Annotated in this window: 47 protein-coding genes; 18 read left to right on the top strand and 29 right to left on the bottom strand. The window is 75.2% G+C overall.

The window, feature by feature from the left end; genetic code table 11:
• The first annotated feature begins 607 nt into the window (after positions 1-607).
• The gene (locus ACF053_RS15320; protein WP_391954324.1) at positions 608-3,397 is read left to right on the top strand and encodes an ATP-binding protein; all 2,790 of its coding nucleotides are present in this window, start codon (positions 608-610) and stop codon (positions 3,395-3,397) included.
• Between the two features lie 295 nt (positions 3,398-3,692).
• Here the strand turns inward: ACF053_RS15320 and ACF053_RS15315 are convergent, their stop codons facing one another.
• The 10 genes from ACF053_RS15315 to ACF053_RS15270 all read right to left on the bottom strand — a co-directional run bounded on the left by ACF053_RS15315 (position 3,693) and on the right by ACF053_RS15270 (position 12,742).
• A complete protein-coding gene (locus ACF053_RS15315; RefSeq protein ID WP_391954323.1) occupies positions 3,693-3,983 on the bottom strand; it encodes a ferredoxin in 291 nt (96 codons plus the stop codon).
• A gap of 19 nt (positions 3,984-4,002) precedes the next feature.
• Entirely contained in the window at positions 4,003-4,656 is a 654-nt protein-coding gene (locus tag ACF053_RS15310) for a dTDP-4-dehydrorhamnose 3,5-epimerase family protein (RefSeq protein ID WP_391954322.1), read from the bottom strand.
• A 50-nt stretch (positions 4,657-4,706) separates the two neighbouring features.
• A complete protein-coding gene (locus ACF053_RS15305; protein WP_391954321.1) occupies positions 4,707-5,858 on the bottom strand; it encodes a nucleotide disphospho-sugar-binding domain-containing protein in 1,152 nt (383 codons plus the stop codon).
• An 80-nt stretch (positions 5,859-5,938) separates the two neighbouring features.
• Positions 5,939-7,156 (bottom strand): FAD-dependent oxidoreductase, encoded by a 1,218-nt coding sequence (locus ACF053_RS15300; protein WP_391954320.1) that lies wholly within the window; start codon positions 7,154-7,156, stop codon positions 5,939-5,941.
• A gap of 51 nt (positions 7,157-7,207) precedes the next feature.
• Positions 7,208-8,410: a cytochrome P450 gene (locus ACF053_RS15295; protein WP_391954319.1), complete on the bottom strand. Its 1,203-nt coding sequence runs from the start codon at positions 8,408-8,410 to the stop codon at positions 7,208-7,210.
• 444 nt (positions 8,411-8,854) lie between these two features.
• Positions 8,855-9,838 (bottom strand): streptomycin biosynthesis protein, encoded by a 984-nt coding sequence (locus ACF053_RS15290; RefSeq protein ID WP_391954318.1) that lies wholly within the window; start codon positions 9,836-9,838, stop codon positions 8,855-8,857.
• A 238-nt stretch (positions 9,839-10,076) separates the two neighbouring features.
• Positions 10,077-10,937 carry an ABC transporter permease gene (locus tag ACF053_RS15285; RefSeq protein WP_391954317.1) on the bottom strand — a complete coding sequence of 287 codons (861 nt, stop codon included), beginning with the start codon at positions 10,935-10,937 and terminating at the stop codon, positions 10,077-10,079.
• A complete protein-coding gene (locus tag ACF053_RS15280) occupies positions 10,934-11,950 on the bottom strand; it encodes an ATP-binding cassette domain-containing protein (protein ID WP_391954316.1) in 1,017 nt (338 codons plus the stop codon). The genes ACF053_RS15285 and ACF053_RS15280 overlap by 4 nt, the downstream gene beginning before the upstream one ends.
• 7 nt (positions 11,951-11,957) lie before the next feature.
• On the bottom strand, positions 11,958-12,254 hold the full coding sequence (locus ACF053_RS15275; RefSeq protein ID WP_228974070.1) for a hypothetical protein: 297 nt from the start codon (positions 12,252-12,254) through the stop codon (positions 11,958-11,960).
• A gap of 5 nt (positions 12,255-12,259) precedes the next feature.
• Positions 12,260-12,742 (bottom strand): hypothetical protein, encoded by a 483-nt coding sequence (locus tag ACF053_RS15270; protein ID WP_391954315.1) that lies wholly within the window; start codon positions 12,740-12,742, stop codon positions 12,260-12,262.
• A gap of 93 nt (positions 12,743-12,835) precedes the next feature.
• Between ACF053_RS15270 and ACF053_RS15265 the strand changes: the two genes are divergently transcribed.
• From ACF053_RS15265 to ACF053_RS15250, 4 genes are all read left to right on the top strand, one after another.
• Entirely contained in the window at positions 12,836-13,189 is a 354-nt protein-coding gene (locus tag ACF053_RS15265) for a PadR family transcriptional regulator (RefSeq protein WP_391954314.1), read from the top strand.
• Positions 13,186-13,908: a permease prefix domain 1-containing protein gene (locus ACF053_RS15260; RefSeq protein ID WP_391954313.1), complete on the top strand. Its 723-nt coding sequence runs from the start codon at positions 13,186-13,188 to the stop codon at positions 13,906-13,908. The genes ACF053_RS15265 and ACF053_RS15260 overlap by 4 nt, the downstream gene beginning before the upstream one ends.
• A gap of 203 nt (positions 13,909-14,111) precedes the next feature.
• Positions 14,112-14,834: a hypothetical protein gene (locus ACF053_RS15255; protein ID WP_391954312.1), complete on the top strand. Its 723-nt coding sequence runs from the start codon at positions 14,112-14,114 to the stop codon at positions 14,832-14,834.
• Positions 14,835-14,995: 161 nt separating this feature from the next.
• Complete coding sequence (locus ACF053_RS15250; protein WP_058943352.1) at positions 14,996-15,592, top strand: sigma-70 family RNA polymerase sigma factor; 597 nt, start codon at positions 14,996-14,998, stop codon at positions 15,590-15,592.
• A 259-nt stretch (positions 15,593-15,851) separates the two neighbouring features.
• Here the strand turns inward: ACF053_RS15250 and ACF053_RS15245 are convergent, their stop codons facing one another.
• Together ACF053_RS15245 and ACF053_RS15240 are read right to left on the bottom strand one after the other, a co-directional pair.
• On the bottom strand, positions 15,852-18,437 hold the full coding sequence (locus tag ACF053_RS15245; protein ID WP_391954311.1) for a bifunctional FO biosynthesis protein CofGH: 2,586 nt from the start codon (positions 18,435-18,437) through the stop codon (positions 15,852-15,854).
• A gap of 21 nt (positions 18,438-18,458) precedes the next feature.
• Positions 18,459-19,289 carry an LLM class F420-dependent oxidoreductase gene (locus tag ACF053_RS15240; RefSeq protein ID WP_391954310.1) on the bottom strand — a complete coding sequence of 277 codons (831 nt, stop codon included), beginning with the start codon at positions 19,287-19,289 and terminating at the stop codon, positions 18,459-18,461.
• Positions 19,290-19,788: 499 nt separating this feature from the next.
• Between ACF053_RS15240 and ACF053_RS15235 the strand changes: the two genes are divergently transcribed.
• Complete coding sequence (locus ACF053_RS15235; protein ID WP_391954309.1) at positions 19,789-21,558, top strand: NAD(P)/FAD-dependent oxidoreductase; 1,770 nt, start codon at positions 19,789-19,791, stop codon at positions 21,556-21,558.
• Between the two features lie 344 nt (positions 21,559-21,902).
• Here ACF053_RS15235 and ACF053_RS15230 read toward each other — a convergent pair whose 3' ends face one another.
• From ACF053_RS15230 to ACF053_RS15210, 5 genes are all read right to left on the bottom strand, one after another.
• Positions 21,903-22,406 carry a DinB family protein gene (locus ACF053_RS15230; protein WP_391954308.1) on the bottom strand — a complete coding sequence of 168 codons (504 nt, stop codon included), beginning with the start codon at positions 22,404-22,406 and terminating at the stop codon, positions 21,903-21,905.
• A 248-nt stretch (positions 22,407-22,654) separates the two neighbouring features.
• On the bottom strand, positions 22,655-22,978 hold the full coding sequence (locus tag ACF053_RS15225; protein ID WP_391954307.1) for a cupin: 324 nt from the start codon (positions 22,976-22,978) through the stop codon (positions 22,655-22,657).
• A 187-nt stretch (positions 22,979-23,165) separates the two neighbouring features.
• Positions 23,166-24,731 (bottom strand): APC family permease, encoded by a 1,566-nt coding sequence (locus tag ACF053_RS15220; protein WP_391954306.1) that lies wholly within the window; start codon positions 24,729-24,731, stop codon positions 23,166-23,168.
• Between the two features lie 298 nt (positions 24,732-25,029).
• Positions 25,030-25,962: a serine/threonine dehydratase gene (locus tag ACF053_RS15215; protein ID WP_391954305.1), complete on the bottom strand. Its 933-nt coding sequence runs from the start codon at positions 25,960-25,962 to the stop codon at positions 25,030-25,032.
• A gap of 1 nt (position 25,963) precedes the next feature.
• Positions 25,964-26,791, bottom strand: a complete 828-nt coding sequence (locus tag ACF053_RS15210) for a proline hydroxylase (RefSeq protein ID WP_391954304.1) — start codon at positions 26,789-26,791, stop codon at positions 25,964-25,966.
• A gap of 284 nt (positions 26,792-27,075) precedes the next feature.
• Between ACF053_RS15210 and ACF053_RS15205 the strand changes: the two genes are divergently transcribed.
• Positions 27,076-27,825, top strand: coding sequence for an SDR family NAD(P)-dependent oxidoreductase (locus ACF053_RS15205; protein WP_391954303.1), 750 nt, complete (start codon positions 27,076-27,078; stop codon positions 27,823-27,825).
• 153 nt (positions 27,826-27,978) lie between these two features.
• Here the strand turns inward: ACF053_RS15205 and ACF053_RS15200 are convergent, their stop codons facing one another.
• A complete protein-coding gene (locus ACF053_RS15200) occupies positions 27,979-28,572 on the bottom strand; it encodes a pentapeptide repeat-containing protein (protein WP_391954302.1) in 594 nt (197 codons plus the stop codon).
• A gap of 237 nt (positions 28,573-28,809) precedes the next feature.
• Between ACF053_RS15200 and ACF053_RS15195 the strand changes: the two genes are divergently transcribed.
• Together ACF053_RS15195 and ACF053_RS15190 are read left to right on the top strand one after the other, a co-directional pair.
• Complete coding sequence (locus ACF053_RS15195; protein ID WP_391954301.1) at positions 28,810-31,845, top strand: AfsR/SARP family transcriptional regulator; 3,036 nt, start codon at positions 28,810-28,812, stop codon at positions 31,843-31,845.
• A gap of 227 nt (positions 31,846-32,072) precedes the next feature.
• Entirely contained in the window at positions 32,073-32,297 is a 225-nt protein-coding gene (locus tag ACF053_RS15190) for a hypothetical protein (protein ID WP_391954300.1), read from the top strand.
• Positions 32,298-32,438: 141 nt separating this feature from the next.
• On the opposite strand, the gene ACF053_RS15185 is transcribed toward ACF053_RS15190, so the two are convergent.
• Positions 32,439-32,957, bottom strand: coding sequence for a hypothetical protein (locus ACF053_RS15185; protein WP_391954299.1), 519 nt, complete (start codon positions 32,955-32,957; stop codon positions 32,439-32,441).
• Between the two features lie 172 nt (positions 32,958-33,129).
• Between ACF053_RS15185 and ACF053_RS15180 the strand changes: the two genes are divergently transcribed.
• Positions 33,130-33,837, top strand: a complete 708-nt coding sequence (locus tag ACF053_RS15180) for a hypothetical protein (RefSeq protein WP_391954298.1) — start codon at positions 33,130-33,132, stop codon at positions 33,835-33,837.
• A 143-nt stretch (positions 33,838-33,980) separates the two neighbouring features.
• On the opposite strand, the gene ACF053_RS15175 is transcribed toward ACF053_RS15180, so the two are convergent.
• Positions 33,981-36,452 carry an outer membrane protein assembly factor BamB family protein gene (locus ACF053_RS15175; protein WP_391954297.1) on the bottom strand — a complete coding sequence of 824 codons (2,472 nt, stop codon included), beginning with the start codon at positions 36,450-36,452 and terminating at the stop codon, positions 33,981-33,983.
• Between the two features lie 210 nt (positions 36,453-36,662).
• The gene (locus ACF053_RS15170; protein ID WP_391954296.1) at positions 36,663-37,478 is read right to left on the bottom strand and encodes a VOC family protein; all 816 of its coding nucleotides are present in this window, start codon (positions 37,476-37,478) and stop codon (positions 36,663-36,665) included.
• Between the two features lie 496 nt (positions 37,479-37,974).
• On the opposite strand from ACF053_RS15170, the gene ACF053_RS15165 reads away from it, so the two are divergent.
• The 4 genes from ACF053_RS15165 to ACF053_RS15150 all read left to right on the top strand — a co-directional run bounded on the left by ACF053_RS15165 (position 37,975) and on the right by ACF053_RS15150 (position 42,324).
• Positions 37,975-38,622: a TetR family transcriptional regulator gene (locus tag ACF053_RS15165; RefSeq protein WP_391954295.1), complete on the top strand. Its 648-nt coding sequence runs from the start codon at positions 37,975-37,977 to the stop codon at positions 38,620-38,622.
• Between the two features lie 199 nt (positions 38,623-38,821).
• On the top strand, positions 38,822-39,484 hold the full coding sequence (locus ACF053_RS15160) for a pyridoxine/pyridoxamine 5'-phosphate oxidase (RefSeq protein WP_391954294.1): 663 nt from the start codon (positions 38,822-38,824) through the stop codon (positions 39,482-39,484).
• Between the two features lie 199 nt (positions 39,485-39,683).
• Entirely contained in the window at positions 39,684-40,355 is a 672-nt protein-coding gene (locus ACF053_RS15155; protein ID WP_391954293.1) for a DUF4142 domain-containing protein, read from the top strand.
• A 472-nt stretch (positions 40,356-40,827) separates the two neighbouring features.
• Positions 40,828-42,324 carry a flavin-containing monooxygenase gene (locus ACF053_RS15150; RefSeq protein WP_391954292.1) on the top strand — a complete coding sequence of 499 codons (1,497 nt, stop codon included), beginning with the start codon at positions 40,828-40,830 and terminating at the stop codon, positions 42,322-42,324.
• Here the strand turns inward: ACF053_RS15150 and ACF053_RS15145 are convergent.
• Positions 42,308-43,660, bottom strand: a complete 1,353-nt coding sequence (locus ACF053_RS15145; protein WP_391954291.1) for a hypothetical protein — start codon at positions 43,658-43,660, stop codon at positions 42,308-42,310. The two genes, ACF053_RS15150 and ACF053_RS15145, sit on opposite strands and share 17 nt — an antisense overlap.
• A gap of 219 nt (positions 43,661-43,879) precedes the next feature.
• On the opposite strand from ACF053_RS15145, the gene ACF053_RS15140 reads away from it, so the two are divergent.
• A complete protein-coding gene (locus tag ACF053_RS15140; RefSeq protein ID WP_391954290.1) occupies positions 43,880-46,306 on the top strand; it encodes an acetate--CoA ligase family protein in 2,427 nt (808 codons plus the stop codon).
• Positions 46,307-46,583: 277 nt separating this feature from the next.
• On the opposite strand, the gene ACF053_RS15135 is transcribed toward ACF053_RS15140, so the two are convergent.
• From ACF053_RS15135 to ACF053_RS15125, 3 genes are all read right to left on the bottom strand, one after another.
• A complete protein-coding gene (locus ACF053_RS15135) occupies positions 46,584-47,081 on the bottom strand; it encodes an ATP-binding protein (RefSeq protein ID WP_391954289.1) in 498 nt (165 codons plus the stop codon).
• Positions 47,082-47,441: 360 nt separating this feature from the next.
• Complete coding sequence (locus tag ACF053_RS15130) at positions 47,442-47,954, bottom strand: EF-hand domain-containing protein (protein WP_391954288.1); 513 nt, start codon at positions 47,952-47,954, stop codon at positions 47,442-47,444.
• A gap of 354 nt (positions 47,955-48,308) precedes the next feature.
• On the bottom strand, positions 48,309-48,671 hold the full coding sequence (locus tag ACF053_RS15125) for an STAS domain-containing protein (protein WP_391954514.1): 363 nt from the start codon (positions 48,669-48,671) through the stop codon (positions 48,309-48,311).
• Positions 48,672-48,864: 193 nt separating this feature from the next.
• On the opposite strand from ACF053_RS15125, the gene ACF053_RS15120 reads away from it, so the two are divergent.
• Positions 48,865-49,458 carry an RNA polymerase sigma factor gene (locus ACF053_RS15120; protein WP_391954287.1) on the top strand — a complete coding sequence of 198 codons (594 nt, stop codon included), beginning with the start codon at positions 48,865-48,867 and terminating at the stop codon, positions 49,456-49,458.
• The gene (locus tag ACF053_RS15115) at positions 49,455-50,837 is read left to right on the top strand and encodes a zf-HC2 domain-containing protein (protein WP_391954286.1); all 1,383 of its coding nucleotides are present in this window, start codon (positions 49,455-49,457) and stop codon (positions 50,835-50,837) included. The genes ACF053_RS15120 and ACF053_RS15115 overlap by 4 nt, the downstream gene beginning before the upstream one ends.
• Positions 50,838-50,949: 112 nt before the next feature.
• On the opposite strand, the gene purU is transcribed toward ACF053_RS15115, so the two are convergent.
• A complete protein-coding gene (gene purU, locus ACF053_RS15110) occupies positions 50,950-51,801 on the bottom strand; it encodes a formyltetrahydrofolate deformylase (protein WP_058943682.1) in 852 nt (283 codons plus the stop codon).
• A 212-nt stretch (positions 51,802-52,013) separates the two neighbouring features.
• A complete protein-coding gene (locus ACF053_RS15105) occupies positions 52,014-52,496 on the bottom strand; it encodes an SCO4402 family protein (protein ID WP_391954285.1) in 483 nt (160 codons plus the stop codon).
• Positions 52,497-52,696: 200 nt separating this feature from the next.
• Between ACF053_RS15105 and ACF053_RS15100 the strand changes: the two genes are divergently transcribed.
• On the top strand, positions 52,697-53,965 hold the full coding sequence (locus tag ACF053_RS15100) for an ABC transporter substrate-binding protein (RefSeq protein ID WP_391954513.1): 1,269 nt from the start codon (positions 52,697-52,699) through the stop codon (positions 53,963-53,965).
• A gap of 248 nt (positions 53,966-54,213) precedes the next feature.
• Here ACF053_RS15100 and ACF053_RS15095 read toward each other — a convergent pair whose 3' ends face one another.
• Together ACF053_RS15095 and ACF053_RS15090 are read right to left on the bottom strand one after the other, a co-directional pair.
• Entirely contained in the window at positions 54,214-55,635 is a 1,422-nt protein-coding gene (locus tag ACF053_RS15095) for a hypothetical protein (RefSeq protein ID WP_391954284.1), read from the bottom strand.
• A gap of 81 nt (positions 55,636-55,716) precedes the next feature.
• Positions 55,717-57,099 carry a transcriptional regulator gene (locus tag ACF053_RS15090; RefSeq protein WP_391954283.1) on the bottom strand — a complete coding sequence of 461 codons (1,383 nt, stop codon included), beginning with the start codon at positions 57,097-57,099 and terminating at the stop codon, positions 55,717-55,719.
• Positions 57,100-57,277 lie beyond the last annotated feature (178 nt).

The following is a 57,277-nucleotide window of genomic DNA, read 5'->3' as shown; positions in this document are numbered from 1 at the left end:
CCTGGTGGCGCGTGGTGCGACGCGGAGGGACGCCGTGACGCGGGGGCGGCACGGTGGGGCGCGGAACGCGGCGGGGGGTCGTATCGGTACTGCGAGAGGGGGACGGAACCGTTCCGACGGTCCGTCAGTGGTGTTCCCGGTGTTTCACCACCGGCTTGTGCGCGGCGTCACATGTGAACCGTCTACGCGTACAAGTCACCAACAGTGAGCGAGTATTCTTGGCCACAGGTCGGCATGTCAAGTTGGATCTGTTCATCAGTCACCTCGTTCAGGCTTGACCGGAATTGATCAAACAACTGGCTTAAATGACTGCCTCATGCGCCTGGTTCATCCCATAGAGTGAGTTTCCATGATGGCCTCACGGGGGAGCGCTGTCCGGTTTGGCATTCTGGGCACGTTGGTGGTTTCGGTCGGAGAACAAGATCTCCACCTGGGCGGTCCGCGCGCCCGCGCGGTTCTCGCCGCACTGCTGCTGGAGGCGAATCGGCTCGTTCCGATTTCCCATCTCGTGGAAGCGGTGTGGGAACGCGTTCCGCCGGCGACGGCGGAACACCAGATTCGTAAGATCGTCGCCGATCTCCGTTCACGCATTCCCGACGCGCCGGAAATGCTCGTCACCGACGGACCGGGATACCGGATCATCGTCGGCGAGGACCAACTCGACCTCCTCCGCTTCGACCGGGCCCTCGACGAGGCCCGGCGGTGCGCCACCGTCGACGGTGAGGTCGCCGCCCTGGAGACCGCCCTCGGCCTGTACCGCGGACGGGTCCTGCCCGACAGCCGCAGCCCCGTCCTCACCTCCGCGGCGGCCGCCCTGGAGGACCGCTACCTGGGCGCCCGCGAGCGCCTCCTCGAACTCCGCCTGGAGCAGGGCCGCGCCCACGACGCCGTGACCGAACTGCTGCCGCTGGTCGCCGAGCACCCGCTGCGCGAGTCCCTCAGCGCGCTGCTGATGGTCGCCCTGTACCGGGTGGGCCGGCAGGCCGACGCGCTGCGCGTCTACCACGACCTGCGCAACCTCCTCGCCGAGCAGCTCGGCATCGACCCGAGCAGCGCCGTCAACTACCGCTACCAGCAGATCCTGCGCAACGAGCCCGGCCTCGACCGCTCCCCCGCCGCCGCCCACGGCCCGGCGGCAGCGCAGCCCCCGACGCCGCCGCCCCGCTCGCTCCCGCACGACCTGCCCGACTTCACCGGCCGGGAGGCGGAGCTCACGCGGCTCCTCGCCCAGGCGTCCGACGCCCCGGACGGCGGCGCCGCCCACCCGGCCGTGCGGATCGTCACCGTCGACGGGATGGCCGGCAGCGGCAAGACCACCCTCGCCGTCCACGCGGCGCACCGGCTCGCCGACCGCTACCCCGACGGCCAGGTCTTCCTCGACCTGCGCGGCTTCAGTCCGCACGGCCCGCCGCTCGCCCCGCACGAGGCGCTCGGCACGCTGCTGCGGGCCCTCGGCGTCCCCGGCGACCGCCTCCCCGACGACCCGTCGGACCGCGTGGGCCTGTGGCGCGGCATGACCGCGGACCGCCGCATGCTGCTCCTCTTCGACAACGCCGCCGCCTCCGACCAGGTGCGCCCGCTGATCCCCGCGGGACCGGACTGCCTGGTCCTCGTCACCAGCCGGCCGAGCCTCGCCCAGCTGGACGGCGCCACCGCCCTGCCGCTCGCGCCGCCCCCGGCGGCCGACGGGCTGGCGCTCCTCGGCCGCGTCCTCGGCCACCGCCGCGTCGCCGCCGAGCAGGAGGCCGCCGCCGAACTCGTCGCCCTGTGCGGCCGGCTGCCGCTGGCCCTGCGCGTCGTCGCCTCCCGGCTGACCAACCGCCCGCAGTGGAGCCTCGCCTACCTGGCCGGACGGCTGCGCGACGAGGCCACCCGCCTGGACGAGCTGACCGTCGAGCACCGCAGCGTCCGCACCGCACTCGAACTGTCGTACGCGGCCATGCCCGCCGGCCACCAGGAGCTGTTCCGCCTCCTGGGGGCCCACCCCGGCACGGACGTCGACGGGCCCGCCGCCGCCGCGCTCGCCGGGCTCGCCCCGCAGACGGCCGAAGCCCGGCTGGAGGACCTGCTCGACGCGCGGCTCCTCGACCAGCGCACCCCCGGCCGCTACACCTTCCACCCCCTGGTCCGCGCCCTCGCCCGGGACGCCGCCGCGCACCGGCCCCAGGCCGCCGACGAGGCGCGGCGCCGGCTGCTCGACCACTACCTGACGGCGGCCGAGGACGCCGCCGCGCTGGTCGAACCGGGCCGCGGGCCCTCGCGCCCGGCGGCGGAGCACCGGCCCCCGTCGGCCGTACCGCCGCCCCCGCACGACGCGGCCGCCGCGCTGGCCTGGTTCGACGCGGAACGGGCCAACCTCCTGGCGGTGCTCGGCCACGCCGAGGAGTCCGGGGCCGACCGCCACGTCGCCCGCCTGTCCCTCACGCTCGCGCCCTGCCTGCACGCCGGCGGCCACGTCGAGGACGAACTGGCGGTGCTCCGCAAGGCCGCCACCGCCGCCCGGCGCCTGGGCGACCCGGCCCTGGAACGCGCCGCCCTCACCGGCCTGGCCGCGCCCTACGGACGGCTCGGGCGGGTCGCGGAGGGGCTGGAGTGCGCCCGCGAGGCGCTGTCCCTGTCCGAGCGCACCGGCGACCGGGCCGGCGCCGCTCACTGCCTCAGCCGGATCGGCGCCTTCCACAACGCCCTCGGCCAGTACGAGAGCGCCATCTCCGCCCTGCACCGCGCGCTGGTGCTGCTGAGCCGCACCGACGCGCGCACCGCCGACGAGAACGCCGTCCTCGTCTCCCTCGCCGAGGCGCAGGCCGCCCTCGGGCGGCACGCCGAGGCGCTCCAGACCAGCCGCCTGGTCATCCTGCACAGCCGGGAGGCCGGCGACCCGCACGGCGAGGTCACCGGCCTGACCGGCGAGGCGACCGCGTACGCCGCGGCCGGCCAGCTCGACATGGCCCTGGACCGGCTCGCCGAGGCGGCGGCCCTGGCCCGGCGCACCGCCGCGCCCGACGGGCTGGCGCCGGTCCTCGCCCGGTACGCCGACGTCTACCGCCGCCAGGGCCGCCACCGCGAGGCGCTGCACGCCGGGCACGCCGCCCTGCACCTGCTGCGCCGGGTCCGCCGCCCCGCCCTGACCGCCGCCGTGCACAACGTCATCGGCGCCGTCCACCGCGACCGCGGCGAGTACCAGCGCGGTGAGGGCCACCACCAGACGGCCCGCCGGCTCGCCCTGCGGGCGGGGCTGCGCCGCGAACTGGCCCTGGCGCTCGACGGCATCGCCCACGCCCGGGCGCACGGCGAGGGCCCGCACGAGGCGAAGGAGCACGAGCCCCGCTCCGCGCCCGCCGCGCCCGCCGCCCGCCCCCGGGCCCACGCGGGCGCCACCCAGCACCCGCCCCACTGACCCCGCGCAGCACACGGCCCACTGACCCGTACCCCACCCGGCCCGGCCGCGCGGCCCCGGCGCACGGACGACCGGACGGAGGGACGGACCGGACGGAAGGACGGACCGGACCCACCGACGGACCGGACCCGGCTCCCCCGGCCTCTGTCCCGCGCCGCCCGCCGCCCGCGTCCGCCGCACGCGCCTCACCGGCAACCCCCGCGCCACCCCGCGGGGCGCACACGACACACGGACGCCCCGCCCGGCGCTGGGGCCGGACGGGGCGTCCGCACGCGTCACGCGTGCCGTGCGGCCGTCACCGCAGCGGGGCGAGCACCTCCCCCGTGGCGGCGTCCCGCACGGTGATCGCCTCCATGGGGCAGGTCTCCGCCGCGTCCAGCACCGCGTCGTCCGGGCCGATGACCTCGTCCACCGGCCGGGCCCGGCCGCCGTCCAGCCGCATCCGGCCGTGCGCGGTGCCGAGGCACAGCCCGGTGCCGGCGCACACGAGCCGGTCGACCTCGATCCGCCACTTCCCCTGCTCCTGCGCCTGCTCCCCCGCCCCTTCCGGGCCCTGGGGCTGGTGCTGGTCCTGGTCCTGGGACATCTCCTGCTTTCCTTTCACGTCACGGGACGGCAGGGGGCCGTACCCGGGTGGAGCGGGACGCGGCGCCGCGGGCGGCCGCGCGCAGCGACCGCTCCACGGCCGTCGCGGCGTCGTAGCCGGGCAGGATCCCCCTCCGCTCCGCCTCGGCCATCGTCACCGCCCTCCGGTCGCGCTCCGAAATGATCAGATCCGTACCGCCGGGGACGGGCAGCCCCAGGTCCGGATCGAGTACGGAGACCGTCTCCTCGTCCTCCGCCGCGTACCGCGCGGACCGCAGGTCGGTGATGACGGTCTCCTCCAGGGCCACGACGGCGTGCGCCACACCGGCCGGCAGGTACACGCCGCTCGGGTGGTCGGCGTCGAGCACGAGGGACTCCCACGCGCCGTACGTCGGGGAGCCCACCCGCACGTCCACGGCGATGTAGAGCGCGCGCCCCCGGGAGCAGTGCGCGTACACGGCCGTACCCGGCGGCGTGCGGGTGTAGTGCAGACCCCGCACCGCCCCCCGGCGCGACCGGCTGTGGGTGGCCTGCCGCACCGGGAACAGCGGACTGCCGGTGGCCGCCTCGAAGGCCGCCTCGTCGTACGGGGCGGCCACCTGCCCCCGCGCGTCGGACGAGGGCCGCGGGACGAACAGGTACGCCCCGGCGGTCCTCAGCTCGCGCACGTCCACGACGTCCGTCCCTCCCGGTCGCCAGGCGGTCCGCCGTGCGGGCGCCGGCGTCAGGCGCCCGCCAGCTCCTCCAGGCGGGTGACGATGTCGAGCGGGGTCGGCATGGCCTTGATCTCCGCGCGGACCTCCGCGGAGGCCTCGCGGATCGACGCGTCCGCGATGACCGACTCCAGCAGCTCCGGGCCGATGTCGTCGGGCTGGGCGATCCGGCCGAGGCCGCGGTCGGCGATGGCCTGCGCGACGACCGGCCGGCCCAGGCCCTTGAAGGCGGGCATGACCTGCGGCAGCCCGTGCACCATCGCGCCCAGCGCCGTACCCGGCCCGGCGTGGTGGATGACCGCCGAGCAGCCCGCCAGCAGGGCGCTGTAGGGCACCCAGTCGAAGGCGTGGACGTTCTCCGGCAGCGGGCCGAAGGGCTCCAGGTCGACCCGCGGCAGGACGACGACGAACTCCGCGTCCGTCTTGGGCGCCGACGCGAGGATCCGCTCCAGGATGACGGCCGCCTCGCCCGGCACCGGGCCGCTGCCGAGGGTGACGGCGATGCGGGGGCTCTCCGGGCGGCGGTTGAGCAGGTCGTACAGCGGCTTGGGCAGCGGGCCGCTGCCGTTGTACGGCACGAAGCCCATGGACCACATGCCGGGCTCGGTCGGGACGACGCTCGGCGGGGTGATGTCGATGGTCGCCCGCGCCTCGGGCAGGGAGACGCCGTGCTCCTCGAAGAGGTCGGCGTGCAGCTGGCTCATCATCTCGGCCGAGGGGTTGACGAACCCGAAGCCGTGCTGGACTGCGGGCACGCCGAGCTTGGCCGCGGCGACGATGCCGGGCGTGAGCAGCGGCGAGTGCACGACGATGTCGGGCCGCCACTCCTCGGCCGTGCGGATCACCGCGTCGACCATCTCCGGCTGGAGGCGCAGCGCGGCCGCGACGGCCCCGCCGACGACCTCCAGGTACGGCACGCCGGACGCCTCCTGGAGGAGCTTGGCGGCGACCTCGGGATGGTTCTGGGCCAGCTTGCCCACCATCTGGTCCAGGGACAGGCCGGGCGCCACGTCCACCGTGCGCGCGCCCGCCTCGCCGAGGGCGAGGCCGGGGCCGCAGGAGGCGACCATGACCTCGTGGCCCGCCAGCTGCAGGGCCCAGGCGAGCGGGACCATGGGGTAGGTGTGTCCCGTGCCCGGGGTGATGGTCATCAGTACACGCATGTGTGGGAGTTCTCCGTTCGGAAGGCGGGCGGCGTCGGTGCTCGGCGGCACGGGCGGCGGGCGGCTCGGCGCCGCCGCCGTCAGCGCAGCAGGTCGATGGGGTGCTCCGGGCGCAGGCCGATGGCCATCGCCCGGGCGGGGCCGGCCTGGAGCGGCGGCAGCCGCTTCATCAGGCGCAGCACGACGGGGGTGGTGGACTTCCCCTCGCCGCGGATCCACGGTTCGAGGAAGCGGGACTGCAGGAAGCGCTGGATCCGCTGCGTGATGGCGGTGGCCGTCTCGCGGCGCTTCTGCACCTGCGCCAGGTGCTCGTCGTTCAGCGCGCCGTCGCGCAGCGGTTCGGCGAGGACGTTGGCGGCGGCGACGGCGTCCTGGAGCGCGAGGTTGATGCCGACGCCCATGATCGGCGACATGGTGTGCGCGGCGTCGCCGAGGCAGAGCATGCCGGGCCGCCACCAGCGGCGCAGCCGGTCGATCTGCACGTCGAGCGTCTTGACGTCGTCCCAGCTGCGCAGGTCGTCCTCCAGCCGACCGGCGAGGAACGGGGTGAGTTCGGCGAGCGTCGCGCGGAACGCCTCCAGTCCCTTGGCGCGCAGCTCCTCGTACCCGCCCTTGCGGATGGCGATGGCGGCCTGCCAGTGGCCGAGCCGCTCGATGCGGACGAAGAGCTGGCCGTCGGAGAGCCGGCCGACCATGCCGCCCGGGTCGCTGTCCTCCTTGGTCAGCTTGAACCACAGGATGTCCATGCCGGAGCCGAAGACCTGCGGTCGCATGCCGGCGCTCTGCCGGAGGGCCGAGCGCCGGCCGTCGGCGGCGACGGTGAGCTCGGCGCGCAGCTCGTGCTCGCCGTCGGCGTCCGTGTAGCGCAGGCCGTTGACCCGGCCGCCGGCCGTGGTCACCCCGGTGACCTCGGCGTTCTGCACGAGCCGGAAGTTCGGGAAGCGGTTGGCCTCCTCCAGGAGGAAGTTGAGGAAGTCCCACTGCGGGAGGAAGGTGATGTACTTGAACTTCCCGGGCAGTCGGCGGAAGTCCGCCAGGGTGTGGGGGCCGTCGTCGGTGACGACCTGCAGGCAGTGGATGCGCTGGTGCGCCAGCTTCCGGAACTTGTCGCCCAGGCCGAGTTCGACCATGAGCTGGTGGGTGGAGGCGTGCACGGTGTCGCCCCGGAAGTCGCGCAGGAAGTCGCCGTGCTTCTCCAGGACCACGGTGTCGACCCCTGCCCGGGCCAGCAGCATGCCGAGCATCAGCCCCGCGGGGCCGGCGCCGGCTATGGCGCACGTGGTGTGACCTAATGCCATGTTCTCCCTCGATCCGTTTCCGCGGCTCGCGTCACCGCGTGTGGGGGGACATCACCATTCGACGAGAAGGGATTCCGGGGCCCGCGCGATGAGTCCCGGCTTCCACGGAACATCATCCGCGGTGCCGGTGAGACGCAAGGTGGGGAATCTGGCCATCAACCCCTCGAGCGCGACCTTGAGTTCGGCGCGGGCGAGACTCGCACCGAGGCAGAAGTGCATTCCGTGGCCGAATCCCAGGTGCGGGTTGCGCTCGCGGTCGAAACGGATGGTGTCGGGGTCCTCGAAGACGCGCTCGTCGCGGTCGCCGGCGGCGCGCTGGAAGATCACGGTGTCGCCCTTGCGGATGAGCTTCCCGCCGATCTCGACGTCCTCCGAGGCACGCCGCGGGAAGCTGCCGACCGAGCGGAGCGGAATGATCCGCAGCATCTCCTCGATGGCGGGGTCCAGCAGGTTCCGGTCCTGGCACAGCTGCGTGTACAGCTCGCGCTGGGCCAGCAGCAGGAAGGAGACGTTCGAGATCATGCTGAGCGAGGTCTCGTGGCCGGCCATGAGGACGCCGATGCCGGTGCGCACGGCCTCGACCTCGGAGAGCTGACCGGCGTCGAGGGCCTCGATGAGCACGGATATCAGGTCGTCGGAGGGGCTGGAGCGGCGCTTGGCGATGAGCCTGCGGAGGAAGTCCTCCAGGCCGTCGCGGGCCTCGTTGATCTCCTCCTTGGTGTGCGCGGAGGTGGCGACGAAGACGTCGGAGTACCGGCGGAACTCGGCGCGCTCCTCGTACGGGACGCCGAACAGCTCCACGATCATCCGGACCGGAAGCGGAATGGCGAGGCGCTGCACCAGGTCCCCGGGCGGGCCGGCCTCCTCCATGGCGTCGAGCTCGGACTCGACCAGGTCGCGCATGCGCTCGGCGAGCTGCGAGACGATGCGCGGCCGGAAGGCGTGGGCGACGACCTTGCGGATCCGGCCGTGGTCCGGTGGGTCCATGCTGAGCAGGTTGCCGGGGCGCAGCGGCAGCGGCGTGACGCGCGCGGTGTCGGGCTCGGTCGCGGCGTGCGAACTGAACCGCGGGTCGGCGAGGAACTGCTTGATCTCGTGGTAGCCGGTGAGGAGCCAGGCCTCGCCGCCGTACGGCATCGTCACCCGGGACACCGGTTCGTGGCGGCACAGTTCCAGGTACCGCGGGTGCAGGTCGAGCCGGACAACGGGCCCGAAGGGGTACTTCGGCGCCCCGACGGTTTCTGTGACGGTCATGATGGCCACCTTCTGCGTGTCGTCCATCGCGCCGGAACCGGGGGAACCAGGGCGCTCACGCCGTGGTGGTGGCACACACGTGAAGCCGATGCTCGGCTTTCCGAGGAATCCCGGCGATTCGACGGTGAGGAGAAGAGGTACGAATGCTTTTCGGGCGGGACTGGTCGGGTCCGACTTCGGGTGCGTCGGCGGCGGTGCGTCGGCGCACGCCGAACCGGCCTCTCGTACCGGAATCCTCTCACAAGGACCCTGCGGAAAGCCGGTGTTCGATGTCCTGATCACGTCCCCGCGGAAGGGACGGAAACGCGAGAACCCGCCGGTCGGCGGGTGGGTGGGAGAAGGAGTGGGAGAAAGCGCGAGCCCCGCCGGTCGTCTCGGTGGCCGAAACGGGGCGGGGCTTTTCCGGACGATCTCGCCGGAGGAATGGGAAGGGTTAATTCCGTCTCAGGCGCTGGTGTGCGAGCGCCGGCCGGTCCTCGCCTCCCGCTCCACGCGGTCGGCGAAGCGGAGCCACATGTCGGCGCATTCGCGGGCGAGTTTGCTGACGCCCTCGGCGCAGTGCGGCGGGATGGTGGTGGCGAGCCGCGTCCACACGGACTCGTCGACGTCGTGCACGGAGAAGCAGCGCAGCAGGAACCGGCCCGACTGCGACAGGCGCAGCGCCGGGTCCTTGCGGAGCCGCTCCAGGAGTTCGCCGGAGTCCCGCGGGACCGACCCGTCCGCCCGGTGCGGCGACGTCCGCTGGGCCGGGATGCGCGGCTGCGGCCGCTCGGGGCGTGCGGCGCCGCGCCCCTCGGGCACCGGGTCGCGCCCCAGCAGCAGGCGCTTCTTCACGTCGTGGGCGGTGCCGAGCGAGATGCCGGCCGCGCGGGCGATCTCGCGGAGGCTCGCCCCGGGGCGCTCCAGCATCAGTTCCCCGGCGCGCTGCCGGCCGCTGGCGACGCCGGCCACCCCCGCCGGGCGGCGCTTGCCGTCCAGCCCGATGCGGGTGTTCAAGTGGGGAACCTCGTCACTCGAACGCCGCACCCGCGAGACCGTGCGCGGCGACAGGGCGGTGACGGAGGCCACGTACCGGTCGGAGAGCGCCGGGTTCTCCCGCAGGATGCGGGCGGCCGCGGCGAGCCGGTCGCCGTGCGACAGCGGCTTGCCGTGCGAGATGTTGAGGCTGACCGCGACCGCGAAGAGGCTGCCCTCCGGGGCGTCCAGCAGATAGGCGCTGATCGTGCGGTCGCCGCGCGCCCGGGCGGCGGCGAGCCGGTGCATGCCGTCGACGACCCGCCCGGAGGGGCGGTGCACGACGATCGGCGGCAGGTCCTCGTCCAGCGCGATCAGGGTGTCCACGTACTCCTGGTCGAGGCCCTTCGTGCGCGGCGAATCCGCCGGAAGGAGCGTCTCGACCGGCACGTCCGCGCGGGTGGCCGCGCTCAAGGTCGGAGCTAAGGTCAGTATGCCGTCGCCGTCACCGCTACTCATCGAATCCCCCGCGTTCCCCCGCCATGATCGATGGTGCTACGCCTGCACGTTAGCAACCTGCTACAGGCCAAAGCAAGGAGTTCACGGAGCGTGAGCACGGTCGGGCGGGCGGCCCCAAAAGCCTTGGTGCACAGGGTTTTTGACGATCACGGCTGGGGGTGTGAACCGGCCACCGGCCGGTTCGCGAGGGGTGTTACTTGCGGTTGTACAGGCGGACGGTGAGGGAGCCGAAGACCGCCACCAGCGCGACGGACCAGCCGAGCGTCCAGGCGATGTCGGCCCCCGGCCACCGCCCGTCCATGAGACCGCGCACGGCGGAGGCGACGTGGGTGATGGGGTTGTTGTGGACCAGGGTCTGCAGCCAGCCGGGCATGGTGGCGGGGTCGACGAAGATGTCGCTGAGGAAGTTCAGCGGGAAGATCGCCGTCATCGAGGCGCCCATCACCGTCTTCTCGTCCCGCACGAGCAGGCCGAACATGGTCCCGATCCACGAGAAGGCGAAGGCGAAGACGATCAGCAGGAGGATGCCGGCGACGACGCCGGGGACGCCCCCGTCCGGACGGAAGCCGATGATCATGCCGGCGGTCAGCATCACCAGCGAGGCGATCGAGTAGCGCAGCACGTCGCCCAGCAGGTAGCCGATGATCGTGGCGGGGCGCCAGATCGGCAGCGTGCGGAACCGGTCGAAGACGCCCTTGTCGATGTCGTTGTTGATCGCGATGCCCGTGTACATGGTGGTCATCACGACCGACATCACCATGACGCCGGGCAGCAGGTACTGGATGTACTCGCGCGGCGAGCCGGCCAGCGCACCGCCGAAGAGGTGCGTGAACATCAGCACCATCATCACGGGCAGCACCGTCACGTCGAAGAGCTGCTCCGGCACGTGCTTGATCTTGAGCATGGCCCGCCAGCCGAAGGCGAGCGAGGCCGCCAGCGGACCGGCCCGGGTGGGCCGCTCCTCGGCGACGAGCAGTTCGGCGAGGGTCCGGGCCGGGACGGGCGCGAGGTCGTCCTCGCGCGCGGGGGCCCCGCCCGACGTCGTGGTGCTCATGCCGCCGCCTCCTCCTTGACGCCTGCGGACGCGGGGTCCGCCTTCCGGTCGGTGAGCGCGAGGAACACCTCGTCCAGGCTGGGCTGCCCGAGCGAGAAGGTGTCGACGGTGATGCCGCGGCGGGCCAGCTCGGCGAGGGCCTGCGAGGCCCGCTCGGCGGCGCCCCGGTCGCCGTCGCCGTTGTCGACGCGGGCCGTCAGCGCGAACGGGTCGGGGTCGAGCTGGACCTCGGCGGCCAGGTGCAGGGCGAGCACCTGCTCCGCCTCCGCCCGCTGCTCGGGGTCGCGCAGCCGCAGGTGGACGGAACCGGCGCCGACGGACGCCTTCAGCTCGCCCTTGGTGCCCTCGGCGATGACCCGGCCCTTGTCGATGACGGCGATCCGGGCGGCCAGCTGGTCGGCCTCGTCGAGGTACTGCGTGGTGAGCAGGACGGTCGTGCCCTGGGCGACGATCGCCCGGACGATCTCCCAGACCTGGTTGCGGCTGCGCGGGTCGAGACCCGTGGTCGGCTCGTCCAGGAAGAGCAGGGCGGGGGTGTTGAGGATGGACGCGGCGATGTCGAGCCTGCGGCGCATGCCGCCGGAGTAGTTCTTCACCTGCCGGCCGGCGGCCTCGACCAGGGAGAACGCCTCCAGCATCTGCCCGGCGCGGGCGCGCGCCGCCCGCTTGGAGAGCCCGACGAGGCGGCCGAGCAGGACGAGGTTCTCCTGCCCGGTCAGGTCCTCGTCGAGCGAGGCGTACTGGCCGGTGAGGCTGACCAGGCCGCGGACGGTGTCGGCCTCGCGCACCACGTCGTGGCCGAAGACCCGGGCCTCGCCGCCGTCGGGGCGCAGCAGGGTGGCGAGCATCTTGACGCTCGTGGTCTTGCCGGCGCCGTTGGGCCCCAGCACGCCGTAGACGGTGCCCGCCTCGACGGTCAGGTCGACGCCGTCGACGGCGCGGTTGGCGCCGAAGGTCTTCACCAGGCCGACGGCCTCGATGGCCTTGCCGGACGTCCGGGCGCGGTCGGTCATGGCCGGATCACCCGCGCACCGCGTCCCCGGCGGGCGCCTTCAGCGCCTCGGGGTGACGCTTGAGCCGCTGCAGGACGAGCATCCCGCCGATGCCGGGCACGAACGACAGGAGGCGGGCGCCCGCGGACGCGCCGGCGACCGTGAGCGAGAACGTCGCCACGATGGTCAGCAGGTACGCCGTGCCGTGCGTCGGCCCGCCGAGGGAGGTGATCGGCTTGGCGTGGATGGTGAACAGGTTCACGAAGAGGATCACGATCGACGCGGCCTCGACCGCCGCCGCGATGCGCAGCACCTTGATGTTCATGGTGGTCAGACCCCCGTGGTGGAGCCGGGGCGGACGATCATGAGGACCACGACCACCGACCACAGCAGGTTGAAGACGCCGGTGAGCATGCCCAGCCGGGAGGCCGCGGCGTTCAGGCCCTCGGCAGCCGCTCCGCCGCCCTGCATCGCGAGCATCCGCTCCTGGTTGGGCAGGATCGCCATGGCGAGCATGAAGGCCGCGATGGCGGTGAGGATCATCGAGGTGATGAGCCAGGCGTCACCGAGGACGCCCAGCTGCGCGCCCGTGGCGAGGCCGAAGACCGGGACGACGAGCCCGGCGACGGCGTAGATCCGGCAGACCCGGTGCAGGAACGCCGCGACGGCGGCCGAGCGGCCCTTCTCCTCACCCTCCCCCCCTTCGGACGCCGCCTGCTTCGCGTAGCGCGGGAAGAGCGAGGCCGCCACGGCGATCGACCCGACCGCCAGGATGGCGGCGAGGACGTGCACGGACAGCAGGAGCTTGGTCACGGTAGTGCCTCCAAGCGGGACGGAGCAGACCCTCGATAGATTGGCTACCAATAGATAGCACGCCTACTACAGGATTGGGTAGACTCGCTGGTCATGAGGACAGACGCGGTGCGCGGCCACTTGGACGGACTCCTCCTGGCCGTGCTCGAACCGGGCCCCCTGCACGGTTACGCGATCATCGCGGCCGTCCAGCAGCGCAGCGGGGGCGCGCTCGAACTGCGCACGGGCACGATCTATCCGGCGCTCCAGCGGCTGGAGCGGCTCGGGCTGCTCAAGAGCAGCTGGGACTCGGTCGGCGAGCGACGGCGCCGCTGCTACGAACTGACCGAGGCCGGCCGTCGTAGTCTGGCCCATGAACGGAACGCCTGGCAGGAGTTCACGACGGCGATCGGTTCGGTTCTCTACCCCTCAGCACCCTCGACACCCTCGACGGGACTGGCCACATGAGCACCGGGGCGGGCATGGAGACGAGCATCGGCGCCGCGGCGGGCGGCCAGAAGCGCCCTGCCACCCCTTCCGACCCCCTCGACGCGTACGTCGCCGCCCTCTCCGACGTGCTGCGCGGCCCGGCCCGCGCCAAGGCCCGGCTGGTCGCCGAGATACGCGACGGGCTCGACGACACGGTCGCCGCGCACACCCGCGCCGGCCTCCCCTACGAGCGGGCCGCCGAGCTGGCCGTACGGGACTTCGGCTCGCCCGACCACCTCGCGCCCACGTTCCAGCACGAGCTGACGATCGCGCAGGCACGCCACACGGCCCGCGCCGCCGCCCTCACCGTGCCCTTCGCCGTGGTCTGCTGGCTGCTGGTGTGGACGGCGAGCCATGACAGCGCCTGGCAACTGCCGCGCACCACCTCGCTGCTGACGGTCCACCTGGTGGGCGTCGCCGCCATCGCCTCGGTCCTGGCCGCGGCCACCCTGACCGCGACCGGCCGCCTCGCCCGCTGGCTGCCCACGCCGCACCGGCTCCCCCTCGCCGTGGCCTGGACGGGCACGGCCGCCAGCATCGCCATGGCCATCGCCGCGCTGGTCCTCGTCACGCTCTCCGTCGTCGTCACCAACTGGCCGCTCGCCGTGGCCGCCGGGGCCTTCGCCGCGGCGTCGCACGCCGTGGTGGCCTCGTCGGCCCGCACCTGCCGGCAGTGCGCCCGCCTGCCGGTCACCTAGGCGTGCGGGACGGGCACACGGGACCACGTCCGGCCCGGGGGGAGCGGCGCGGCCGCACCCGGGCCGCCGTCCGCGTCCGCGCGGCCGACCGGACGGATCACCGCCCAATGGCCGACAACCGGGGACAGTCCGCGCTCCCGCCCCCTACTCTCGGAGCGACGCGGATGACCGGACCCCAGTACTCCGAGGCGGGGTGACGTGCGGTGGTGAGACTCGCGGGCCCGGGGCCCGCCCTGCGGCTGGCGCGCGCCACCGTCTTCGCCGCCGTGTGCGTGGTGACCGCCGCGCTGGGGCACTCGCTCGCCGCCGGCGAACCGTTACCCCTGGACGTCCTCGCCGGGGCGATGGCCGCCACCACGGCGCTGGCCTGGTGGCCGGCCGGCGGCGAGCGCCGCGGCGCCCTGCGGATCACCGGCACGACCGTCGGCGCCCAACTGGCCCTGCACACCGCCTTCTCCTTCGCGCCCTCGTCCCACGGGGGCGGACACCACCAGCAGACCACCAGCGTCGCGCTGCCGCCGAGCGTGTGCATGGGCGGCGCCACCGACCCGGTCGCCCAGGCCGTGTGGCAGGCCCACACGGCCGCGCCCGTGACCACCCCCGGGCCCGAGTCGCCCGTGGAGTACGCGGTGCGGCTGCTCACCCACGGCTCGTGGCTGATGTTCTTCGCGCACGTCCTGGCCGCCCTCCTGTGCGGCCTGTGGATGTGGCGCGGCGAGGCCGGCTTCTCCGCCATCGCCCGGTCCGTGCACTGCGCCCTGTTCGTCCCGCTGCGGCTGGCCCTGGCCGGGCTCGCCCCGGCCCGGCCGGTCCGCCTGCCGCGCGCCGCGGCGGCCTTCGTCCGGCCGCGCCGGCTCATCGACGCGCTGCTGCGGCACGCCGTGTCCCGACGGGGCCCACCGCGGGGGTGCCCGGCCCCCTGCTGACCCGCCGCGACGGCGGGACGGCGAGGGACCGGTGCGTGCCACCTCCCACCCCTCACCCCTCGCACGTGCGCCGCCGCGCCCGGCTCCCCGCCCGCGCGGCCGCCACGCGTGGCCGGACCGACGCGTCCCGGCCGCTGCGCGCAGCAACGAAGGACGTTTCCATGCCCACCCCCATCAGTGCCGTACGCAACCGTGCCGCCGCTCCCGACGACGACCGGATCACCGACCTGGCCCTGGCCGCCGCGCGGGGCGACGCCACCGCGACGGAGGACTTCATCGCGGCCACGCACCTGCACGTCTGGCGGTTCATCACCCGCGCGTGCGGTGACGCGCACAGCGCGGACGACCTCACCCAGGAGACCTACCTGCGCGCGCTGCGCAGCCTCCCGCGGTTCGCGGCCCGCTGCCACGCCCGCACCTGGCTGCTGTCGATCGCCCGCCGGGTGGTCGTCGACCGCTACCGGTCGAACGCCGCGCGCCCGCGCCTGGCCGACACCGCCGACTGGCAGGCGGCCGCCGAGCGCGCCCAGCAGACCGGGCTGCCCGGGTTCGACGAGGGCGTGGCCCTGCTCGACCTGCTGGAGTCGCTCGACCGGCCGCGCCGGGAGTCCTTCATCCTCACGCAGGTCAAGGGGCTCTCCTACGAGGAGGCCGCCTCCATCGCGGGCTGCCCGATCGGCACGGTCCGCTCCCGCGTCAACCGGGCGCGGCAGAACCTCACGCACCTGCTGAAGTCGGCGGAGGAGGACGCCGCCTGAGCCGGGGGCGGTCGGGCACCTGACATCCCGGCCGCCCCCTCCCCGCGGCGCGTCCGGCGGCCCCGCCGACCGGACCGCCGCCCCGCGACACCCCCGACGGGGCACCGGCCGGCTGCCAGGTGCTCCCCCACCGGACGCGGCGCCCGCCAGCCGGTCAGCGGGTCAGCCGGTCAGCCGGTCAGCGGGTCAGCCGGGTCGGACCACCGGACGCCAGGCCCCCATCGACCGGTCACGGCCCCCGGCCCCCGGCCCCCGCCCCTCAGTCCGTCAGCACCGGCAGCAGCTCCGGCAGGTGCCCGTCGGACGCCGCGGCCGCCGCCCGCCGCTCCTCGGACACCTCGCCGTACAGGGTGGTCCGGGGCCGCGCCGGGCGGCCCGCCGCCTCCGCGATGGCGACGAGGTCGCGCACCGACCGGTAGGAGCCGTAACCCGACCCGGCCATCCGGGAGATCGTCTCCTCCATGAGGGTGCCGCCCAGGTCGTTCGCCCCGGACCGCAGCATCTGCGCGGCGCCCTCCGCCCCGAGCTTCACCCAGCTGGTCTGGATGTTGCGGATGTGCGGGTGGAGCAGGAGCCGGGCCATCGCGGTGACCGCCCGGTTGTCGCGGACGGTCGGCCCCGGCCGGGCGACGCCGGCGAGGTAGACGGGCGCGTTGGTGTGGACGAACGGCAGCGTCACGAACTCGGTGAACCCCCCGGTCTCCTGCTGGAGGCGGGCCAGGGTCCGCAGGTGGCCGAGCCAGTGCCGGGGCTGGTCCACGTGCCCGTACATCATCGTCGACGAGGAGCGGATGCCCAGCTCGTGGGCGGTCCTGATCACCTCGATCCAGGTGGCCGCGGGCAGCTTGCCCTTGGTCAGGACCCAGCGGACCTCGTCGTCGAGGATCTCCGCGGCCGTGCCCGGGACGGAGTCGAGGCCGGCCTCGCGCGCCGCCGCCAGCCACTCGCGGATCGACATCCCCGTGCGGGACGCGCCGTTGACGACCTCCATCGGCGAGAAGGCGTGGACGTGCATCCCGGGGACGCGCTCCTTCACGGCCCGCGCGATGTCGAAGTACGCCGTGCCGGGCAGGTCCGGGTGGATGCCCCCCTGCATGCACACCTCCACCGCGCCCACGTCCCAGGCCTGCTGGGCGCGGTCGGCGACCTGGTCGAGGGAGAGGGTGTAGGCGTCGGCGTCCGTGCGGCGCTGCGCGAAGGCGCAGAAGCGGCAGCCGGTGTAGCAGACGTTGGTGAAGTTGATGTTGCGGGTGACGATGTACGTCACGTCGTCCCCGACGGCCGCGCGCCGCACGTCGTCGGCGATCCGGCACAGCGCGTCCAGGGCGGGGCCGTCCGCGTGGAGCAGGGCGAGCGCCTCGCCGTCCGTCAGCCGCGTCGGGTCGTCGGCGGCCGTCGCCAGCGCGTGGCGCACGTCGGTGTCGATGCGTTCGGGCACCATGCCGGGGGCGGCGGCCTCGCGCAGGGCGTCCCAGTCGCCGTACACCGCGTCGAAGTCCTCGCGGCGGTCGCCGGTGCGGCCGTCGGTGTCGATGGTGCGGTGCAGGTCGGTGCGGCCGGAGGCGGTGAACGCCTCGTCGGGCTCCTGCCACGGGCGGCCCTCCACCACGGCGTCCTCGCGGGCCAGGCCGGTCACCGGATCGGCGAGCGCGGCCACGTGCGGGCGCAGCCGCGGGTCGAGCCAGGGCTCGCCGCGCCGGACGAACTCCGGGTACACGCACAGCCGTTCCCGCAGCTCGAAGCCGGCAGCGCGGGACCGGGCGGCGAGCTCCTCGATCCGCGGCCAGGGCCGCTCGGGGTTGACGTGGTCGATGGTGAGCGGGGAGACGCCGCCCCAGTCGTCGATGCCGGCGCCGATGAGCCGCTCGTACTCCGCGTCCACGAGGTTCGGCGGGGCCTGGAGGCAGGCGGACGGGCCGAGGACGTGCCGGGCGACGGCCACCGCGGCGACCAGGTCGTCCAGTTCCGCGTCGGGCATGGCGCGCATCGCGGTGTCCGGCTTGGCGCGGAAGTTCTGGACGATCACCTCCTGGATCCCGTGGTAGGCGCGGGCGACCCGGCGCAGGGCGAAGAGGGACTCGGCGCGCTCCTCGTACGTCTCGCCGATGCCGATGAGGAGGCCCGAGGTGAAGGGGACGGAGGAGCGGCCCGCGTCCTGAAGGACCCGCAGCCGGACGGCGGGCTCCTTGTCCGGGGAGCCGTGGTGGGGGCCGCCCGGTTCCGACCACAGGCGGGTCGCGGTCGTCTCCAGCATCATGCCCATCGACGGGGCGACGGGCTTGAGCCGCTGGAAGTCCGTCCAGGACAGCACGCCCGGATTGAGGTGCGGGAGCAGGCCCGTCTCCTCCAGGACGCGGATCGAGATCGCCCGCACGTAGGCGAGGGTGTCGTCGTAGCCGTGCGCGTCGAGCCACTCGCGCGCCTCGGGCCAGCGCTCCTCCGGCTTGTCGCCGAGGGTGATGAGGGCTTCCTTGCAGCCGAGGGCGGCGCCCTTGCGGGCGGTGTCGAGGACCTCGTCGGGCGACATGAACATCCCGTGCCCGGCGCGGCGCAGCTTGCCGGGCACGGTGACGAACGTGCAGTAGTGGCACGTGTCGCGGCAGAGCCGGGTCAGCGGCACGAAGACGCTCTTGGAGTACGTGATGACCCCGGGCCGCCCGGCCGCCTCCAGGCCGGCGTCGCGCACCCGGGCGGCCGAGGCGGCGAGCCGTTCCAGGTCGGCACCGCGCGCCTGGAGCAGGACGGCGGCCTCGGTGACGTCGAGCGCGACCCCGTCACCGGCCCGCTTCAGGGCGCGGCGCATCGCGTTGTCGGTCGGTCGGCTTCCGGTTCCCGTGGAGGTCATCCCCCGAGGATACGAGCGGTGTCAGAGGTGGCGCGCACCGTCGTCCAGAACCCGCAGCACCTCTGCCTCGCCCGCCGCGGGGAGCTGCAGGACGACCTCCTCGACGCCGAGGTCCGCGTAGTGGGCCAGCTTCCCCGCGTCGGGCCGCACCGCGTACGGGACGACCTGGAGGGCGCCCGGGTCGCGCCCCGCCCGCTCCCACGCCTCGCGCAGGGCGGGGAGGTCACGGGTGAGGCCGCTGCCGCCGACGGGCATCCAGCCGTCGGCGTACCCGGCGACGTCGGAGAAGAGGACCGGTCCCGCCGCCCCGCCGAGGAGGATCCGCGGCGCGCCGCCCCGCGCGGGCTTGGGGTGGGCGAGCGACGCCGCGACCGAGGCGAAGCGGCCCTCGTACCCGGTGGGTTCCCCCGCCCACAGCGCCCGCATGACGGCCATGTGGTCGCGGACGCGGGCGCGCCGGGTCGGCCACTCGACGCCGTGGTCGGCGGCCTCCTCGCGGTTCCAGCCGAAGCCGACGCCGAGGGTGAGGCGGCCGCCCGAGAGGTGGTCGAGGGTGGCGACCTGCTTGGCCAGCACGATCGGGTCGTGCTGGGCGACGAGCGTGATGCCGGTGCCGAGCGCGAGCCGCTCGGTGACGGCGGCGGCCTGCGCGAGGGCGACGAACGGGTCGAGCGTGCGGCCGTACTCGCGGGGCAGGTCGCCACCTGCCGGGTAGGGGCTGGTCCGCGCCACCGGGATGTGCGTGTGCTCCGGCAGGTACAGGCCGGCGTAGCCCCGCTGTTCCAGCTCGCGCGCGAGGCGGACGGGGGTGATGGTCTCGTCGGTGAGGAAGATGGTGGTCGCGAGGCGCATGAGCCGGTCCTTCCGGTGCGGCGGAGGGCGTCCGCGGGGATCGTACGCGGGTGTCCGCGGGTAACCCCGGGGCGCCGTCCGGTGTTCCCGTTCAGGTTGGCGACGGCGCGTAGACGGAGCGGTTCACGCCACGTACGGTCGTCACGTCGCCCCCCGGGAGGGGGTGCGGGACGGGGGTTTCGCATGATGGCGCATCAGCATCCGCATCGGGATACACGTCGGGGGACGGGTCCGGCCGCTTCCGCGGGGAGCAGGGCCGCACGGGACGCGTCGGGCGTCCGCGTCCGGCCGACCCGATAGGGGCCGTCAGTACCTGACGGACCGTCAGGACTTGACGCCCGGAACGGGCCGACCACACCGGTGCCCGCAGCCGTCCGGCTGCCGCTCACCCCTGCCCTTCCGCGCCCGGCCCCGGCCGGGCGGCGTCCCCGACCCCTTCGCCTTCCGGCAGCCGCGACGCGCGGCGCATCCGTGTACCAGCGAACGAAAGGTCTGACACGTGCGGGAGTACTACGACGTCGTGATCATGGGTGGTGGCCCGGCCGGGTCCACCCTCGGCGCCCTGCTGGCCCAGCGCACCGACCTGCGGATAGCCATCTTCGACAAGGAGGTCTTCCCGCGGGAGCACATCGGCGAGTCCTTCGCCCATCCGGTCGTCCCCGCGCTCCAGGAGAGCGGGGCACTGGCCAAGGTCCTCGCCAGCCCGTGCTGGGTGAAGAAGTTCGGCGGCGTGTACGCCTGGGACCCGGGCAAGCCGGCCGTCGCCCTCTTCGACCAGGCGCCGTTCGAGAAGGACGGCGTGCGGCGGTGGACGATGCACGTCGACCGCGCCGAGTTCGACCACATCCTGCTGGACCACGCCGCCGACGTGGGCGTGGAGGTCTTCCAGGGCGTGGCGGTCACGGCGTACGAGCCGGACCGCAACGGCGGACTGGTACGGCTGGGCGACGGCGGCGCGGTCCGCGCCGGCTACTTCGTCGACGCGTCGGGGCGCCAGAGCAGCGTCTCGGCGGCCCGCAACAAGCGCGGCTGGCTGTCGAACTTCAAGAACATCGCGATCTGGCAGCACTTCACCAAGGGCGGCCAGACGCAGAACCTCGCCGAGGACTGGAACATCTTCACCGAGGACAACCTGTCGCCGATCGGCTGCTTCGCCTTCCGCGACGGCTGGTGCTGGTACATCCCGGTGCCGAAGGTCATCGACGGCAGGCGGGTGCTGACGCACTCGGTCGGCATCGTCACCAACCCGGCGGTGCTGAAGGAGCCGGGCCGCGACTACACCGACCAGAAGACCTTCCTGGAGGCGGTGCGGCAGGTGCCGTACCTGAAGGACCTGATCCAGGAGGCCGTGCCGGTCGCCGACACGATGCTGACCGCGACGAACTACTCCCGCGTCAGCGACGAGTTCGCCGACTACGACGAGCGGCACCTGCTCGTGGGCGACGCGGCGTTCTTCGTCGACCCGCTGTTCTCGTCGGGCGTCGCGGTGGCGCTGACGCAGGCGGCGGCCGCGGCGCTGCTGATCCGCAAGACGGTGGACGGCAGCCTCGACGAGACCGACCAGCGCCACCTGTGGCAGGACTACAACGCCAAGTGGCACGGCACGGCCGAGACGTTCGCGCTGATGATCGACCAGTGGTACCACGCCATCGCGAAGAACAACCCGGGCAGCGTGTACTGGAACACCCGCGGCACGGGCGCCGACCTCGGCATCCGCGAGCAGACCTTCGACGCCCTGCTCAACACGGCGTTCCAGCCGGCGCTGCTGGAGGTCATGACGCACGGCAGCCGCAAGGTCGAGGACCTGGACGCGGCGGGCCCGTACCTCACCGCGACGGCGCTCGCCGAGCCGGCGGAGCTGACGGACGACGCGCTGGTGTCGCTCGCGCCGACGGCGGGGATCCGCGACAGCGTCACGTTCGTGGTGCCGGGCTTCAAGGCGACCAACCCGCCGGCCAACGTCCAGCTGCCGCCGGCGATCATCGACGGGATGACGGAGTACTGGCGCAACCCGATCACCAACGCGGGCGCGTCGCCGTCCCCGCTGCGGGACACCATCCCGTGCCGGCGGATCTTCTCCACGGAGGACCCGCACGGCCCGACCATCGACGCCGACCCGCAGCGGGACGGGGTGGACGAGCTGTGGAAGCTCCTGGGCGAGGGCCCTGTGAAGTTCGGCGAGCTCGCCCCGCGCCTGACCCCGCCGCAGACGCGGCTGGTGAAGCGGATGTGCGTGAGCGGCTTCCTCACGGTCCAGCCGGCGCCCTGACCCCACACCGAGCCCCCGGCCCCCCGGACATCAGGGGGCCGGGGGGCACCCGGGCCCCGGGCTCCTCGGGCCACCGGGACGCGGGCACCGGACCGGGGGGACCCCGCCGCAGGGGGGCCGGGAGCCGGGACCCGCGTGGAGGGGCCGAAGGGGCCCCCGGCAGGGGTTCGGGTGGCGAACAGCCAGATCACCGGAAGCCCGCTCGCCGGGCATCGGGGGCCACGGGGACACCCGACCCCCGAGTCCGGACCGCGGAACCCCCGCCCCTCCCCCGGGCGCAGCCCGGAGGGCGGAACCACCCGGGAGCCGCGCCCCGCGCCGGGACCGGGACGCGAGCGCGGGGTTCAGACGCCGGTGGTGCCGTCGACGATCTCGCGGATCGCGTCGAGGTGGCCGTTGTGCCGGGCGGTCTCCTCGATCAGGTGCATGAGGATCCAGCGCAGCGTGACGTGCTGGCCGTCCCTGACCGGCCGCTTCGCCCGCTCGTCGAGGTCGTGCTCCGTGACCAGCCGGCCGTGGCGCTCGCTGTGCGCCCGGTACTCCGCGAGCAGCTCCTCCAGCGGCACGTCGAGCGCGATGCGCATCTCGCGGTCGGGGTCCTCCTGCGACCAGGGCGCCCGGTCCTCCTCGCCGAGGAAGACCGCCTCGAACCAGTAGTGCTCGACCCAGCGCAGATGGCTGATCAGCCCGGCGACCGTCATCAGCGGCGACGCGGGCAGGGGGGCCGTGCGCGCGCCCTCGTCGGAGAGACCCTCGCACTTCGAGACCGCGGTGGCGCGGCAGTAGTCCAGGAACGTGGTCAGGTAGGCGCGCTCGTCCTCGGACGGGGGCGTGTCGCTGCGTGTCATGGGTCGCATGCTCGCGCTCCGTACGCACCCGTGTCGAACGAATACCCGACGACCGCCCCGGCCCGTCCCCACCCCACCCCGGCCCGACCACCGCCGGGCCCGACCGCCACCCGGCCCCACGGCCGACCCGCCCGGACCCCGGCCCGCCCGCGCCCCCGACCCCGCCCGCGGCCGGGACGGAGGGCGGGCGCGGCCGGGGCGCGGGGCGGGTGCGGACGGGACGCGGGTCGGGCGCGGACGGCCGTCGCTCAGTCGTTGACCGCGGTGAGCAGGAACGCCGCGTCGGTGACCGCCGTGATGCTGTGCCGCTCGGGCGGGACGAGGTGGAGGGCCCCCGTCGACAGTTCGGTCTCGTCCGTCGCGGTGTTCACCCTCACGACCCCGCGCAGGACCTGGAGCGAGGCAGCGGGCGGGGCGTTGTGCTCGTCGAGCCGGGTGCCGGCCGTGAGCGCGATGACGGTCTGCCGCAGGGGCCGCTCGCGCAGCAGCAGGTTGGCGCTGCGGCCGTGCTCGGAGCGGTGGGCGGCGGCGAGGTGTTCCTCGGCGATGGCGTTCAGGTCGTGCTGGGGCATGGGACCACCCTGCACCCGTCGGGCCCGCGCCGCACCGCCGGCGCGTACGGGCCGGTGACGGCCGGTGGCCGCCCGGCGCGCGGGCGGCGCGCGGGGGCGGCGCGCGGAGACGGCGCGGAACGCCGCGCGGCCGGACCCGGGAGGGGGCCCGGCCGCGCGGCGACTCGGGTGGGAGCGGGGCCGGGGCTCAGTCGTCGGCGAGCAGGGCGGGGGTCTCCTTCGTCAGGACCTCGCCCCGGAAGAACGCCGGGCTGCGGCGGTGCATCACGGCCATGAGCACCACACCGGCCAGCAGCAGGCCGACGCCGATGACGAAGACGGAGCCGACGCCGAGGACGGAGGAGCCGCTGCCGTAGGCGGGGTCCCACATGTCGGTGAGGGTCTGGACGAAGACGGCCGTGAGCATCAGGCCGCCCAGGCCCGGCAGGATCCCCCGGACGAAGAGGTGGCGGACCGAGCGGGTCAGGTCGCGGCGGAAGAACCAGACGCAGGCGAAGGCCGTGATCGAGTAGTAGAAGCAGATCATCAGGCCGAGCGCGTAGATGGTGTCGACCAGGACGTTCTCGCTGACCAGGGTCATCACGGAGTAGAAGACGCCGGTCGCGACGCCGGCGACGACGGTGGCGCGGCCGGGGGTCTTGTGGACCGGGTGCACCTTCGCGAAGGCCGGCGGGAACGCCTCGTAGGCGGACATCGCCAGGGCCGTGCGGGCCACCGGGATGAAGGTGGTCTGGAGGCTGGCCGCGGCGGAGGCCAGGACCGCGACGAAGAGCAGGATGCCGAGGCCGGAGCCCATGATCGGGGCGGCCAGCGCCGCGAAGACGTTGTCGGAGGTCTCGGGGTTGCCGAGGCCGAGGCCCTCCGCGCCGACGCCCGCGTACATCTGCACCGCGACGGCGACCATCAGGTACGAGGAGACGATCACGACGATCGCGAGGAGGGCGGCGCGGCCGGGCGTGCGGGCGCTGCCGACGCTCTCCTCGTTCACGGACAGACAGGTGTCCCAGCCCCAGTAGATGAAGATCGACAGGGAGAGGCCGGCGGTGAAGGCCGCGAAGGAGTCGACCGCGAAGGGGTCCATCCAGGACCAGGAGAAGGACAGGGAGCCCGCGACCTCGCCGGCCTGGCTCACGGCCATCCCGGCGAACAGGACGATCACCACGAGCTGGAGGCCGACCAGGGCGTACTGGAGCCACTTGGTGGCGGTGATGCCCCGGTAGCTGACCACGGTCGCGGCGGCGACGAAGGCGAGCGTCGTGAGGATGTGGACGGCCTTGTCGTCGTCCAGGGCGGCGATCGAGGGGTTGCCGGTGATCTCGCCGGCGGTCAGCCAGAAGAACGACGTGGCGACGCCGGCCAGGTTGGACAGCACGACCACGGTGGCCACGAGCAGGCCCCAGCCGCACATCCAGCCGACCTTCGGGCCGAACGCCTTCACCGACCAGGTGAAGGAGGTGCCGCAGTCGGGCACGGCCCGGTTGAGCTCCCGGTACGCGAAGGCCACGAGCAGCATGGGGAGGAAGCCGGCGAGGAAGATCGCGGGCATCCGGAGGCCGACTTCGCCGACGGTCGGGCCGAGGGTCGAGGTCAGGCAGTAGACGGGGGCGACGGTCGAGATGCCGATGACGGCACCGCCCGTCAGCCCGACGGAGTTCCCGCCGAGCCCCTTGGTGCGCACACCGCTGTTCTCGCCCGTCGCGTCGACGTTCCTTACCGTGTCTCCGGCCGGGGGCCGGGCTTCCACCTGAGTCATGTGCAGGACGGTATGGGGTGCGGTTTCCACATCCGGAGGATTGAACTCCGCGATCTTCCCCTTAGGTTGTGCGGGACGAAACGGACCCGTGGCAGGGAATTCATGGTCCGTTAAGCCGTGGACCATGCATCACACCACCACCGCGCGAAGTGTTCGGTATGCGGGAACCGTAGGCGTGTCCGTTTTACCCCTTTCAAAAATTTCCCGTGCCGGTTTTCCGGGTCTCCGGGGCCGGGACCGGAAGCGGGAGCGGGACCGCGGCGCCGCACCGGTCGTCCGGTCCGGGGCGCCACCACCGTCACGCGGGGCGGGTCAGGTCCGAGGGGTCGGTGTTCGCGCCGCACAGGACGACCGCCGTCCGCTCGCCCTCCGCCGGCCCGTAGGCGCGCAGCCCCGCCAGGGCGGTCGCGGCGGCGTGCTCGACCGCGACGCGGTGCTCCTCCCACAGGTCCCGGCGGGCGCGCACGATCTCGGCGTCCGGGACGAGCACCGAGCAGACGTCGTACCGCTGCGCCGCGTGCAGGGCCAACGGGGTGACGCGGCGGGCGCCGAGGGCGTCCGCGGCGACGGACTCGACGGGCACGTCGACGACCTCGCCCGCCGCGAGGGCGGCGTTCAGGGCCCGGCAGTGCTCCGGCTCGACGGCGACCACGCGCACCCCGTACCGCTGCGCCGAGGTGGCCACGCCGGCGAAGAGGCCTCCGCCGCCGACGGAGACCACCACCGTGTCCAGGTCGGGCAGCCGCCCGTGCAGCTCCTCCATGAGCGTGCCGGCGCCCGCGGCGATGAGCGGGTGGTCGTACGCGTGCGAGGCGAGCGCCCCGCTGCCTGCGGCGTGCTCCCGGCACGCCTCCAGGGCCTCCGCGTACTCGTGGCCGACGAGCCGCACGTCCGCGCCGTACGCGCGCAGCCGGGCGACCTTCACGGCGGGGGCCCCGGCGGGCAGGAAGACCGTGGCCCGCGCGCCCTGCCGCCGGGCGGCCCAGGCGCAGGCCAGCCCGGCGTTGCCGCCCGAGGCGATGGTGACGCCCGCCTCGGGCAGGGTGCCTGCCTCCTGGTGGGCACGGATGAAGTTGACGGCGCCACGCGCCTTGAACGTCCCGGTGTGCTGGAGGAACTCCAGCGCGTACCAGTTCCGGTCGTCCGCGCCGGGGGCGACCGCCAGCGGACGGACCCGCCCCGCGACGCGCTCGGCCGCCGCGGTCACGTCGGCGTGGCTGAGGAGCTCCATGTCAGGACCATACGACGAGGTGGCCGCTGGTGGTGAGGCCCAGGAAGAAGGCGAAGGCGACGCGCCGTCCGGGCCCGCGGTTGGGCGCCACGGCGTGGAAGTGACCGGGGTCGAACAGCAGTCCGTCACCGACGTGCGGCGGCAGTTCCACGCGCTGGCGGCCCTCGACGACGCCCGGACCGTAGCCGTACGCGTCGCGGTGCCGTTCGTCGTCCGGTTCCCAGCGGTGCCGCCACACGGTGGTGGCCCCGCCGTCGGCGACGCTCACGTACAGGTTGAAGGCGAGCTGCGCGACGACCTGCTGGTCGAAGAGCCCGCCGGGGAACTCGCGGTTGATGTCGTCGTAGTGGGTCAGCAGCCCGGCGTTGATCTCCCGCAGGGTCCCGCCGAAGGTCGCCCGGCCGCCGACGGTCGCGGGCACCACGGCGGCGCCCCAGGCGGCGCCCAGGCGGGCGAGTGAGATCGCCACGGGGTCCGGGCGGATCCCGGCCCGGTTCCACTCGGCGCGCGCCGCGTCGGCCTCGGCCCAGTAGCGGTCGGCGTCGAGGGTGCCGCCGGGCAGGCGGTGGTCGTTGAGCGCGGGCCCGAAGCGCAGCACCGGCGTCGGTACGCGGCCCGGGTCGTAGGGCGTGGTGTGCAGCCGGTCCAGGGCCGCGGTCACGGACCGGCAGGTGGCGGGGTCGAGGAACCCCGGGACCCGTACGGCGGCGAGGGTCCCCGCCGCGAGACGGGCCAGGTGGCCGCCGGTGAACGCGGGGGCCTCCGCGACGGTGAACAGCGGGTCGGGCAGGGCGGGCGCCTCCGTGGGCGCCGTCGGTGCGGTGACCATCTCGCCTCCTCGGCCGGAAGGCATGCGACGTGGGGCATGCGGCTCGGGGCGTGCGACGTGGGGGCATGCGGGTCGGGGCATGCGGCTCGGGCATGCGCTTGGGCGCATGCGGCACCCTCCGACCGTACGACGCGCCGTCGCGACCTGCACGTCGGGGCGTCGCGGCGGGTGACGGCCCGTAGCCGAAAACACCCGTACGGGCGGAGGCCGCCCCCTACATTCGGTCCTCCGGAGCACACCGACAGGACGCCGCCGGAACGTCGGCGGGGCCAGGGGAGGGCAGCATGGGCGTGTTGGAGGGCAGGACCGCCGTCGTCACCGGAGGTTCGCGGGGGATCGGCCGGGGCGTGGTGGAGCGGCTGGCCCGCGACGGCGCGGAGGTGGTCTTCAACTACGCGCGGGACGCGCGGGCCGCCGAGGACGTGGTGCGGACCGTGCGGGGGGCGGGCGGCAGCGCCCGGGCGGTGCGGCTGGACCTGGCGGAGGCGGGCGCGGCCGAGGAGTTGATGCGGACGGCATCGGAGGAGTCGGCGGCCGGCCCGGTGCGGGTCCTCGTGAACAACGCGGCGGTGAACTTCACGCCGACCCCGCTGGACGAGACCGGGGACGAGCTGTTCGACCGGGTACTGGCGGTGAACACCCGCGCGGCGTTCCTGACGGTCCGGTACGCGGCGCGGTACATGCCGGAGGGCGGGCGGATCGTCAACGTCTCCACCCTCAACACCAGCCGCCCGGGACGGGGCATCGCCCCGTACATGATGAGCAAGGGCGCGCTGGAGCAGCTCACGGCGGCGGCCGCCCAGGAGCTGGGCCCGCGCGGGATCACCGTCAACACCGTGTCGCCGGGCGCCACGGACACCGACCTCCTGCGCGGCACGAACCCGCCGGAGGCGCTGGACATGGCCGTCGGCCTGACCCCGCTGGGGCGCCTGGGCGAACCGGCCGACATCGCGGCGGTGGTCGCCTTCCTCGCGGGCCCGGACGGGGGCTGGGTCACGGGGCAGAACATCCGGGCCACGGGCGGCCTGGGCTGACCCCGCGGGCCCGCCACCCCGCCGGGCCCGGGCCGACGCCACGGGGCCGCGCGCCGGCACGCGGGGCGCGGACCCGAAACTCGGGCCGGGGCCACGGCACGCGGACACCAGACCCGGGCCTCCGGCCCGGCCTCCGGCCTCCGGGCCCCCGGCTCACCCCACCCGGAAGCCGAGCGCCGTGGCGAGCACCGCGGCCTGCTCCAGGTCGACGCGGGCCCCAGCGACCCGCGCCGTCCTGGGGTCGAGCGAGGACAGGTCACTGCCGCGCAGGTCGGCCCGGTCGAGGCGGACGTCGCGCCAGCGGGCGCCGGACAGGTCGCAGCGGGTGACCACGGCCTCCTCCAGGCGGACGTCCGTGAGGTCGGCCTCGCGCAGGCGCACGCCGTCCAGTTCGGCCTTGCGCAGGTCGGCGCCGGCCAGCTCCGTGAACGACCAGTCGCCCCCGTCGACGGCGAGCAGGGTGAACGTCGACCCGGGGAACCGGCTGCCCACCAGCTTGCACCGCTCGAAGCGCGTGTCGAAGAACACGCACCGGCGGAAGGCGCAGTTGGTGAACGCGGACCCGGAGTGGCGGGCAGCGTTGAACCGCACCCCGGCGAAGACGCACCCGTCGAAGGAGGCCCCCTCGCTCGCCCCTTCCGTCCAGTCGACGTCGAGGAAGGTGCACCCTTCGAACGCGTCGCCCGTGTCCATTTCCCGCCCGTACCAGTCCTCGCCCCGCACGACGAGGTCGCGTGTGATCGCCATGGCCCGATCCAACCCCGTCCCGCCGCCGCCCCCACCACCCGGCGTGCCCCCGCACGGCGACACGCCCGGTACGGCCCCATGTACCGCGCGGCACACCGCATATGACGTCGCGTCACTTGTGTGCACCCCGTCGGGTCGTGTCACGACCTTGTGCGCAGCGTCACCCGATGCTGACGCATCCGCCATGAACAAGGCAGACTGTCAGCGGCGATACCAGCGGTACGGGCAGGGGGAGCTATGGACCGTGACTACGGGCCGCGAGTGCCGGAGCAGCGTGTTCCACGGCAGGCGCAGGTACCGGGCGGTCGGGCACCGGTCGGCGACCGACCCCCCGGCGGCCACGGAACGGTCCCGGGAGGCGGGCCGGCGGGTCGCGCCGCCCTGCGCTTCGGGGTGCTCGGACCGGTGCGCGCCTGGCGCGACGGCGAGCCGCTGCCGTCCGGCTCGCCGCAGCAGCGCGCCCTGCTCGCGGCCCTGCTGCTGCGCGACGGGCGGACGGCGACCGCCGCCGAGCTGATCGACGCGATCTGGGGCGACGAACCGCCCTCGCAGGCGCTCGCCGCCGTCCGCACCTACGCCTCCCGGCTGCGCAAGGTCCTCCCCCCGGACGTCCTCGTCAGCGAGTCCGGCGGGTACGCGATCCGCGGCGCGGGCGACGCGCTCGACCTGAACGTGGCGCAGGAGCTGGCCGCGGAGGCGGAGAAGGCCCGGGTCGCCGGCGACCGCGCCCAGGCCGTCGCGCTGATCGACAAGGCGCTCGGGCTGTGGGACGGCGAGCCCCTGGCGTCCGTGCCCGGCCCGTACGCGGAGACGCAGCGCGCCCGGCTCGAGGAGTGGCGGCTCCAGCTCGTGGAGACCCGCCTCGACCTGGACCTGGAGTGCGGCCACCACGCCGAGGCCGTCTCCGAGCTGACCGCGCTGACGGCCGCGCACCCGCTGCGCGAGCGGCTGCGGGAGCTGCTCATGCTGGCCCTGTACCGCAGCGGCCGGCAGGCCGAGGCGCTCGCCGTGTACGCGGACACCCGCCGTCTCCTCGCCGACGAGCTCGGCGTCGACCCCCGCCCGGAGCTGGCCCGTCTCCAGCAGCGGATCCTCCGGGCCGACAGCGAGCTGGACCGGCCGGTCGAGGAGGCCGCGCCGGGCACGGCGGCCGTGGCCCGTCCCGCGCAGCTCCCGGCGACGGTCCCCGACTTCACCGGCCGGGTCCCCTTCGTACGGGAACTGGGCGACCTGCTGGTCACCTCCGAGGGCTCGGTGATGGCCGTGTCGGCGCTCGCCGGGATCGGCGGCGTCGGCAAGACGACCCTCGCCGTCCACGTGGCGCACCAGGCGCGGCCGCACTTCCCGGACGGGCAGCTGTACGTCGACCTGATGGGCGCCGGGTCCCGCGCGGCGGAGCCGGAGACGGTGCTCGGCTCGTTCCTGCGCGCGCTCGGCACCCCGGACGCGCAGGTCCCCGGGACGCTGGAGGAACGGGCGGCGCTCTACCGGTCGACGCTGGCGGGCCGGCGCGTCCTGGTCCTGCTCGACAACGCCCGTGACGCCGCCCAGGTGCGGCCGCTGCTGCCCGGCAGCGAGGGGTGCGCGGCGCTGGTGACCAGCCGGATCCGCATGGTCGACCTGGCGGGGGCGCACCTGGTCGACCTGGACGTGATGTCGCCGGACGAGGCGCTGCAGCTGTTCACCCGGATCGTGGGCGCCGAGCGGGTGCGGGCGGAGCGGGAGGCCGCCCTGGACGTGGTCGCGGCGTGCGGCTTCCTGCCGCTGGCGATCCGCATCGCGGCGTCCCGGCTGGCCGCCCGCCGCACGTGGACGGTCTCGGTGCTGGCGGCGAAGCTCGCCGACGAGCGGCGCCGGCTGGACGAGCTCCAGGCGGGCGACCTGGCGGTGAAGGCCACCTTCGAACTGGGCTACACGCACCTGGAGCCCGCGCAGGCCCGCGCCTTCCGGCTGCTCGGCCTCGCCGACGGCCCCGACATCTCGCTCGCCGCGGCCGCCGCCGCCCTGGACCTGCCCCTGCAGGAGACCGAGGACCTCATCGAGACGCTCGTGGACACCTCGCTCGTCGAGTCGGCGGCCCCGGGCCGCTACCGGTACCACGACCTGGTCCGCCTCTACGCCCGCGCCTGCGCCGAGCGCGACGAGCAGCCCCCGGCGGAGCGCGAGGCGGCCATGTCGCGGCTGCTCGACTTCTACCTGGCGACCGCCGCCCGCGTGTACGCCATCGAACGGCCCGGCGACCGGCTCGTCGACCACCTCGAACCCACCACGTACGAGGGCCTGTCCTTCACCGACCGGCACACCGCGCAGGACTGGCTGTACCGCGAGGCGAACTGCGTCCTCGCCTGCGTCCGCCAGGCGACCGCGGGCGGGGCGCCGGCCAGCCGGCTGCGGCGCGCGGTGGACCTGCTGTGGGCGGCGAAGGACCTCACCGAGTCCGGGGCGAACTCCAAGCAGTACGAGTCGGCGGCGCTCGCCGCGCGGGAGGCCGCGCACGCCGCCGGCGACGCCCGCACGGAGGCGCGGGCGCGCACGACGCTGAGCAACGTCCACCTGGTGGCGGGCCGGTACGACCAGGCGGACCGGGAGGCGCGCGGCGCCCGCGAGCTCGCGTTGGCGGCGGGCGACCCCGCGCCCGTCTACTGGGCGGACAACGACCGCGGGATCATCGCCATCGTCCAGGGGCGCCACCAGGACGCCGAGGAGCACCTGGTTCGGGCCACGGAGGGCTCGCGGGAGGTCGGCAACCTCTCCAGCGTCGCCACCGCCCTGTGCAACCTCTCCCGGGTGCACCTCCTCACCGGCCGCCCCACCAGCGCCATCGACCTGGCGCGGCAGGGCATCGAGCTCTACGACCGGCTGGGCCTGACGCTGCGCCTGGCCAACGGCCGGTACGCGCTCGGCGTCGCCCTCACCCACGCGGACCGGCACGCGGAGGCGCTGGAGGAGTTCGCCGAGGCGCTGCGGATCTTCGCGAAGAACCGGCAGCGGCTGTGGGAGGGCGCCACCCACTTCCGCATCGCCGAGGCGCAGCTGCGGTCCCGGCGGCCCGCGCACGCCGCGCAGCACGCCGAGCAGGCCCTGGCGCTCGGCTGCATCGGCGGCGACCAGATGCGCGGCCACACCCTGACCCTGCTCGGCAAGGCCCTGCGGGCGCTGGGGCAGAGCGACCGTTCCCGCGCCTGTCTGGTGGAGGCGCTCTCCCTGTACGAGGAGCTGGGGGCGCAGGAGGCGGCCGGCGTCCGGGCCCTGCTGACGCCGTCGGCGGCCTGACGGACCGGGCGGTCCCACGAGCGGGCGGACGCCCCGGACCGGGGCGTTCAGCATTCGTTTATGCGGAACCGGCACTCTACTGGTGAACGGTCCGTCGCGTCGGGGGGCAGGCGGGCCGATCGGCGCTCACCGTCTAGGGTGAGCGGTCCTGAACGCCCGTTCGGCGGCCATCGGGGGAGTCGCCGAACGGGTGTGGCCGATCACACCGCACCACCAAGGGGGAAACGATGAGCGAGAAGAAGAACGAAGAGATCATCGCGGCGATGGACAACCACGTCCCCGCCCCGCCCCGCGAGGGCCTGGTCACGATGGACAACCACGTGCCCGCCCCGCCGCGGGACGGCGTGGCCGTCGAGGAGGTCCTGACCACGATGGACAACCACGTCCCCGCTCCGCCGCGGGACACCTTCGTGACCATGGACAACCACGTGCCGGCGCCGCCGGTCAAGTAAGCCCACACACACGGGGGTGCGGCCGCGGCGGCGCGGAGGGGGAGCCGTCGCGGCCGCTGCGCGTCCCCGGGTCCGGTCGGTCTCCGACCGGACCCGGGGCGTCGCCGTTCCCGGGCCGCCGCGTCGGCGGGCCGGGGCGGGTCAGCCGACGGTGCGGGAGGCGCTCGTCACGACGCACTGGGTGTACTCGGACCCGGTGCCACCACCCGTGTAGGCCGTGGTGGCCTCGGTGGTCCGCGATCCGTTCGCCGGGACCGCGAGGTCGTCGACCCGCGCGGCGGCGTAGGGGGCGGTCTTCCCGGCGGCGCCCTTGAACCGGACGGTCGCGTCGTAGGTGTAGCCGACCGTGCCGCCGTTGGTGATCGTCAGCCGGGCGACGAGGTTCTTGCCGGACGCGTCGAGCTTGCACTCGTCGATCCGGATGTCCCGCATGGCCTGGTCGCCGGAGGAGCCGCCGCCGGAGACCGAGCCGCCCGAGGTGCCGTTGCCGTTGTCGTTGTCGTGGCTGCCGCCGCTGCTCGACCCGCCGCCGGAGCTGCTGGAGCCGCTGGAGCCGGAGCTGGAACCGTCGCAGCCGCCGCCACCGGAGCCACGGGCACCGGTCAGGGCGACCAGGACGACGCCGCAGACCGCGACCGCCCGAACGTGACGCATCTTCATGTTTCAACCCCCGTCGAAAGTGGAATACTACGGCGCTCATTGACGAGCGCACGTCACCCTAGCAGCGGGGTGGAGGACGCCGTGCCGCCGTCGCAGGGTTCCCCGCGCGGCTGTCGGGTACTCGGCCGCCGACCGGACTCCGTCCGGCAACACGAGCCGAAGGAGGCCGACGATGATCCGCAACGTGATCGGCGCCGTACTCGCCGTCGTGGGCGCGGCCGCCGCCGTGTGGAGCCCGTTCCGGATCTGGTACGACGGGCGCCTGGGCCGGCACTACCGGATCGACGACGTCGTCGGCGGCATCACGCCCGAGACCGCGGGGCTGTGGACGTCGCTGTGGATCGCCATGGCGTTCGCGGCACTGGTCGCCCTGGCGGGTGTCGTGCTGCGCTCCCGGCTCGCCGTGGCGCTCGCCGGGGTGATCGTGCTGGGCTTCTCCGTGCTGTGGATGGTCCGCCAGGGCCAGGCCGCCGGCAGCCTCACCGCGTCCGGTGACGAGACGCGGGGCCTCGGCTCGGGTCTCGGGCTGGCACTGGCCGGCGGGGTGTTGCTGCTGCTGGCCGCCGCGCTGATGGCGGGCCGGCGGAAGCGCCACGCGGCGCCCGCGGACCGGCGCTCCGACGCGTCGTACCCGACGCTGGACGACCCGCGCCACCGTCACGACCACCGCGGCCACGACGACCGGCGCGGCCACGACGACCGCGGCTACGACGACCAGGGCTACGACGACCGGCACTACGGGGACCAGCGCGGCTACGGCGAACCCGACCACCGCGACCAGGGCTACCCGGATCCTCAGGACACCCGCGACCAGGGCTACCGGGACCCCCAGGAGACCCGCGACCACCCCTACCCGAACCGCCCGGACGACCGCCGCTGACCGTCCACCGCCGGCGGCCGCTCCGCCGCCGCTCCGCCCCCGGACCGCGGGCAGCCGTGCCGCCGGGGCACCCCGCCCCGCCGTGGACGGACGGGCGGGGCCCGCCGGGTCCCGGGGGGAGGCCGGCGCGGGCGCGGGCGGGGCTACCGGGCCGCGGCCCGCCCCGTGGCGGTGCCCTTCACCGCGTCCAGCGCGTAGACGCACCGGTCCTTGCTGCACGCGTACACGACCCCGGCCCGCGCCACGGGGGACCCGGTGATCTCGCCGCCGGTGGTGAGCTTCCAGCGGAGCTGCCCGCCCGCGGCGTCCAGGGTGTACAGGACGTGGTCGGCGGAGCCGAAGTGCAGGCGCCCGTCCGCCACGACGGGCGCGCCGACGATCTCGCCGCCGGCCGCGAACCGCCACTTCGGGGTGCCGGTGACCGCGTCCAGCGTGTACAGGGCGCTGCCGCTGCCCACGTGGACGTTGCCGTCGGCGACGAGCACCGGCTCGATCGACTGGCGCGTCTCCGTCGCGATGCGCCACCGGTCCTTGCCGGTCGCGGCGTCGAGGGCGTACACGGTGCCGAGGTGGTCGGCGAGGTACACGCCGCCGCCGGTCACGGCGGGCCCGGGGGCGAAGGCGGGCGCGGAGAGGAAGACCGCGGGCGCCTCGAAGTGCCAGCGGACGCGTCCGGACATGACGTCGACGGACAGGACGCGCGTGCCGGCGGCGACGTACACGTAGCCGTCCTCCGCCGGGGTGACGCGGACGGGCACGCCGCCGCAGGAGGCGGCGTCGCCGATGGGGTACGACCAGCGCTCGGTGCCCGTGCGGGCGTCGAGGGCGCGCAGCCGGGCGTCCTGCCAGACGTACACGGTGTCGCCGTGCACGGCGGGCCCGGCCTCCGGGGTCTCGAAGTCGGTCTGGGCGCCGGAGAGCTCCCACAGCCGGGCGCCGTTGGACGCCTCCCAGCCCTGGACGCCGCCGCCGCGCGTGCCGGTGACGACCGTGCCGCGGTCGACCTTGAGCGAGTACACCCACGCGTCGGTCTGGAGCCGCCACAGCTCGCCCGCGTCGTGGGCGCCGAGCGCGTAGAGGGTGGGGCCGTCCGAGGCGTGGATGCGGCCGGCGGCGACCGCCATGGACCAGGCGACGTCGCGGGTCTTGAACTGGCGGCGGCCGGTGGCCACGTCGAGGGCGTGGACCTCGAAGGACGTCACGTACAGGAGGTCGCCGTCGACGACGGGCGTGCCCCACACGTCGTTCGACATGCGGAACCGCCAGGGCCGCCAGTGGCCGGGCGTGGCGACGGTGGGTCCGCCGTCGGTGGCACCGCCCTGGCCGGGCACCGCGCCGCCGGGGCCCGGCAGGGGGCGGCCGGTGGGCGGCGGCGGGGCGCCGTCGCCGGTGAGCCCGGCGGGCGGGCGGATCCAGCCGGTCGCGGGGCCGGCGGGGTCGTGGGCGGCGCGGGCGTCGGCGCGGCGGGGGCCGGGTCCGATGGGCACGCCGGAGCCGGGCAGCCGGACCGGCGCGGCGCCGGCGGGGGCCACCGCGTGACCGGTGCGCGGGTCGGTGCCGCCGCGCCGGGCGGCGTCCCACTCCTGCCCGGGCTGGGGCGCGCCGGGTGCCCGGCCGTCGGCGGGGCCCTGCGGCGGGGGGCCCTGCGGTGCGGGGCCCGCGGCGCCGTGGCCGGGGGGCGGGCCGGGCGGGACCGGCGGCGTGGGCGGGGGCGGCGGGGTGGGGCGGCCGCCGCGCCGCTGCTCGATCATGGCGGTGGCGAGGGCGGGCAGCCACGCGGAGGCCGTGCCGCTGTCGTCGCCGCCGGCGAAGAGGTGCGGGGCCAGCTGCGCCTGGAGGTCGGCCGGGGTGGGCCGCAGCGCCGCGTCCATCTGCATGCACGACTCGATGAGCGGACGCAGCTCGTCGGGGAGCCCTTCGAGGTCGGGGCCCTCGCGCAGCAGCATGAAGACCGTCTCGACGGGGTTCGCGCCGTGGAAGGGGGCGTGACCGGTCGCGGCGAAGACGAGCGTGGAGCCGAGCGAGAAGACGTCGCTCGCGCCGGTGACGCTGCGCGAGTCGCGGGCCTGCTCGGGGGACATGTACGCGGGCGTCCCCACGGCGACGTTGGTCATCGTCAGCCGGGTGTTGGAGACGCCGGACGCGATGCCGAAGTCGATGACGCGCGGTCCGTCCTCGACGACGAGGACGTTCGACGGCTTGAGGTCGCGGTGGACGAGCCCCGCGCCGTGGATGGACTGGAGCGCCTCGGCGATCCCCGCGGCCAGCCAGCGCACGGCGGGCGCGGGCATCGGCCCGCACTCGTTGACGATCTCCTCCAGGGAGGGCGCGGGCACATAGGCGGTCGCCAGCCACGGGACGGCGGCGCGCGGATCGGCGTCCACGACGGCCGCGGTGTAGAAACCGGACACCGCCCGCGCGGCCTCGACCTCGCGGGTGAAGCGGACGCGGAACAGCTGGTCCTCGGCGAGTTCGGTCCGTACGGTCTTGATCGCCACGCGGCGGCCGGACGCCGACCGCGCCAGATAGACCAGGCCCATCCCGCCGGCGCCGAGCCGGCCCAGCACCTCGAACGGGCCGATCCGTCTCGGGTCGTGCTGCGTCAGCTGCTCCACTTGCGTGCCACCTCCCCGTCAGGGCCATGAGGGTACGACCCTGTGGACCCTGATTCTTCCTGTCCGGGGCGGCCGTGGCGAACCCGGGGGCGGATCGGGGTGTCTCACCCCGATCCGGACACGCCGGTGAGGCCGACGGGGTGGGGGCGCCGACGGTGGCACCCCCGCGATCCGGCCACGCGCCCGGCCCGGCGGCGGGCCCGGGGAGGGTCAGGCGGCCTTGGGTTCCGCGAGGACGGCGAAGACCGCGCCCTGGTCGTCGGCGAGGACGGCGATCCGGCCGTACGGCGTGTCGAAGGGCGGCTCGGTCACGCGGCCGCCCAGGCGGACGGCGGTGGTGGCGGTGGCGTCGCAGTCCCCGACGGCGAAGTAGACGAGGAAGTGGGCCGGCATCTCGGCCGGGAAGGCGTCGCCGATGACGCTGCGCCCGCCGATGGCGGTGTCGTCGGTGGGTTCGCCGGGGCCGGGCGGGGACCAGACGCGGAAGTCGGCGGCGGGGTCGTCGAGGTCGCGGGTGCGGTAGCCGAAGACGGTGGAGTAGAAGGCGTCGACGGCGTCCTTGTCCGCGGGCCGGGTGTAGACCTCGGTCCAGCAGTACGTGCCGGGGACCCCCTGGCGGCCGAAGCCGGGGCGCTCCTCGCCCTGCCAGAGGCCGAAGACGGCACCTCCCGGGTCGACGGCGAGAGCGGTGACGCCGGCGGTGCCGATGCGCACGGGGGCGGTGATGATCTGGCCGCCCGCGTGCCGGATGCGAGCGGCGAGGGCGGCGGCGTCGGGGGTGGACAGGTACACGCCCCAGGTGGTGGGCATCCTGCCGTCCCGTTTGGGGGCGAGTCCGGCGACGGGCGCTCCGCCGCCGAGGGCGACGGCGTACGGGCGGCCGGGCTCGCCGCCGTCGGCGAACGTCCAGCCGAACAGCTCGCCGTAGAAGCGCTTGCCGGCCTCCAGGTCCGGGAGCAGCGCGTCCGCCCAGCAGGGCGTGCCCTCCGGCGTCTGCTGCGCGGTCCCGTCCGTGGTCGCGGCCATGGGCGTGGTTCCTTCCCTGTGCACGGGTGCGCACGGAGCGTGTGCGCCCGTGGGCGTCACGCTAGTGCGGGTGCGGGCGGGACGCAGGGGGAGCGGGGCCGCTCGGGCGCTTGTCCACCAAAGTTGTCCACAGGCTGTTGATAATCCTACGGATCTGGGGACGGTGGCGGATGCGCGGGGGCCGGCCACCGGAGCGACGGCCCGCGGAGGGGGCCGTGGCGGGGAGCCCCCGCAGGGGTCGGCGGCGGCGGCCGGCCCGCCCGGGTGGAACCCGGGGCCGCCGCCCCCGAGGAGGCGACCCGGCGCGGCCTCGACCCACCCGTCACCTGCCCCCTTCCCCGCCGGCCGGCACGGGCGCGTGAAAGGGCGACAAGGGCGTGGAGGCGGGACCCGGGGGGTGCCCCGAAAAGACCGGAAAGGGGGCGTTCGCACGGGGGTGCACCCCATTTGCAGTCGGCCGAATAGCGCGCCGAACACCCCTCGGTAAGCTGACGGCATGACAGGACAAGTACGCACCGTCGACGGCCGCGTGGCCGGTCGGCGCGGCCAGGCGACGCGGCAGAAGCTGCTCGACTGCCTCAGCGAGATGCTCGGCTCCTCGCCGTACCGGGACGTCAAAGTCATCGACGTGGCCCGGAAGGCGGGCACTTCACCTGCGACCTTCTATCAGTATTTCCCGGACGTGGAGGGCGCTGTCCTCGAAATCGCCGAGGAAATGGCCAAGGAAGGCGCAGGATTGACCGAATTGGTATCCGGTCGCTCCTGGGCCGGCCGGGCCGCCAAGCAGTCGGCGGAGGAGCTCGTCGACGGCTTCCTCGACTTCTGGCGGCGCAACGACGCCATCCTGCGCGTCGTGGACCTCGGGGCCGCCGAAGGGGACAAACGGTTCTACAAGATCCGCATGAAGGTCCTCAGCTCGGTCACCAGCTCCCTCACGGACGCGGTGAAGGAGCTCCAGTCCAAGGGCCGGGTCGACAAGGACGTGAACCCCGCCGCGATGGCGGGCGCCCTCGTCACCATGCTCGCGTCGGTGGCCTCGCACCAGAAGGGCTTCCAGACCTGGGGCGTGAAGCAGGCCGAGATCCGCCCCAACCTGGCCCTCCTGGTCCACCTCGGCATCACGGGGAAGAAGCCGGCCAAGTAGGCGGCGGGGCGCCCGGCGCGGACGGTCCTGTCACACCGGCGGCGGTACGCCCACGGCGACCGCCGCCGGCACCCCCGCGCCCGGCCACCCCCGCCACCCGGCCACTCCCCCGGCCGCCCCCACCCACGGCCGCTCCCCCGGCCACCCCGTCCGCTCTCCCCCGGCGGTGCGCCGCGGCGCGACGGCCCATGATGGCCCCATGACGGACAGCGCCTTCGAGGACACCCTGCACTCCCTCCGGGTCTGGGACACCGACCTGCCCGGCTTCGACCCGGACACCGCCCCGGACGACCCGCTGCCGCTCTTCCGCGACTGGTTCGTGGACGCCGCCCGCGCGGGCCAGCCGGAGCCGCACGCCATGCAGCTGGCCACCGTCGACGCGGCCGGTCACCCGGACGTCCGCACGGTGATGCTGCACGGGGCCGACGCGCGGGGCTGGCGGTTCGCCACGCACTCCACCAGCACCAAGGGCCGACAGCTGGCGGCCGTCCCGTACGCGGCGCTCCACTTCTACTGGCCGGCGCGGGCCCGCCAGGTCCGGTTGCGGGGCCACATCACGATGGGCGGCGCCGCCGAGGCGTACGACGACCTCCACGCCCGGTCGACGGGCGCGCTGGCCGCCGCGCTGGTGGGCCGCCAGAGCGAGCCGCTGCCTTCCCTGGGCGTCCTGCGCGAGGCGAGCGACGACGCCTGGAGCCGCGCGGAGTCGGACCCGACGGCCGGGGTCGCCACCTGGACGGTCTACCACCTGGCCGCGCGGGAGGCCGAGTTCTTCCAGGGCGACGCCCGCCGCCGCCACGTCCGCCTGCGCTACCTCCGCGCCGACGACGACGCCTGGACCCGCATGCTGCTCTGGCCCTGACCACCGCCCCCGCCGCCCCGTCCCCGCCACCCACCGCGCCGCAGGGCCCGCCGCCCGACGCCCGCCGAGTGGCCCGGTGGCCGCCGAGTGGCCCGGTGGCCGCCCGGTGGCCGGTACCGGGCCACCCGGATGGCCGGTTCTCCCTGAACGCCCCGGCGGCCCCCTCCGTATCCCTCTGCAAGCTGATCGAGGAGGGACCATGCATCCGAACCGACGCGCCCCCCGGCGCCCCGCCGTGCCCGGGCCGGCCATCGCCGCCGTGGCCGCCTCCTGCGCCGCGCTGCTCGCGCTGTTCCTGCTGGTGCGGGGCGGGAACGACGAGGCGCAGGCCGGACAGGCCGCCTCGGTCGTGCGGCAGGACGGGGGGTACGGGAACGTCGCGGCCGGCCCGCAGCCGGTGACGGAGATCGACCGGACGTTCCTCGTGAAGGTGCGGCAGGCGGGACTGTGGGAGATACCGGCCGGGCGGCTGGCGCAGACGAACGGCTCCAGCGAGGCGGTGAAGCGCGCCGGCCTCCACCTGCTCGACGGGCACAGCAAGCTCGACCAGCTCGTCCGGGAGGACGCCAAGATCCTCGGCGTGGAGATCCCCAACGAGGCGACGGAGGAGCAGCAGGGCTTCGTCCGGCAGCTGGAGGCCGCGCGGGGGGCGGAGTTCGACCGGATCTTCGCCAACATCCTCCGCTCGTCCCACGGCAAGATCTTCGCCACGATCGCCGAGGTGCGCGCGGCGACGCAGAACGACCTGATCCGCCGGCACGCCCGCCAGGCCAACGACACCGTCCTGGACCACATGGAGGTGCTGGAGGACACCGGCCTGGTGGAGGGCAAGACGTTCGCCGAGGTCGAGGCGGCGGTCACCCCCAAGTAGCGACGCCGCGAGCCCCCGGCCGGACGCGGGCACACACGACCCCCGCCGGGCGGACGGCCGAGGCACAGCCGCCGACAGGGGACGGCCGGCACGCGGCCGGGCACGGGCACGCGGCCCCCGGCAGACGGACCCCCCGTCCCCGGCCCCCGGCACCCGGCCCCCGGCCCCCGGCCCCCGCAGGCCGACGGATGGGCGCCCCCGTCGGCCGCGGCACGCGCGCGGCCACCACCGGACGCGGGCACGCGGCAGCCGCAGCCACCACCCCACGGGGGAACGCAGACCCCGCCCGGCAGGTGCGGGGCCCGACGCCGGGGGGCGGGCCCCCCGGGCGCGGGAGGGGGCCCGACGCACGCCCCGCGGGTGCGCTCCGGCGGGCGGGACCGGGGGCGCGGACCGGTTCGTGACCCTTTCGCAACCGATTTCCCCCTTGACCGGGACCCAACAAAAGATCCGGCCACTACGCTCAGCGTCCATGGCCCGAGACACCGTTCCGACCACCCCCGACGCCGTCCTCGGCCCGCCCGTCTACGTCATCGGCGGCGGCCCCGGCGGGCTCGCCGTGGCCGCCGCGCTGCGCGCGCGCGGCGTGCGGGCCGTCGTCCTGGAGAAGGCGCCCACCGTCGCCGCCGGCTGGCGCCGGCACTACGACCGGCTGCGGCTGCACACCACCCGGCGGCGCTCCGCGCTGCCCGGACTGCGGCTGCCCCGCGCGTTCGGCCGCTGGGTCGCCCGCGATGACCTCGTCCGCTACCTGGAGAAGTACGCCGAGACGCACGACCTGGAGGTCGTGACCGGGGTGGAGGTCCTCCGCATCGAGCGCGCACCGGCCGCCGGGGGCGCCGACGGGGCGCCCGGCGGGGACGCGGACGGGGACGCGGACGGGGGCGCGGACGGGGCGCCGGTCCAGACATCCGGCGGGACGCCCGGCGCGGCCGGTGCCGGGGACCGGTGGGTGCTGCACGCGACCGGCGGCCGGCGGCTGACCAGCCGCGCCGTCGTCGTCGCCACGGGCGCCGCCCACACGCCCCGGGTGCCGCGCTGGCCCGGCGTCGACGCGTGGGAAGGCGAGCTGCTGCACTCCGCCGCGTACCGCTCCCCCGCCCCGTACGCCGGACGGGACGTGCTGGTCGTGGGGGCCGGGAACAGCGGCGCCGAGATAGCCGTCGACCTGGTGGAGGGCGGCGCGGCGCGGGTGCGGCTGGCCGTCCGCACGGCGCCGCACCTGGTGCGCCGGTCGGTGCTGGGCTGGCCCGCGCAGGCCACCGGGGTACTGGTGCGCCGGCTGCCGGTGTGGCCGGCGGACCGGCTGCTGCGGCTGATGCAGCGGCTGACGGTGCCCGACCTGTCGGCGTACGGGCTGCCGCGCCCGGCCGACGGCCCGTACGCGCGGCTGCGGCGCGACGGGGCGGTACCGGTGTACGACACGGGTCTGATCGACGCCGTGCGGCGGGGGCGGGTGGAACCGGTCGCGGCGGTGGCGTCGTTCGGGCCGGGGAAGGTCACGCTGGCGGACGGCTCGGTGGCCGACCCGGACACGGTGATCGCGGCCACGGGGTACGACCGCGCGCTGGAGCCCCTGGTCGGCCATCTGGGCGTGCTGGACGAGGAGGGGCGGCCCGTCGTGCGGGGCGGCCGCACGGCGCAGGGGGCGCCGGGCCTGTACTTCGCCGGCTACACGCACCCGCTGAGCGGCTTGCTGCGGGAGGTCGCTCGGGAGGCCCGGCGGATCGCGAAGGCGGTCGCGGCGGTGCCGCAGCCGCCCGCGCCGTACGGGGTGCACGGCCCTCACGGGCCGGCGGCGCCCGACCGGACGCGGCGGCGCGGGAGGCGCGGCGCCGACACCGGACCCGCGGTCGGGGCCGGCACCAGGACCGGGGCCGGCACCGGTGCCGGGGCGGGAGGGCGGGAGGACGACCGTCCCGCCGTCCTCCCGCCCGGGCTCATGCCGCCGGTCAGCCTGCCGCGTTGAGGACGACCTCCGCGGTGTTGTCGGTGGTGTCCGGGTCGTTGGGGCGTGCCTCGCCCCACGTGTCGCGGAGGGTCACCGTGCCGGTGGCGCCGGGGACGACGGTGTCGACGCGCAGCGCGAACGGCAGGGAGACCTGCTGCCGCTCACCGATCCAGATGGGCAGGTCGCACTGGTAGCGCGGGGCGCCGCCGGGGCCCTCGTACCAGTCACCCGAGGCGGTGCGGCCCTGGCAGTTCTCCGGGGCGGAGGTGACGGTGGCGCCCTGCGGGACGACGAAGTCGACCGCGGCGACGGGCTCGCCGGAGCGCAGGTTGGCGACCCAGCCGGGGCCGTCGTTGCGGAAGGTCACGTCGGCCGTGACCGTCTGGCCCGCCGCGGCGGTCAGGTCGGCGCCGCGCACGGAGAAGTCGGAGGTGTTGGCCACCCGCACGGCCGTGTACAGGCCGTTGTCCGACGGCTCCAGGTCCTGGGCGTCGCCACCGGGGTCGACGCTGATGTCGAGCCGCTCGTGGTAGGCGTACGCCGCGGCGGTCGCCGTCAGGGTCCGGGGCAGCGCGAAGGTCGCGCCGGGGGCCACGACGTCGTCGAAGACGCAGTCGACCCGGTTGAGGGCGGCGATCCCGGACTGCTCGTCCAGCGGGGTGGTGCTGCACTTCGGGTCGACGGCGCCGACGTCCAGGCCGCGCGTGACGTACATCGTGACGCGCACGCCGCGGGCCGCCTCGCTGCCGCGGTTGACGACGGTGAACGGCACGGACACCGTGTCGCCGGGCCGCACGGTGCCGCTCGGCACGTCGCCCCGCACGACGAGGTCGGGGCCGGACCCCAGCGTGACGGTCGTCTCCTGCTCGTGCGCGCCGAGTTCGCCGCCCTGCTGGGTCGTCGTGGCCCGCGCCGAGTAGGCGATCCGGCCGGTGGCGCCGAGGGCCGCCCCGGCCGCCGCGCGGATCTGGAGGCGGACCCGCTCGTCCACGCCGGAGACGGGCACCTCGGGGACGCCGCACACGGCGCTGGTGCCGCTGGGCACGCAGTTGTCCGGCCAGACCACCTCGGCCACGCCGGCGAGCCCGGAGACGTCGACGGTGAGCCGTCCGTCCGTCACGGCGAAGTGGTCGTTGTCGTGGGTCAGTCCGACCTCCAGCGACCGCTCCGTGCCCGCCTCGCCCCCGGTGCCGACGGGCAGGGTGGTCTCGTACGGGGCGCTGATCCACAGCTGGTCGCTCTGCGGCTCGTCCTCGGCGGAGGCCGGGAGCACCGTGGCGGCGCCGACGATCCCGGTGACCACGGCGACGCACGCGACGCGCGTCAGGGCACGTGCGGGGGAGGACATTCTCATGGAATGGAGCCTCTTTCTCTGTGTGACGGATGTGAAGCATGAGGTGTGGCACTCACAAGACCGCCGACCCTGCCCGGAGGTTGTACGCCCAGGTCGGCGCGCCCGCCGGAGAGTTGGGGAAACGACGAGGCGACGCGCCTGTTCCCGACATGCCAACTGTTCGGTAACCTGACAGGGCGTCATCTATCTCGCGCGACGACCTGCGGGAGGCGGCGAACGATGCTCGGATCCACGTACGGCACCCTCACGACCGACCCGCGCGCCCGGGCCGACCACACGGGCCGCGCACGCCCCGGCGACGCCGACGTGGACGTCGGCGGCCGGCCGCTGGCGGTCGCCGTCCCCGATCTGGACCGGTTGTTCCGGCCGACGGCGGTGGCCGTCCTCGGGGCCTCGGACATCGAGGGGCGGCCCGCCACCACCGTCACGCGGTGGGTCATGTGCTGGGCGGAACGGGTGGGGGCGCGGGTGCACCCGGTGCGCCCGGGGCGGGGCACCGTCTTCGGCATGACGTGCGCCGCGTCCGTCGCGGAGCTGCCCGGCGACGTGGAGGTGGCCGTGCTGGCGGCCGGCGATCCGCTGCGCGCGCTGGGGGAACTGGCCGGCACAGGCGTACGGTTCGCGGTCGCCGCGGACCCGGCGGGCCAGGGCGTCGCGGACCCGGAGCGGTGGGCGGCGGCAGCGGCGCGGGCGGGCATCCGGCTGCTCGGCCCGGGCGCGGGAGTGTTCGGCCCGAGCGACACGGGCCCCTCCCCCACGACGCCTTCCGGCGCGGAGGCGGACGACACGGGCCCCTCCCCCACGACGCCCTCCGGCGCGGAGGCGGACGGCATCGCGCCCTCCACGCAAACGCCCTCCACCACGCAGACGCACGGCACCGGGGCGCACACCGGCACCCCGCGCGGTCCCGACGGGCCGGCCGTCGCACTGGTCACCCGCACCCGGCACCAGGGCCGGCCCCTGGCCGCCCTGGCCGAGGTGGGCGTGCGGATCAGCCATTGGGCGGCCACCGGTGACGGCGCGGACGTGGGGGCGGCGGACCTCCTGGCGTATCTGGCCGGATGCCCGGAGGTCGGCGCCGTCGCCTGCCAGCTGGGCGACATCACGGACGGCCGGTCCCTCCTCCTCGCCGCCGACCACGCCGCCCGCCGGGGAGTCCCGATCGTCGCCGTACGCACCACCCGTGCCCCCCGCACCACCCACCCCGACGGCGGCGGTACCGACCTCCCCGACGACGACGGCCCCGCCACCGCCCCGGCGCGGCCCGCCCCGGCCACGTCTCCCGCCCCGTCGACGGCGCACGCCCCCGCGACGGGGCCCGATCGGGTGAGGGACGCGGCGCTGCGGCAGTTCGGGGTCATCCCGGTCGACACGCCCGAGCAGCTCCGCGACACCGCCACGCTGCTCGCGCGGGCCCGTCCGCCCCGCGCGGACGGCGTCGCCGTGTACGCCCTGTCCGGCACCGAGGCCGCGCACTTCGCCGGTCTGCTGTCCGCCGCGGGGCTGCCCCTCGCCGCGCTCGGCACGGGGACGCGCGAGGCGCTCCGCGCGGCGCTGCCGGGCCACCCCGACGCGCCCGGACCCGTCGCCGGCGAGGGTCACCCGGCCGGCGACCGGCGCGGGCGCCGCGCCCTCGACGCGCTGCTCGCCGACCCCGCCGTCGGGTTGCTGGTCTGCCCCGTCGCCGCGCCGGTCCCGCCGCTCACCGACCGGTTGGCGCGGGACCTCGTCGAGGCCGCGGAGGCGAGCGGCACGCCGGTGTGCGTCGTCTGGGGGTCGGCGGCCGGCACGGAGGCGGCCTACCGGGGGACGCTGCTCGGCTCGTCGCGCGTGACGACGTTCCGCTCGGCGGGCGGCTGTGTCGCGGCGGTCGCGGCGTACTTCGCCCACCACCGCTTCACCGCCGCGTACCGCTCGCCGTTCGACGAGGCGCCCCGCACCCCGTCCCCCGCCCTGCGCAAGGCGCGGGCGCAGCTGCGGCCGGGGCACCGGCTGAGCGAGCACGGAGCGAAGCAGGTGCTGCGGGCGTACGGGATCCGCGTGCCGCGCGAGCAGTTGGTGACGAGCGCGGCGGCCGCCGTCCGGGCGGCGGGGCTGGTCGGGTACCCGGTCGCGCTGAAGGCGTCGGCCCCGCACCTGGCGCACCGGACGGGCCTGGGCCTGGTCCGGCTCGGTCTGACGTCCGCGAGCCAGGTGCGGGACACGTACCGGGAGTTGGCCGACATCGCCCGGTACGAGCGGGTCGACCTGGACGGCGTGCTCGTCTGCCAGCTGGTGGAGGGCGGGGTCGAGATGCGGGTGGGCCTGGCCCACGACCCGGCGTTCGGGCCGGTCGTCACGGTGGGGTTGGGCGGGGTCCTCGGTGAGGTGCTCACGGACACGGCGGTGCGCGTGGCCCCGTTCGGCGCGGCGGAGGCGCGCGGGATGCTGGACGAACTGCCCGGGAGGGCCTTGCTGGACGGGGTGCGGGGCGGCCCGCCGCTCGACGTGGACGCGTTGGTGGAGGTCGTTCTGCGGGTGCAGCGGATGGGGCCGGAGCTCGGCGGGGAGGTCGCGGAGCTGGCCGTGGACCCGCTCGTCGTCCTGGAACGCGGTCAGGGCGCGGTCGCCCTGGGCGCGCACGCCCGGTGCCGGTCCGGCGGGTAGGGCGCGGCCGGCACCCGGCGGGGGGACGGAGGGCGGGGACGGTGGTGGACGTGGGGTGGCGGCGCGCGCATGCGCGCCCCGAGCACGGCACGGCGGCCGCCACCCGGTCCGGCGCGGGCGCTCCTCCGGCGTTCCTCCACCGGGGGGGGCCGGCACCGAACCGCGACCCGTACTCGCCAAGGACGGTCAAGCCCTCGGCGTCCCCTCGCCACGAATCGCTGGTCCCAGGGTGATCAGAACGACACCCTACGTCAACGGGTATTCGCAGAAATGACCGTTACGTGCTATTCGCGACGGGGCGCGGGGCGCCGTCCGGGGAGTAGGCGCGCGTGCCGCACGCCCTCGGTTCCCGGACCACCGCGCTGAGCACGGGCCCGCTCCGGTCGACCTCGCACCAGATGCGCTTGCCGCCGCCCTCGGGCTGCCAGCCCCACCGGTCGGCGAGGCCGTCGACCAGTTCCAGCCCGCGCCCGTGGGTGTCGCCGCCGTCCGCGCGGCGCTGCCGCGGGGGGCAGGTGCTGCGGTCGGCGACCTCGACCCGCACGATGCCGGCCCCGGCGCCGCCGGGCCCGAAGAGCATCCGCAGGACGGCCGGGCAGCCCGTGTGCACCACGGCGTTGGTGACGAGCTCCGAGATGAGCAGCACCAGCGTGTCCGCCAGTGGCTCGTCGGCAGCTATGCCCGAACCGGCCAGCCGTGACCTGGCCCATCTCCGGGCCCGTCCCACCTCGGCGGGGTCGGGACCGACTTCCAACTGCACCTGAAGCACCTGCACCGCTCACACCATCCGAACCGGCGGACACATCGCCTCGCGCCTCACAGCGATCCTTGTGGGACAGCATGGTTGACGTACAGTCACCGCAACAAGCGCTTCGGGCATATTCCAGCGCGAAGGAGTACGGTTGGTGCATACTGTGCGACGCGCTTTCCGGGCAGTCGAACACCCGGGCGCGGTCCGCCACGCCAGCCTCACCACCACGCGCACGCCACGGAGCGTACCCGAGGGGGCCGCCGTACCCGGCGCGTGGCGACCGCCGCGCGGGACACGACCCGGTATCGACTCTGCCCATCGGGCGCCCGGTTACCCTCACGCACCGTCACCCGTCGTGGTGACGCTGCGTACGGACCGCCGGCGTCAGGCGACCACGAAGTAGCGGGCGAGTGCGCCGACGGCCCGCTCCTCGTCGATCCGGCCGTCGCCGTCCACGCCGAGCGCCCCGGCCGCCCGGGCCGCGGCGCCGGGCTCGACGCCCAGGACGCGCAGTGCCCGCTCCACCCCGGCCGTCTCCGCCCGTCCGTCCCCGTCGGGATCGGCGACGGCCAGCACGGCGCGGACGAAGGGGCGGGCGATCTCGGCGAACCGCTCGGGGTTGTCGTGCAGCCGCTTCACCGCTCCGTGCGCGAACTCCTCCCGGCTGACCCGCTGGTCGCCGTCGACGTCCGCGATGCCCGCGAGGCCCTGCCAGAACGCCTCGGCGCCGAGCGTCACGGCCTGCCCCCGGTCGGACCGGTACGGCGTGCCGAACTCCGACAGCAACCGCCGCGCCGCGGTGGTGAAGTCCTCGCGCGAGACGTACCCGCTGCCGTCCTGGTCGAGCGCCGCGAACCGGGCGGCGACGCGGTGCTGGTGCAACTCCTCCGCTTCCATGCGGGGAGCGTACGACGGGACGGGGCGCCCGGGGAGGCGCAAGGCCCGGCGCGCCTGCGCACACCCACCGCCCCCCGTGCCCCACGGCCCCCGCGCCCCCACGGCCCCGCGCCCGGCGGCCACGCGGCGGGACGGGGCGACTCGCGCGGAGCGGGCCGCCCCCGGGCCCGACCGGAGCGTCGGGCACGGCCGCGACGCCGGCCAGGCCCGGATCGCCCGGCTCGACGGCCCCGGCCGGACGGCCCCGCTCGCCCCGTACGACGGCCCCGGCCGGACGGCCCGGGCTCCGCCCCCGACGGCCCGGGCTCGGCCCGTCGGCCCGTCCGGCTCGATTCGGCCGACGGCCCCGGTCCGCTACGCCGCGGGGCGGTCGTCGGTCGCCGCGGGGAGGTCGGGGTACACGTCGAACAGTCGCTGCACGCCGAGTGCGGCGAGTACCCGGTTGACGTGCGAGCCCTCCACGGCGCCCCGGGCCGGCAGGATCAGCCGGAGGCCGCCGCGGCAGGAGTGGAGCAGCCTGCGGGCCGCGATGAGCACCCCGACGCCGCTGGAGTCGCAGAAGAGGACGCCGGACAGGTCCAGTACGAGGTCGTGCCGCCCGTCCGCGACCACTTCGTGCACGCGCCGCCGGACCACGGGCGAGGACACCAGGTCGAGTTCACCGCGCACGCGGAGCACGGTCCAGGTACCGTGCTCGGCCCGCTCCACCGTCAGCATCACGTGCCGCGCCCCCCATCGCCGGGCGCCGTCGCCCTGCGGAGGCGTCCTTCCCGTCGCCCCTGCCCCGTCCGCCCCCGCCGAAACGCCCGCACCGGGATCCGGCGGGATCCCTTACCACCGCGGCCCGACGCGCCACCGGCAGTTGCCCGAAGGGGGGCGCACTCCGGCGCGGGCGGACTACGTTGGAACCATGGCGAAGGACACACCACCGCGCTGGGACCGCAGGATGCAGCAGCGGCTGGCACGCGGCGAGGCGGCCGCGCTCGGCGAGCTGTACGACCGCTTCGCCTCCCTCGTCCACAACACCGCCCACCGCGTCCTGGAGGACCAGGAGACCGCCGACCTGGTCACCCGGGAGGTGTTCGGGTACGTGTGGGAGAACCCGGACGCCTACGACCCCCGCGAGGAGGGCTCGTTGCGGGCGTGGATCGCGCGGCTGGCCCGCCGCCAGGCCGTGTACCGCCTGCGCCAGAGCGGTGCGCGGGCACTCGCCGAGCACGGCGGGGGTTCGGCGGAGGAGCTGGAGCAGAAGGTGCGGCGGGCGGCGGTGGCGGCCCGCGCCGACTACATCGTCACCGCCATGCCGGCGCCGCTGCGCAAGGCGCTGGAGCTGGCGTACTTCCAGCGCCGGGACTACCGCCAGACCGCCGCCGACCTCGGCGTGACCGAGGACGAGGCGCGGCGCCGGCTGCGGTTGGGGCTCCAGTTGCTGTCCACGGCCCACACCCGGCCCGTCGAGGGGTCGCCGCCCGGGCACGGCGGGTACGGCGGGTCGCCGCTGTGACCGGCCCGCTGGACGGGGACGGTCGCGACGGCGGGCCCGACGGCCGGGACGGCGTGGGCCGGGCGCCCCGCATACCGGCTCCGCGCCGCGCGGCGGACGACGCGGCACACCCCGCCCCGGAGACCGGGCCGCCCGGCACACCGGACCCCCGCGACGCCGGACCGCACCAGCCGGAGCCGGGCCGGGAGCCCGGGGAGTTGAGCCCGCGGGAGCCGGCTCCGGTACCGGACCCTTCGGACGGACCCCCGCCGCCCGCGCTGTCGCACGCGGTGCTGAAGTCGCTGCTCGGGGCGTGGGCGTTGACGGCGTGCTCGGCGGAGGAGACCGCCGCCGTCGAGGCGCACCTCACCGAGTGCGCGCCCTGCGCCGACGAGGCGCTGCGGCTGCGTGACGCGGTGGGGCTGCTGCACAGCGAACGCGATCTGGACCTGGACCCGCTGCTGCGGTCCCGGGTCCTGGAGAACTGCCTGGGTCGGCGCCCCGCCCGGATCCCGCTGCCCGGCTGGGCCGGGCCGTACGACGCGGAGACGGCCCGGCTCGACGCCCTGCTCCGGGACATCGGCGAACCGGAGTGGCACGCTCCGGTCCGGCTGGGGTGGTACGAGGGCGACCGCGGCGTGGACCGCCGGACGACGGTCGCGGGTGTCATCGCCCACCTCTACGCCGTGGACGGGCTGGTCGCGGCGGCCCTCGGCCTGGACGACCCGCTGCACCCGGGGGTGCGGGGCGCGCCCGCGGACCTCCCCGACGGTCGTGGGCCGACCGGGCGCACGGAGGCGCTGTGGCGGTCGGCGTCCGAGCCGTGGACGCGGGCGGTGCGCGACCCGTGGCGGGACCAGGCGCACACGCTGGTGCGGACGGTGTCGTTCGCGGGGCACGGGGTGGGCGACCTGTCCGTCCCGTACGGTGCGTTCTCCCTCCCCCTGCGGGACGCCCTGGTGGAGCGGGCGTTCGAGTGCTGGGTGCACGCGGACGACATCGCGGCGGCCGTCGACTACCCGTACGAGCCGCCGGCCGGGACGCACCTGCACGGGATGGTGGACCTGGCGGCGCGGCTGCTGCCGGCCGCGTTGGCCGACCGGCGCCGCGCGGGGCTCGCCGGCCCGCCCCGCACGCTGGTGGAGGCGGGCGCTCCGGGGCGTTCGCTGCACCTGGAGGTGGAGGGGGCGGGCGGCGGCCACTGGTACATCGCGCTCGACTCGCCGGCGGCGGTCGGCTCGCCGGACCACGAGGTCGCCCAGGTGGCGCTGGACGGCGTGGAGTTCTGCCGGCTCGTGGCGGGGCGGATCCCGCCGGAGGAGGCGGCGGCCGGCCAGGACGGGGACCGCGAGGCGGTCAGGGACGTCCTCCTCGCGGCGGCGTCCCTGAGCCGCATGTAGCCCGCCCGTCGCAGCCGCCGGACCGACGGACTCCCGACTGCCGACGCCGGGACGGCCGGCCCGTCGCGGCCGGCCCGTCGCGGCCGTCAGGCCGTCGCGGCCGTCGCGGCCGTCAGGCGAAGACGACCGTGCGGCTGCCGTTGAGCAGGATGCGGCGCTCTGCGTGCCACTTGACCGCGCGCGCCAGCGCCTGGCACTCCACGTCGCGGCCGACGGCGACCAGCTGGTCCGGGGTCACCTCGTGCCCGACGCGCTCGACCTCCTGCTCGATGATCGGGCCCTCGTCGAGGTCGGCCGTCACGTAGTGGGCCGTGGCGCCGATCAGCTTCACGCCGCGCGCGTGCGCCTGGTGGTACGGCTTCGCGCCCTTGAAGCTCGGCAGGAAGGAGTGGTGGATGTTGATGATCCGGCCGCTCAGCGCCTTGCACAGGTCGTCCGAGAGGACCTGCATGTAGCGGGCGAGCACGACCAGCTCGACGTTCTCGCTCCGCACCAGCTCCAGCACGCGCGCCTCGGCCTCGGCCTTGGTGTCCTTCGTGACCGGGATGTGGTGGAAGGGCACGTCGTAGGAGGCGGCGAGCTCCGCGAAGTCCGTGTGGTTGGAGACGACGGCCACGACCTCGACCGGCAGGGCGCCGATCCGCTGGCGGAACAACAGGTCGTTCAGGCAGTGACCGAACTTCGAGACCATCAGCACCACCCGCATCCGCTCGTCGGCGCGGTTGATCTGCCAGTCCATCCCGAACGAGTCACCGACGGCGGCGAAGCTGGCCCGCAGCTTCTCGACGGTGACCGGCGCCTCGGCGGAGAAGTGCACCCGCATGAAGAACAGGCCCGATCCGCGGTCCCCGAACTGCTGGCTGTCCTCGATGTTGCATCCGGTGATGAAGAGGTAGCTCGACACGGCGTGCACGATGCCCTGCTTGTCGGGGCAGGAGAGGGTGAGGACGTACTGGTCGGTCATCCTTGCAGGATGCCATACAGGGCGGCCCGGCCTCGCGCCGCGTCCGCCTGGCGGACCGGGCCCCCGGACCTTGCCGACCCCCCTGCGGGCCGGGACCCACGGCGTCCGCCGACCACCCCTGCGGGCCGGGGCCCACGGGCGTCCGCCGACCGCCCGGCGGACCTGCCGCCCCGGGCGTCCGCGCCGTCCGGGGGGCCGGGCGGCGGGTGGGGTCAGGCCGCGCCGGTGAAGGCCCGCAGCGCGTGCAGCGGCTGCGGCGGGGCGTCGGGGTCCTCACCGTCGTTCACGGTGAGCCGGACGTGGGCCTCGCGGGCCGCGCGGACGGCGTCCGGCCAGCCCTGGTGGCCCAGGTAGGCGGAGACGGGCGCGTCCGGACCGACCTGGTGCATGATCCGCAGGACCCGCAGCACCGCCGCGTCGACCAGCGCGGCCTCGCCCGGGTCGCGGAATATGGTGCCGACGTACTTCTCGGCGGACCAGTTGTCCAGCCAGGTGTCCTCGACCAGCCGGTACACGGCGTCCGTGACGTCCCCGTACCCGTCGACGCCCGCCAGCCAGCACTCCTCGTGGAAGCGGACGTCGGAGAGCATGTGCAGCGCCGAGCGCACGTTGGCGCGCCAGCGCCACCAGGGCATGTCGTCGATGGGCATGCCGCCCATGGTGGAGGAGCGACGGCCGCGACGGGAAGAGTTCATCTGCGTTCACCTCGCGGGCCCGGTCCTCGCGGACCGCGCCCGGGACGGACGGGGCACGTGCGCCGCCGGTCTGCGGCGCAGGCTTCGATCGTACGTCCCCACCGTACGCACAGGTCCGCCCCCGCAATTCACCTCGTCGTCACCGACCGTTGAACCACCCTCACTGCGGCGTTACCCAGGGGGCGGAAGTGTGCGTGTCCATGACCGGCAACGGCAGGCGACGTCCTCCCACCTCGCTCCTCCCCAGGGCCGCGGCGGTGCTCGTCGCGGCGTCCCTCCTCACCGGCTGCGGCGCTCTCCCTGGAGCCACGGGGGGCTCCAGGGAGCCCGTCACGGTGATGACCTGGGCCCCTTCGGACACCCGCGCGACCAACATGCCCGGCATGCCGGCGATGGCCGAGGCGTACGCCCGCTGGGCCAACAGCCGGGGCGGCATCGACGGCCACGAACTCCGCGTCCTCACCTGCAACGAGGGCAACACCGCGACCGGCGCCGCCGCGTGCGCCCGCCAGGCCGTCCGCGAGGGCGCGGTCGCGGTGGTCGGCTCGTACAGCCAGCACGGTCGCGCCTTCATGGCGACCCTGGAGGCGGCGAACATCCCGTACATCGGCGGGTACGGCCTCTCCGACGAGGAGTTCACCAGCCACCTGTCCTACCCGGTCAACGGCGGGCAGGTCTCGCTGCTGGCCGGGAACGGCATGCAGCTCGCCGCCTCCTGCGAGCGGGTGTCCCTCGTCCGCCCCGACACGATCGCCGGCGACTACCTGCACGCGCTGCTCAACTCCGGGCTCACGCTGGGCCGGCAGCGCGAGGCGTACGACATCCCCGCCGCCGAGGACGCCGGCGAGTACGCGGCCGTCGCCGACCGCTCCCGCGAGCGGGCCGGCGACGAGCGCGGCTGCGTCACCGCGGCGCTCGGCGAGCGCACGGCCCACTTCTTCGACTCCTACCGGCGGCTGCCCTCCGACGGCCGGGACGTGCGCGTCTCGTCGGTGCTGGGCAGCGTCGACCAGCCGCTGGTCGACCGCACGGGCGGCGCTTCCGGCCCCTTCGAGGGCGCGTACATCACCGGCTGGTACCCCGACGCGGCCGACCCGCGCTGGGAGCCGATGAAGCAGGCGATCCAGGAGCACGCCTTCGGCGACAACCGGATCGACCCGGCCGACGCCGGCGTGCAGACCACCTGGATCGCCTACACGGTCCTGCGGCGGGTCCTGGAGTCGATCGGCGACGAGGAGGTCACGTCCGGCAGGATCGCCCTCGCCCTCGACCGGGGCCTGCGGGTGGACACCGGGGGGCTCACGCCCACCCTGCGCTGGCGGTACGAGGACATGCTCGGCACGCCCGGCTTCCCCCGGATCGTCAACCACGGGGTGACCTTCCAGGTCGTGCGGCAGGGCCGCCTCGTGGCGCAGACCACGGGCTTCGTCGACGTCGCCGAGGCCATGCTCGACGCCCGCACCTCGTAGCCGCGGCCCCGCGACGGGCGTGCGGGGGGCGCGGCGCTCGGACGGGCGGCGTACGGCGCCCGGGTATGCGGCGTACGGCGCTCGGGTGGGCGGGCGTACGGCGCTCGGGCGGGTGGCGTGCAGGCGGGCGGCGCGCGGCGCTCGGAGACGGGCGTCGTGCAGGCGGACGGCACACGGCCCTCAGACGTGCGGCGTGCGGCGCTCGGCCGTGGGGGGGTGCCCGGTGCGGCACCCCCGCGGGCGGGTCGTCAGAGCTCCGTGGGCTGGCGCTCGGTGAGGCCGTGCGTCCGGGCGATGCCGTTCCACAGGCCCGCGGCCTTCCGCTTGGCGAGGGTCGCCTCGCTGCTGGCCCCCGCCGCCGAGGCGGTGCTGCCGGTGTTGCGGGCCTTGCCGTCCTTGCAGTTCTTCGGCTTCTTGACCTGCTCGGCCCAGGCCGCGTAGTGGTCGTCGGCCTTGGCCGACGCCTGCCAGGCGGTGGTGAGGGCGGCGGCGAGGTCGGCGTGGTGGGGGAGCTTGTCGATCGGGGTGCTCCCCAGCCGGGTCACCAGCTCGCGCCGCTGCCCGGCGGCCTCGCGCAGGTCGGTGGCGGCCTCGTCCAGCTTCTGGCACCGCTTGATGTTCTCGACCGACCGGATCACCGCGGCGCGGCTGTCGTTGCTGTCCGCCAGCAGCTTGTCGAGCCCCTCCGCCTGCGTCTTCACCGGGTCGGGGGCGGGCGCGGCCGACGTCCGCTCGGGCGTCGGCGACGAGGCGGCCGCGGCCACGCCCGTCTTGTCGGTCCGCCCGTCCGGGTCCTCCCCGCCGCCGAGCAGGGCGCCCGCGCCGAGGCCCACCACGGCGCACCCCACGACGACGGCCGCGACCAGCGGCAGCTTCGAGGAGCGGCGGCGCGGCTCGTCGTCGTACCCGTCGTACGGGTCGGGGCGCCCGGCCGGGTCGCTCCAGGACTGCTGCGGCGGCGCCTGGTGCTGCGGACGGGCGTGCTGCTGCGGGTGCGGGGGCCGGGGGTGCCGAGCCTGCTGCGGCTGGTGGCGCCGGGCGGGCTCCTCGTACCGGGGCATCTGCTGCGTCCCGCCCGCGGCGCCGTCCCGGAAGAGGTTGTCGAACTCGGCCGGCGGACCGGTATGCCCCGGTACAGGTGGTATGTACTGGGTCGCCTCGGCGTCCGGATCCGGCTGCCGGGGCGGCTGGTGCTGGTGCGGTGGCTGGGGCTCCGGCTGGTACTGCTGGGACGCGTACGGCTGCCCGTACCCCTGCGGCTGGGGCCGGCCGTACCCCTGCGGCGGCTGGGCGCCGAAGCCCGTGCCGAGGAACTGCGTCGACTCCGCCGGGCTCTCCGGCGGCAGGGGCGAGGACACCGGCGGCACCGGCCGCAGGTACTGCGTGGCCGGATCCGTCGCGGCGTCCGGGGCCACCGGCCGCAGGTACTGCGTGGCCGGATCCGTCGCGGCGTCCGGGGCCACCGGCCGCAGGTACTGCGTGGCCGGATCCGTCGCGGCGTCCGGGGCCACCGGCCGCAGGTACTGCGTCGCCGGGTCCGTCACGGCGTCCGGGGTCGGGGACGCGGCGGGGTCCTCACCCGGCGCGGCCTGCGGGGGCGGCGGCCCCCAGGGTCGCCCTGCGGGCTGACCCCACGACTGGCCCTCCTGGCCGTGTCCGCTCTGCGTCACCGGGACTCCTACGTGTGAACCTACGGAAACGTCGGCTCACGCTACCGGGTGTGTCCCCGCCCCCGCACACGGGTGCGGTCGTCAGGCCGCCTGGAGGTCCAGCCGCGCCGTGAACTCCCGTACCGCGGCCTCCTCCCGGAACGGCTCCAGCCGCAGCTGGAGGTCGTCGAGGTACTCCGCGCCGCGCGACGACCGCAGCGTGCCCAGGAGTTCGGCCGCGCGGACGCCCGTGTGGCACGCCTGCTCCACCTCGCGCTGCTGCACCTGCGCCGACGCCAGCAGCACGAGGCCGATCGCCCGGCGCCGCGCGCGGGACGCCGGGTGGCCCTCCAGCGCCTCGGTCGCCGCCCTGGCCGCCGCCTGCGCCTGACCGAGGTCCCGGTGACAGTGCGCCAGTTCGTCGGCGAGGTAGGCGTGGTCGAAGTGCGCGATCCACGCCGGGTCGTCGCCCGAGCCCGGGTCGGCCCGGTCCAGCGCCGCGACGGCCCGCCCCGCCACGTCCTCGCAGGTGCGCGCGTCACCGAGGAGCGCGTGGCCCCGCGCCTCGGCCGCCAGGAACATCGCCTCGGCCCGCGGCGTGACGTGCCCGCGGGCGCCCTCCTGCGCGGCCCGTGCCAGCTGGGCGATCTCACGCGGGTTGCCCAGCTCCGCCGCGAGGTGGCTCATGGAGGCGGCGAGCACGTACCCGCCGTACGCCCGGTCGCCGGCCGCCTGCGCGAGGCGCAGCGCCTGGATGTAGTACCGCTGCGCCAGACCGGGCTGGCCGGTGTCGACGGCCATGTACCCGGCGAGCTCGGTGAGCCGGGCGACGGCGGCGAAGAGCTGCCGGCCGACCGCGTCCCGGTAGGAGCCGGCCAGCATCCCGGAGACCACGCTGTTGAGGTAGTGCACGACCACCGGACGCACGTGCCCGCTGCCGAACCGGTGGTCCAGGTCGACCAGCGCCTCGGTCATGGCCCGTACGGCGCGGACGTCCGACAGCCCCACCCGGGACCCGGCGGCCCGGGAGACCTGCGGGTCGGGGCCGGTGATCAACCAGTCGCGGCTGGGTTCGACGAGGGCGGAGGCGGCGACGGTCGAGCCGGACAGGAAGTCCCGCCGTCCCACGTCGCTGCGCCACAGCTCGCAGACCTGCTCGATGGCGCCGAGGACCGTCGGCGCGAACTGCAGGCCCACCCCGCTCGCCAGGTTCTTGCCGTTCGCCATGCCGATCTCGTCGATCGTGACGGTACGGCCCAGCTTGCGCCCGAGTGCCTCCGCGATGATGCCGGGGGCCCGGCCGCGCGGCTGCTGTCCGCGCAGCCAGCGCGCCACGGACGTCTTGTCGTACCGCAGGTCCAGCCCCCGTTCGGAGCCGACCATGTTGACGCGGCGGGCGAGCCCGGCGTTGGAGCACCCCGCTTCCTGGATGAGAGCCTGCAGCCGTTCGTTCGGCTGACGGGCGACGAGCGGCCTCGCTGCCATGACTACCCCCTGTGGGGCCGGTGGTGATCAGTCCGTCGATCACTGCCCGGCTGGTGTCCGGAGAATGCAGAACGTGGCGCTGTAATACCAAAACAACGACTATGGCGACGTATCGCGGTGCATGCCGGGAGCCTCCCGCATTGACGCCCCTCCCCCGACAGTGAGTACCCCTCGCTGG

The organism is Streptomyces kanasensis (genome assembly GCF_043077165.1).
GTDB lineage: Bacteria > Actinomycetota > Actinomycetes > Streptomycetales > Streptomycetaceae > Streptomyces > Streptomyces changanensis.
Note: the sequence above shows the minus strand (reverse complement) of the source record. Positions and strands in the feature narration are given on the sequence as shown.

Bases quoted from the DNA above. Each gene is read 5' to 3' on its own strand.
- purU (WP_058943682.1), bottom strand. From the start codon at position 51,801: ATGACCGACCAGTACGTCCTCACCCTCTCCTGCCCCGACAAGCAGGGC.
- ACF053_RS15105 (WP_391954285.1), bottom strand. From the start codon at position 52,496: ATGAACTCTTCCCGTCGCGGCCGTCGCTCCTCCACCATGGGCGGCATG.
- ACF053_RS15285 (WP_391954317.1), bottom strand. From the start codon at position 10,937: ATGAGCACCACGACGTCGGGCGGGGCCCCCGCGCGCGAGGACGACCTC.
- ACF053_RS15240 (WP_391954310.1), bottom strand. From the start codon at position 19,289: ATGCGCCTCGCGACCACCATCTTCCTCACCGACGAGACCATCACCCCC.
- ACF053_RS15250 (WP_058943352.1), top strand. From the start codon at position 14,996: ATGCCCACCCCCATCAGTGCCGTACGCAACCGTGCCGCCGCTCCCGAC.
- ACF053_RS15200 (WP_391954302.1), bottom strand. From the start codon at position 28,572: ATGGCGATCACACGCGACCTCGTCGTGCGGGGCGAGGACTGGTACGGG.
- ACF053_RS15220 (WP_391954306.1), bottom strand. From the start codon at position 24,731: ATGACTCAGGTGGAAGCCCGGCCCCCGGCCGGAGACACGGTAAGGAAC.
- ACF053_RS15315 (WP_391954323.1), bottom strand. From the start codon at position 3,983: ATGTCCCAGGACCAGGACCAGCACCAGCCCCAGGGCCCGGAAGGGGCG.
- ACF053_RS15320 (WP_391954324.1), top strand. From the start codon at position 608: ATGCTCGTCACCGACGGACCGGGATACCGGATCATCGTCGGCGAGGAC.
- ACF053_RS15130 (WP_391954288.1), bottom strand. From the start codon at position 47,954: ATGGAAGCGGAGGAGTTGCACCAGCACCGCGTCGCCGCCCGGTTCGCG.
- ACF053_RS15260 (WP_391954313.1), top strand. From the start codon at position 13,186: ATGAGCACCGGGGCGGGCATGGAGACGAGCATCGGCGCCGCGGCGGGC.
- ACF053_RS15120 (WP_391954287.1), top strand. From the start codon at position 48,865: ATGGCGAAGGACACACCACCGCGCTGGGACCGCAGGATGCAGCAGCGG.
- ACF053_RS15210 (WP_391954304.1), bottom strand. From the start codon at position 26,791: ATGGTCACCGCACCGACGGCGCCCACGGAGGCGCCCGCCCTGCCCGAC.
- ACF053_RS15265 (WP_391954314.1), top strand. From the start codon at position 12,836: ATGAGGACAGACGCGGTGCGCGGCCACTTGGACGGACTCCTCCTGGCC.
- ACF053_RS15230 (WP_391954308.1), bottom strand. From the start codon at position 22,406: ATGACACGCAGCGACACGCCCCCGTCCGAGGACGAGCGCGCCTACCTG.
- ACF053_RS15275 (WP_228974070.1), bottom strand. From the start codon at position 12,254: ATGAACATCAAGGTGCTGCGCATCGCGGCGGCGGTCGAGGCCGCGTCG.
- ACF053_RS15185 (WP_391954299.1), bottom strand. From the start codon at position 32,957: ATGAAGATGCGTCACGTTCGGGCGGTCGCGGTCTGCGGCGTCGTCCTG.
- ACF053_RS15170 (WP_391954296.1), bottom strand. From the start codon at position 37,478: ATGGCCGCGACCACGGACGGGACCGCGCAGCAGACGCCGGAGGGCACG.
- ACF053_RS15160 (WP_391954294.1), top strand. From the start codon at position 38,822: ATGACGGACAGCGCCTTCGAGGACACCCTGCACTCCCTCCGGGTCTGG.
- ACF053_RS15180 (WP_391954298.1), top strand. From the start codon at position 33,130: ATGATCCGCAACGTGATCGGCGCCGTACTCGCCGTCGTGGGCGCGGCC.
- ACF053_RS15165 (WP_391954295.1), top strand. From the start codon at position 37,975: ATGACAGGACAAGTACGCACCGTCGACGGCCGCGTGGCCGGTCGGCGC.
- ACF053_RS15150 (WP_391954292.1), top strand. From the start codon at position 40,828: ATGGCCCGAGACACCGTTCCGACCACCCCCGACGCCGTCCTCGGCCCG.
- ACF053_RS15195 (WP_391954301.1), top strand. From the start codon at position 28,810: ATGGACCGTGACTACGGGCCGCGAGTGCCGGAGCAGCGTGTTCCACGG.
- ACF053_RS15190 (WP_391954300.1), top strand. From the start codon at position 32,073: ATGAGCGAGAAGAAGAACGAAGAGATCATCGCGGCGATGGACAACCAC.
- ACF053_RS15155 (WP_391954293.1), top strand. From the start codon at position 39,684: ATGCATCCGAACCGACGCGCCCCCCGGCGCCCCGCCGTGCCCGGGCCG.
- ACF053_RS15300 (WP_391954320.1), bottom strand. From the start codon at position 7,156: ATGGCATTAGGTCACACCACGTGCGCCATAGCCGGCGCCGGCCCCGCG.
- ACF053_RS15145 (WP_391954291.1), bottom strand. From the start codon at position 43,660: ATGAGAATGTCCTCCCCCGCACGTGCCCTGACGCGCGTCGCGTGCGTC.
- ACF053_RS15295 (WP_391954319.1), bottom strand. From the start codon at position 8,410: ATGACCGTCACAGAAACCGTCGGGGCGCCGAAGTACCCCTTCGGGCCC.
- ACF053_RS15215 (WP_391954305.1), bottom strand. From the start codon at position 25,962: ATGGAGCTCCTCAGCCACGCCGACGTGACCGCGGCGGCCGAGCGCGTC.
- ACF053_RS15100 (WP_391954513.1), top strand. From the start codon at position 52,697: ATGACCGGCAACGGCAGGCGACGTCCTCCCACCTCGCTCCTCCCCAGG.
- ACF053_RS15205 (WP_391954303.1), top strand. From the start codon at position 27,076: ATGGGCGTGTTGGAGGGCAGGACCGCCGTCGTCACCGGAGGTTCGCGG.
- ACF053_RS15140 (WP_391954290.1), top strand. From the start codon at position 43,880: ATGCTCGGATCCACGTACGGCACCCTCACGACCGACCCGCGCGCCCGG.
- ACF053_RS15305 (WP_391954321.1), bottom strand. From the start codon at position 5,858: ATGCGTGTACTGATGACCATCACCCCGGGCACGGGACACACCTACCCC.
- ACF053_RS15125 (WP_391954514.1), bottom strand. From the start codon at position 48,671: ATGCTGACGGTGGAGCGGGCCGAGCACGGTACCTGGACCGTGCTCCGC.
- ACF053_RS15090 (WP_391954283.1), bottom strand. From the start codon at position 57,099: ATGGCAGCGAGGCCGCTCGTCGCCCGTCAGCCGAACGAACGGCTGCAG.
- ACF053_RS15225 (WP_391954307.1), bottom strand. From the start codon at position 22,978: ATGCCCCAGCACGACCTGAACGCCATCGCCGAGGAACACCTCGCCGCC.
- ACF053_RS15245 (WP_391954311.1), bottom strand. From the start codon at position 18,437: ATGACCTCCACGGGAACCGGAAGCCGACCGACCGACAACGCGATGCGC.
- ACF053_RS15280 (WP_391954316.1), bottom strand. From the start codon at position 11,950: ATGACCGACCGCGCCCGGACGTCCGGCAAGGCCATCGAGGCCGTCGGC.